Source organism: Paenibacillus sp. KS-LC4 (assembly GCF_036894955.1).
GTDB lineage: Bacteria > Bacillota > Bacilli > Paenibacillales > Paenibacillaceae > Pristimantibacillus.
Map to the genome: position 1 here is coordinate 4,597,716 of NZ_CP145905.1, position 57,671 is coordinate 4,655,386.

57 protein-coding genes and 1 pseudogene (2 of these 58 cut by a window edge) are annotated in these 57,671 nt (G+C 46.2%); 8 read left to right on the top strand and 50 right to left on the bottom strand.

Annotation, left to right across the window (positions count from 1 at the left end):
• The 13 genes from V5J77_RS19405 to ilvB form a co-directional block, all read right to left on the bottom strand.
• A protein-coding gene (locus tag V5J77_RS19405) for a PAS domain S-box protein (protein WP_338552480.1) crosses the window boundary here: on the bottom strand, window positions 1-159 show its beginning. Its footprint begins 1,674 nt before the window's first position; only the first 159 of its 1,833 coding nucleotides appear in the window; it begins with the start codon at window positions 157-159; the stop codon falls past the left edge of the window.
• Between the two features lie 174 nt (window positions 160-333).
• A complete protein-coding gene (locus V5J77_RS19410; protein WP_338552481.1) occupies window positions 334-1,689 on the bottom strand; it encodes an MFS transporter in 1,356 nt (451 codons plus the stop codon).
• A 218-nt stretch (window positions 1,690-1,907) separates the two neighbouring features.
• Window positions 1,908-3,425, bottom strand: a complete 1,518-nt coding sequence (locus tag V5J77_RS19415; RefSeq protein WP_338552482.1) for a leucyl aminopeptidase — start codon at window positions 3,423-3,425, stop codon at window positions 1,908-1,910.
• Window positions 3,426-3,504: 79 nt separating this feature from the next.
• On the bottom strand, window positions 3,505-4,884 hold the full coding sequence (locus V5J77_RS19420; RefSeq protein WP_338552483.1) for an ATP-binding protein: 1,380 nt from the start codon (window positions 4,882-4,884) through the stop codon (window positions 3,505-3,507).
• A gap of 132 nt (window positions 4,885-5,016) precedes the next feature.
• Entirely contained in the window at window positions 5,017-6,312 is a 1,296-nt protein-coding gene (locus tag V5J77_RS19425) for an anti-sigma factor domain-containing protein (RefSeq protein ID WP_338552484.1), read from the bottom strand.
• Window positions 6,309-7,157: an RNA polymerase sigma factor SigI gene (gene sigI / locus V5J77_RS19430; protein WP_338552485.1), complete on the bottom strand. Its 849-nt coding sequence runs from the start codon at window positions 7,155-7,157 to the stop codon at window positions 6,309-6,311. Before sigI ends, V5J77_RS19425 begins: the two co-directional genes overlap by 4 nt.
• A 123-nt stretch (window positions 7,158-7,280) precedes the next feature.
• The gene (locus tag V5J77_RS19435) at window positions 7,281-7,697 is read right to left on the bottom strand and encodes a hypothetical protein (protein WP_338552486.1); all 417 of its coding nucleotides are present in this window, start codon (window positions 7,695-7,697) and stop codon (window positions 7,281-7,283) included.
• A 174-nt stretch (window positions 7,698-7,871) separates the two neighbouring features.
• Window positions 7,872-8,417, bottom strand: a complete 546-nt coding sequence (locus tag V5J77_RS19440; protein WP_338552487.1) for a peroxiredoxin — start codon at window positions 8,415-8,417, stop codon at window positions 7,872-7,874.
• 143 nt (window positions 8,418-8,560) lie between these two features.
• Entirely contained in the window at window positions 8,561-9,643 is a 1,083-nt protein-coding gene (leuB, locus tag V5J77_RS19445; protein WP_338552488.1) for a 3-isopropylmalate dehydrogenase, read from the bottom strand.
• 209 nt (window positions 9,644-9,852) lie between these two features.
• Window positions 9,853-11,397, bottom strand: a complete 1,545-nt coding sequence (locus V5J77_RS19450) for a 2-isopropylmalate synthase (protein WP_338552490.1) — start codon at window positions 11,395-11,397, stop codon at window positions 9,853-9,855.
• Window positions 11,398-11,572: 175 nt separating this feature from the next.
• A complete protein-coding gene (gene ilvC, locus V5J77_RS19455; RefSeq protein ID WP_099519227.1) occupies window positions 11,573-12,565 on the bottom strand; it encodes a ketol-acid reductoisomerase in 993 nt (330 codons plus the stop codon).
• Window positions 12,566-12,705: 140 nt separating this feature from the next.
• Entirely contained in the window at window positions 12,706-13,191 is a 486-nt protein-coding gene (ilvN, locus tag V5J77_RS19460) for an acetolactate synthase small subunit (protein WP_338552491.1), read from the bottom strand.
• Window positions 13,188-14,933 carry a biosynthetic-type acetolactate synthase large subunit gene (ilvB, locus tag V5J77_RS19465; RefSeq protein WP_338552492.1) on the bottom strand — a complete coding sequence of 582 codons (1,746 nt, stop codon included), beginning with the start codon at window positions 14,931-14,933 and terminating at the stop codon, window positions 13,188-13,190. The genes ilvN and ilvB overlap by 4 nt, the downstream gene beginning before the upstream one ends.
• Before the next feature lie 611 nt (window positions 14,934-15,544).
• Here ilvB and V5J77_RS19470 point away from each other — a divergent pair.
• Entirely contained in the window at window positions 15,545-15,991 is a 447-nt protein-coding gene (locus V5J77_RS19470) for a GNAT family N-acetyltransferase (RefSeq protein WP_338552493.1), read from the top strand.
• A gap of 33 nt (window positions 15,992-16,024) precedes the next feature.
• Here V5J77_RS19470 and V5J77_RS19475 read toward each other — a convergent pair whose 3' ends face one another.
• The 6 genes from V5J77_RS19475 to V5J77_RS19500 form a co-directional block, all read right to left on the bottom strand.
• Window positions 16,025-16,375, bottom strand: a complete 351-nt coding sequence (locus V5J77_RS19475) for a hypothetical protein (RefSeq protein WP_338552494.1) — start codon at window positions 16,373-16,375, stop codon at window positions 16,025-16,027.
• Between the two features lie 192 nt (window positions 16,376-16,567).
• Window positions 16,568-16,927 (bottom strand): 50S ribosomal protein L20, encoded by a 360-nt coding sequence (gene rplT / locus V5J77_RS19480; RefSeq protein ID WP_338552495.1) that lies wholly within the window; start codon window positions 16,925-16,927, stop codon window positions 16,568-16,570.
• A gap of 50 nt (window positions 16,928-16,977) precedes the next feature.
• Window positions 16,978-17,178, bottom strand: coding sequence for a 50S ribosomal protein L35 (rpmI, locus tag V5J77_RS19485; RefSeq protein ID WP_046232963.1), 201 nt, complete (start codon window positions 17,176-17,178; stop codon window positions 16,978-16,980).
• A gap of 20 nt (window positions 17,179-17,198) precedes the next feature.
• Window positions 17,199-17,780, bottom strand: a complete 582-nt coding sequence (gene infC, locus V5J77_RS19490) for a translation initiation factor IF-3 (RefSeq protein WP_338556930.1) — start codon at window positions 17,778-17,780, stop codon at window positions 17,199-17,201.
• Between the two features lie 238 nt (window positions 17,781-18,018).
• A complete protein-coding gene (locus tag V5J77_RS19495; protein ID WP_338552496.1) occupies window positions 18,019-19,257 on the bottom strand; it encodes a glycosyltransferase family 2 protein in 1,239 nt (412 codons plus the stop codon).
• Window positions 19,258-19,595: 338 nt separating this feature from the next.
• Complete coding sequence (locus V5J77_RS19500; protein WP_338552497.1) at window positions 19,596-20,777, bottom strand: glycosyltransferase family 1 protein; 1,182 nt, start codon at window positions 20,775-20,777, stop codon at window positions 19,596-19,598.
• Window positions 20,778-20,969: 192 nt separating this feature from the next.
• On the opposite strand from V5J77_RS19500, the gene V5J77_RS19505 reads away from it, so the two are divergent.
• The gene (locus V5J77_RS19505; protein WP_338552498.1) at window positions 20,970-21,530 is read left to right on the top strand and encodes a phosphatase PAP2 family protein; all 561 of its coding nucleotides are present in this window, start codon (window positions 20,970-20,972) and stop codon (window positions 21,528-21,530) included.
• 81 nt (window positions 21,531-21,611) lie between these two features.
• On the opposite strand, the gene trmB is transcribed toward V5J77_RS19505, so the two are convergent.
• Both trmB and V5J77_RS19515 read right to left on the bottom strand, forming a co-directional pair.
• A complete protein-coding gene (trmB, locus tag V5J77_RS19510) occupies window positions 21,612-22,364 on the bottom strand; it encodes a tRNA (guanosine(46)-N7)-methyltransferase TrmB (protein WP_338552499.1) in 753 nt (250 codons plus the stop codon).
• A 169-nt stretch (window positions 22,365-22,533) separates the two neighbouring features.
• Window positions 22,534-22,740, bottom strand: coding sequence for a hypothetical protein (locus V5J77_RS19515; RefSeq protein ID WP_338552500.1), 207 nt, complete (start codon window positions 22,738-22,740; stop codon window positions 22,534-22,536).
• 390 nt (window positions 22,741-23,130) lie between these two features.
• On the opposite strand from V5J77_RS19515, the gene V5J77_RS19520 reads away from it, so the two are divergent.
• The 4 genes from V5J77_RS19520 (at window position 23,131) to V5J77_RS19535 (ending at window position 26,877) form a co-directional block, all read left to right on the top strand.
• Complete coding sequence (locus V5J77_RS19520; RefSeq protein WP_338552501.1) at window positions 23,131-24,102, top strand: TIGR01212 family radical SAM protein; 972 nt, start codon at window positions 23,131-23,133, stop codon at window positions 24,100-24,102.
• A 1-nt stretch (window position 24,103) separates the two neighbouring features.
• Window positions 24,104-24,703, top strand: coding sequence for a class I SAM-dependent methyltransferase (locus V5J77_RS19525; protein ID WP_338552503.1), 600 nt, complete (start codon window positions 24,104-24,106; stop codon window positions 24,701-24,703).
• A 28-nt stretch (window positions 24,704-24,731) separates the two neighbouring features.
• Entirely contained in the window at window positions 24,732-25,703 is a 972-nt protein-coding gene (locus tag V5J77_RS19530) for a type I phosphomannose isomerase catalytic subunit (protein ID WP_338552504.1), read from the top strand.
• A gap of 166 nt (window positions 25,704-25,869) precedes the next feature.
• A complete protein-coding gene (locus tag V5J77_RS19535) occupies window positions 25,870-26,877 on the top strand; it encodes a hypothetical protein (RefSeq protein ID WP_338552505.1) in 1,008 nt (335 codons plus the stop codon).
• A gap of 10 nt (window positions 26,878-26,887) precedes the next feature.
• Here the strand turns inward: V5J77_RS19535 and V5J77_RS19540 are convergent, their stop codons facing one another.
• The 7 genes from V5J77_RS19540 to V5J77_RS19570 form a co-directional block, all read right to left on the bottom strand.
• Window positions 26,888-27,187, bottom strand: coding sequence for a MazG-like family protein (locus V5J77_RS19540; RefSeq protein WP_338552507.1), 300 nt, complete (start codon window positions 27,185-27,187; stop codon window positions 26,888-26,890).
• Between the two features lie 27 nt (window positions 27,188-27,214).
• Window positions 27,215-27,811 carry an MSMEG_1061 family FMN-dependent PPOX-type flavoprotein gene (locus tag V5J77_RS19545; RefSeq protein ID WP_338552508.1) on the bottom strand — a complete coding sequence of 199 codons (597 nt, stop codon included), beginning with the start codon at window positions 27,809-27,811 and terminating at the stop codon, window positions 27,215-27,217.
• Window positions 27,812-27,884: 73 nt separating this feature from the next.
• Window positions 27,885-28,580: an MOSC domain-containing protein gene (locus tag V5J77_RS19550; protein ID WP_338556932.1), complete on the bottom strand. Its 696-nt coding sequence runs from the start codon at window positions 28,578-28,580 to the stop codon at window positions 27,885-27,887.
• Window positions 28,581-28,758: 178 nt separating this feature from the next.
• On the bottom strand, window positions 28,759-29,670 hold the full coding sequence (gene rocF / locus V5J77_RS19555) for an arginase (protein WP_338552509.1): 912 nt from the start codon (window positions 29,668-29,670) through the stop codon (window positions 28,759-28,761).
• Between the two features lie 51 nt (window positions 29,671-29,721).
• Entirely contained in the window at window positions 29,722-31,272 is a 1,551-nt protein-coding gene (gene pruA / locus V5J77_RS19560; protein WP_338552510.1) for an L-glutamate gamma-semialdehyde dehydrogenase, read from the bottom strand.
• A 168-nt stretch (window positions 31,273-31,440) separates the two neighbouring features.
• The gene (locus V5J77_RS19565; protein ID WP_338556935.1) at window positions 31,441-32,637 is read right to left on the bottom strand and encodes an ornithine--oxo-acid transaminase; all 1,197 of its coding nucleotides are present in this window, start codon (window positions 32,635-32,637) and stop codon (window positions 31,441-31,443) included.
• A 47-nt stretch (window positions 32,638-32,684) separates the two neighbouring features.
• Complete coding sequence (locus tag V5J77_RS19570; RefSeq protein ID WP_338552511.1) at window positions 32,685-33,602, bottom strand: proline dehydrogenase family protein; 918 nt, start codon at window positions 33,600-33,602, stop codon at window positions 32,685-32,687.
• A 290-nt stretch (window positions 33,603-33,892) separates the two neighbouring features.
• On the opposite strand from V5J77_RS19570, the gene V5J77_RS19575 reads away from it, so the two are divergent.
• The gene (locus V5J77_RS19575) at window positions 33,893-34,294 is read left to right on the top strand and encodes a VOC family protein (RefSeq protein WP_338552512.1); all 402 of its coding nucleotides are present in this window, start codon (window positions 33,893-33,895) and stop codon (window positions 34,292-34,294) included.
• Window positions 34,295-34,383: 89 nt separating this feature from the next.
• Here the strand turns inward: V5J77_RS19575 and V5J77_RS19580 are convergent, their stop codons facing one another.
• From V5J77_RS19580 to V5J77_RS19655, 16 genes and pseudogenes are all read right to left on the bottom strand, one after another.
• Window positions 34,384-35,118 carry an IclR family transcriptional regulator gene (locus V5J77_RS19580; protein ID WP_338552513.1) on the bottom strand — a complete coding sequence of 245 codons (735 nt, stop codon included), beginning with the start codon at window positions 35,116-35,118 and terminating at the stop codon, window positions 34,384-34,386.
• A gap of 144 nt (window positions 35,119-35,262) precedes the next feature.
• A complete protein-coding gene (locus V5J77_RS19585) occupies window positions 35,263-37,077 on the bottom strand; it encodes a B12-binding domain-containing radical SAM protein (RefSeq protein WP_338552514.1) in 1,815 nt (604 codons plus the stop codon).
• 174 nt (window positions 37,078-37,251) lie between these two features.
• A complete protein-coding gene (locus V5J77_RS19590) occupies window positions 37,252-38,793 on the bottom strand; it encodes a stalk domain-containing protein (RefSeq protein WP_338552516.1) in 1,542 nt (513 codons plus the stop codon).
• Between the two features lie 208 nt (window positions 38,794-39,001).
• The gene (locus tag V5J77_RS19595) at window positions 39,002-39,271 is read right to left on the bottom strand and encodes a hypothetical protein (RefSeq protein WP_338552517.1); all 270 of its coding nucleotides are present in this window, start codon (window positions 39,269-39,271) and stop codon (window positions 39,002-39,004) included.
• A gap of 7 nt (window positions 39,272-39,278) precedes the next feature.
• Window positions 39,279-39,488, bottom strand: a complete 210-nt coding sequence (locus V5J77_RS19600) for a hypothetical protein (RefSeq protein WP_338552518.1) — start codon at window positions 39,486-39,488, stop codon at window positions 39,279-39,281.
• Entirely contained in the window at window positions 39,481-39,768 is a 288-nt protein-coding gene (locus tag V5J77_RS19605) for a hypothetical protein (protein ID WP_338552519.1), read from the bottom strand. The genes V5J77_RS19600 and V5J77_RS19605 overlap by 8 nt, the downstream gene beginning before the upstream one ends.
• A 322-nt stretch (window positions 39,769-40,090) precedes the next feature.
• Window positions 40,091-40,729, bottom strand: a complete 639-nt coding sequence (locus V5J77_RS19610; RefSeq protein WP_338552520.1) for a hypothetical protein — start codon at window positions 40,727-40,729, stop codon at window positions 40,091-40,093.
• A gap of 433 nt (window positions 40,730-41,162) precedes the next feature.
• A complete protein-coding gene (locus tag V5J77_RS19615; RefSeq protein WP_338552521.1) occupies window positions 41,163-41,831 on the bottom strand; it encodes a helix-turn-helix transcriptional regulator in 669 nt (222 codons plus the stop codon).
• A 409-nt stretch (window positions 41,832-42,240) separates the two neighbouring features.
• Window positions 42,241-42,615 carry a hypothetical protein gene (locus tag V5J77_RS19620; protein WP_338552522.1) on the bottom strand — a complete coding sequence of 125 codons (375 nt, stop codon included), beginning with the start codon at window positions 42,613-42,615 and terminating at the stop codon, window positions 42,241-42,243.
• A gap of 12 nt (window positions 42,616-42,627) precedes the next feature.
• The gene (locus V5J77_RS19625) at window positions 42,628-43,236 is read right to left on the bottom strand and encodes a hypothetical protein (RefSeq protein WP_338557091.1); all 609 of its coding nucleotides are present in this window, start codon (window positions 43,234-43,236) and stop codon (window positions 42,628-42,630) included.
• A 75-nt stretch (window positions 43,237-43,311) separates the two neighbouring features.
• Window positions 43,312-43,446 (bottom strand): annotated as a pseudogene (locus V5J77_RS19630) (hypothetical protein); the annotation flags it as partial.
• 247 nt (window positions 43,447-43,693) lie between these two features.
• The gene (locus V5J77_RS19635) at window positions 43,694-44,005 is read right to left on the bottom strand and encodes a hypothetical protein (RefSeq protein ID WP_338552523.1); all 312 of its coding nucleotides are present in this window, start codon (window positions 44,003-44,005) and stop codon (window positions 43,694-43,696) included.
• Between the two features lie 8 nt (window positions 44,006-44,013).
• Window positions 44,014-44,676 (bottom strand): hypothetical protein, encoded by a 663-nt coding sequence (locus V5J77_RS19640; protein WP_338552524.1) that lies wholly within the window; start codon window positions 44,674-44,676, stop codon window positions 44,014-44,016.
• Between the two features lie 127 nt (window positions 44,677-44,803).
• Entirely contained in the window at window positions 44,804-46,045 is a 1,242-nt protein-coding gene (locus tag V5J77_RS19645) for an IS110 family transposase (RefSeq protein ID WP_338552526.1), read from the bottom strand.
• 268 nt (window positions 46,046-46,313) lie between these two features.
• A complete protein-coding gene (locus V5J77_RS19650; RefSeq protein WP_338552527.1) occupies window positions 46,314-46,568 on the bottom strand; it encodes a hypothetical protein in 255 nt (84 codons plus the stop codon).
• A gap of 11 nt (window positions 46,569-46,579) precedes the next feature.
• Window positions 46,580-47,356, bottom strand: coding sequence for a recombinase family protein (locus tag V5J77_RS19655; RefSeq protein ID WP_338552528.1), 777 nt, complete (start codon window positions 47,354-47,356; stop codon window positions 46,580-46,582).
• Window positions 47,357-47,507: 151 nt separating this feature from the next.
• Between V5J77_RS19655 and V5J77_RS19660 the strand changes: the two genes are divergently transcribed.
• The gene (locus tag V5J77_RS19660; protein ID WP_338552529.1) at window positions 47,508-47,714 is read left to right on the top strand and encodes a helix-turn-helix transcriptional regulator; all 207 of its coding nucleotides are present in this window, start codon (window positions 47,508-47,510) and stop codon (window positions 47,712-47,714) included.
• A 260-nt stretch (window positions 47,715-47,974) separates the two neighbouring features.
• On the opposite strand, the gene V5J77_RS19665 is transcribed toward V5J77_RS19660, so the two are convergent.
• From V5J77_RS19665 to V5J77_RS19690, 6 genes are all read right to left on the bottom strand, one after another.
• Complete coding sequence (locus V5J77_RS19665) at window positions 47,975-48,883, bottom strand: hypothetical protein (RefSeq protein WP_338552530.1); 909 nt, start codon at window positions 48,881-48,883, stop codon at window positions 47,975-47,977.
• 114 nt (window positions 48,884-48,997) lie between these two features.
• Window positions 48,998-49,453: a hypothetical protein gene (locus V5J77_RS19670; RefSeq protein ID WP_338552531.1), complete on the bottom strand. Its 456-nt coding sequence runs from the start codon at window positions 49,451-49,453 to the stop codon at window positions 48,998-49,000.
• Window positions 49,454-49,455: 2 nt separating this feature from the next.
• A complete protein-coding gene (locus V5J77_RS19675; RefSeq protein WP_338552532.1) occupies window positions 49,456-49,665 on the bottom strand; it encodes a helix-turn-helix transcriptional regulator in 210 nt (69 codons plus the stop codon).
• Between the two features lie 150 nt (window positions 49,666-49,815).
• The gene (locus V5J77_RS19680; RefSeq protein WP_338552533.1) at window positions 49,816-50,196 is read right to left on the bottom strand and encodes a hypothetical protein; all 381 of its coding nucleotides are present in this window, start codon (window positions 50,194-50,196) and stop codon (window positions 49,816-49,818) included.
• A gap of 28 nt (window positions 50,197-50,224) precedes the next feature.
• On the bottom strand, window positions 50,225-55,861 hold the full coding sequence (locus V5J77_RS19685) for an RHS repeat-associated core domain-containing protein (protein ID WP_338552534.1): 5,637 nt from the start codon (window positions 55,859-55,861) through the stop codon (window positions 50,225-50,227).
• Window positions 55,862-56,256: 395 nt separating this feature from the next.
• Window positions 56,257-57,671, bottom strand: the 3' portion of a protein-coding gene (locus tag V5J77_RS19690) for an RHS repeat domain-containing protein (RefSeq protein WP_338552535.1). The gene runs 193 nt beyond the window's last position; only the last 1,415 of its 1,608 coding nucleotides appear in the window; its start codon lies off the right edge, out of view; it ends in the stop codon at window positions 56,257-56,259.

Consider the following 57,671-nt stretch of genomic DNA (forward strand, 5'->3'; position numbering starts at 1 on the left):
TACCAACTCCTCCTTCGTCCAGCCGTACATTTGTTCAAAAGCTGGATTGACATCCAGCACGATGCGCTGCAAATCAACAATAACAATACCATCTGTTGTCTCTTCCCAAATGGAGTTCATATAGGTATGATACAAGTCCGCACTTACATAGTCGCTCATCCGAACCCTCCACTTTCAGCCCTTTTCCGTTCTCATCATTTGTAAATTCAACATAGGCTGTTAACTTCCCTGCTAGCGAATCCAGATTTATTGGAAAATAAATATATTCCTCCCTGTAATACGCTTACTCTTTTATAAAAAACTAGAAATACGTGATAGGTTTCACGACATGTATTATGCTGATTGACGGGCAGCCTTACGAGCAGCACTGCGTGTGTAAAGCAGCGAACTGACGACTGTGCCCAGCACAATAAGGGACATGCCCCATAAAATATGATTGAAGGCCTCTGATTTCGCCAGCTGTGCCTGCCATACAATGGCGCTGCCTATCAAAGCGGCAGTCAATGCGCCGCTGAAAAACTGGGCAAGCTGGAACAAGCCCATTCCCGAGCCAATTTCCTTTTGAGGCAGCAGCACTGACATCTCATTGGATACACTGCTCGTTAAGGCAGAGAAGCTTACACTAAGCAGCATATAGATACCGAGTATCGCCCAATACGAATGCACCGCGCTAAAAGCTAGGGCAAGCGAGGCGATGAGCAGGCCAATCGGCGCCAGACGAATAAAAAACCGATTGCCAAGGCGGTCGATCGTACCTCCGATGTATCTTGAGGCTACCATCGTCGCCAGCGAGCCTGGGAATACAATCAAGCCCGATTGGGCAGGTGTTAAGTGATACACGCCAGCAAGCACCTGTGGTACGAGAAATAACGCGGCGAAGTTGTTCATGTATGAGGTAACACCCAGCATGCCGAGCAGCATATAAGGCTTATTGCGGAACAGATCCGGCTGAACGAATGGATCGTTAGTCTTATGGATTCGCCACCAGAACAAGGCCACTGCGACAGCACCAATGAATAAAGCGATCAGGCTTCTGCTGGTCAACGCAAGCAGAAGTCCCGTCGTTCCGATCCCGATGAGCAAAGCACCCGCTACATCGAACGTGCCGCTTTTGCGGCTTTCAGCCGGAATCATTTTGTAGAACATGGGAATGAGCACAAGCATGCTAGCCGTAACCGCAAATAAATAATGCCAGCCCAAATATTCCACAATCACACCGCCGATAACCGGCCCCAGACCAAGCCCAAGCGACGTTGCCGACATAATAAGCGCCATCGCCCGTCCTCGGCGTTCAGCGGGAATAAACCGTGTAACGAGCACGATGCCAAGCGCGGCAATCGCTCCTGCCCCAGTAGCTTGAATAAGACGTGCAGCCATAAGCATGATAAAGCTGCTGCTGAAGAAGCCTAAAATCGACGCCACGCTAACAGAAGAAAGCGCAATAAGAAACAACAGCTTCATTGGTATAAAATCCGAAAGCCTGCTGTACGTAATGGAAGCTATCGCGAACATAATGGAATAACCAGTGACGATCCATGAGGTTGCAATCGCTGTGAGAGAAAATTGCTTCTCCACATCCGGTAGCGCCAAATTAAACATCATTGTATTCATTACGACCAATGTCACAGCAAAGCTAAGTAATAAAATGACCAGACCTTCTTTTTTCAGGCCTGCTTCTCCGTTAATCATGCTGCTTCAAAACTCCTCATCCACTGCTTTATTTTTTATATATAGTAACATTTACGTAGTTGGTTATGCTATTTATTTTTTTCGAATGCAGGAAGTTGAAAAAAGAGAAGCAACGACCGCAGCCGAGGATCGCCTCCTGCTTCGGTCGTTGCTTTCGTTTAAATCCGTTTAAGCTCGCATACTCCTGTCCATCATTGTCCGCTTCATCTGCGCTTTACTTACACCTTAGCGTACATCAGCTCGACGAGCGTACGCACCATTACGCCTGTGCCGCCTTTCGGCTCCAGCACCTTCGCCGACTCGCGGAATGATACGCCCGCAATATCGAGATGAACCCAAGGCAGCTCCTCAGCAAAAGCGCCGATGAACAATCCGCCGGTAATGGTACCCGCTTCACGACCGCCGCTGTTTTTCAAATCGGCCGCTTCACTACGAATTTGCTTCTTATATTCCGGATAAGCCGGAAGCTGCCATACGCGCTCGCCTGCCCGTTCAGATGCTTCGCGCACCTGCTGCATGAGCCCATCATGGTTTGTCACCGCTCCCGTCGCTTGGGAGCCGAGCGCCACCGATACCGCTCCTGTCAGCGTTGCGACATCCACCAGCTTCGTTGCTCCGCGGCGAATCGCCGTCGTGAGCCCGTCGCCAAGCACAAGCCGGCCTTCGGCATCGGTATTCACCACCTCCACCGTCAGCCCGTTCATCATCGTAATGACATCGCCCGGTTTTAGCGCGCGATCTGAAGGCATATTTTCCGCCGATGGAATGACCGCAACAATGTTTACTGCCGGCTTGAGCTCGCCAATGGCCTGCATGGCGCCAAGCACGGCCGCTGCGCCGCCCATATCGGCAATCATTTCCTCCATGCCAGGCGCCCGCTTGAGCGAAATGCCGCCTGTATCAAAGGTGATGCCTTTTCCAATCAGGCCCCAAGTTGCCTGATCGCCTGGCGCACCATTATAATGCAGCACAATCATGCGCGGCGGGTTGATGCTGCCTTGGCCAACGCCAAGCAAGCCGCCCATGCCCTGCTCGGCTGCCGTCCACTCGTCGATAATCTCAATGTCAAAATCGTACTGCCGGGCAAGCTCCTCGGCATACGCAGCAAGACCTTCCGGCACGAGCTTATTGCCCGCTATATTCGTCAAATCGCGGGCGCTGATTACGCCATCGGCACAGGCAACGCCGCGTGTAATTCCTGCGATCCATTGCTCGCTGAAATTAGAAGCAGCACCTTCCGCTTCAGTTCCAGCGATGGAGAAATACACTTTTCCGATGGCATAACGCGTCTTCGCTTCACGTTTCTCTGGCAGGCGGTCATGCACGGCCAGCTTCAACCCTTCCGTCAGCGCTTGAGCCGCCTGCTGCTGGGAAAGTCCTTCCGCTTCCACCGCTGACATAGGCAGCACAACATGCACAGTCTGTGCTTTTATGCGCTTCAAGGCTCTTGCTGCCGTTGCCGCTGCAATACGCAAGCCGTCTGCGCCAGCCTGCTCCTCATAGCCAACCGCTATAACATGCTCGGCAGCAGGATACAAGCCAAGCGTCTGCATGACATGAGCCTGCTCCGCCTCTCCCTTGAACAGCCCTTTAGCAAACAGGCTGCGAATGGCCTTATCAATTTGCGGCAGCAGCCATTCGGCTGAAGCATCGCCAAGCTCACGCGAGCTAATGAAACGAACGACTGCATCTATTGGTTCAGCACCTGGCGTTCCGTATGTAAATAATGTACTCATGGTCAATCATTCCTCTCCTTTTGGCGCCACCCGCCATAAAGATAAAAAAAATCGGGGGCATACCCCCGATTTTAATCATTTATTCCGCTAATGGCAAATAAATAATGAATGATGTGCCGCTGCCTACGACGCTTTCAACGCGAATAGAGCCGCCATGATTGCGGATAATCCGGTAACTGACGGATAAGCCAAGGCCCGTCCCTTCTTCCTTGGTCGTAAAAAAAGGATCAAATAATCGAGACAGCGTTGCCTTATCCATGCCTTTCCCGTTATCCTTCATTGTAATCTCCACATAAGAGCCATCGGCTCTCGTCGACAGTTCAATCATGCCGATTTCATCGCATTTCCGTTCCGCTACCGCATCAAGCGAGTTTTTCACAATATTGAGAATGACCTGTTTAATCTGCTTCATGTCGATCGAAGCGACAAGCGCACAATCATCCCCTTCGAGCTGTAGCCCGATCTGGCAATTGCGCATTAGCGCCTCGCTCTCCGTAAGCAGCGCAACCTCTTTAAGCAGTAAATTAATAGAGAACGCTTTCTTCAATGGAGCAGAAGGCTTGGACGAGTTCAGAAACTCGTAAATAATATCATTAGCACGATCAATTTCGGCTAAAATAATTCGGGCATATTCCTCCTTGCCCATTTGCAGCAAATACGGACGCAGCAGCTGGATAAAGCCGCGTATCGACGTCAGCGGATTGCGAATTTCATGTGCGATAGCAGCCGCAATTCGACCAAGCATGGCTAGCTTGTCATTTTGCAAGGCTGTTTGCTCAATCTGCTTATATTCCGACACATCTTTGACGCTGAATAGAAAATCACCTTCAAGCTGATCGCCGTAGGTGACCGTTACGAGTAAATGGTTGCCATCCTTATCCTGGAACTCATAATTCCGCATGCGCCGAAGCAGCATTTCCTTGTACAGCCGTAAAATCATTTTCCGAGTATAACGGCTTAGCTGCGGATGCCGCAATATTTCAGGCAAATTGCAGCCCACCAGCGTTTTGCGGGGAATGTCTAGGTGCTTCGCCATTTGTAAATTAATGAATGTCAAAATACCTTCGCTGTCAAATAATGCGATGCCGCTGTCCATGTGCTGCAGCACATTTTCATACTTATTTTTGACCATTTCAAAGGAACGATTGGAACGTAGCAGCATTTCCCTCATTTCCGTAAACTTCTGATCATTGGTTTGATTCGCCAGCAAATGAGAACGAAAAGCAACCATAAATTCAATTAAAAAAATGAATGAACGATTGTACAATTTGACTGCTTCTTCCGAGTCCACATTCGATACTAATGCCTGCATGCAATCCTCATGGATTGCGATGACATCATCAAGTTGAATTCCCGTTAACTCTTTGCCTAGCTCTGCTGCTTGATAAAGAGAACTTTCCTTATCACTTCGAATGTATTCGGCAAGTGCCGGGAAATAACGCTTTCGCATCATCTGCATCCTCTACTCCCCCCCGGCAGCATCAATGGACAACGCTAATTCAAGCTATACTCATCATAGATTTTGGATGTCCTTCATGTCAATGAGATTGTTTGTCGAAAAATGGTATTTTTGAAAAAAAATGGACGAATCTTAAGCCGACCTCTGCCAGCTGTATGTATTTTCCACGTTTGTTCGATAGCTAAAACGTTTTTGGCCGTCCCAAATAGTTCTCCCTTTATTTTCACCGCTGCTCTTCTTGTAATTATCCTTGTCTTTATTTTTGCCAGTATCCCTGTTTTTAACGTCTTTATGGCTATCGCTGCTGCCATCATTAATATTTTTATGTTTGGTTTTGTCTTTACTCTTGTCCTTATCCTTATCCTTTTCTTTTTCTTTGTCTTTCTTCTTGTCCTTGTCCTTGTCCTTGTCCTTGTCCTTGTCCTTGCCCTTCTTCTTATCTTTTTCCATGTCGTTGTTCTTATCTTTAACTTTGTCCTTCCCAATATCCTTGCCATGCTGTCCGTTTTTTTCGCTATCCAGCTGTTTGGCTGGTGTCTCCTTTACGGCTGGCACAGCAGAAGCGCTATCCACAACCGGAACGGAGGAGGCTTGCACCGCCTCTTGCTTGGTTTCCGCCTCAAGCAAGCTTCTCAAGCTTTCTTTTGTCGTTTTATCAGCATGCTTCACAATCGTTTTTACACCGCCAAGCGGCTCGGCTATCATGCTGATGGAATGCTGCTGGAAATTTTCCAGCTCAAGAGCATAGCCTTCATCCTTGGCCATTAAATAAACCGCCATTTTGCCGGAGGACAAGCCGTATGCCTCCGCCGCTGCCCGCAGCTCTACCGGGGCGGACAGCGTCAAAACTTCAACAACCGTTTTCATATGCCCATCCGCGGCCATATCTGTCAAAGCCTGATTTAGCTTAGTTGAAAATAATACATCCAGCTGCGGATCATCATCGCCTACGACTACGCTCGTAACTACAATGTCATGCACCTTATCGTCAAAATAGTGCATTCCCGCAATTTTTTGCATAATAGTCGTTGTAACCAGCGCAAGCGATTGATTTTTGTAGGACACTCCGGCGATGACCTGCTTGCCTGCTTCATTAAACGCATGAAGCTCCTGTACCTGCTCACGACTATCAATGCCGATTTCAATGCTTGGATTGATGTCCATGCTGAAATAAGCCACTACGGGATGATTTCCGCTTTGAATATATAGCAGCACAGGCAAAATAAGCAGCACGATAGCCGCGGCCACTCCGGATCTCCACAACAGCGCTTTGCGGCTTCTGCGCCTTGTCCTCTCCTCCTGCTGGAACACAATTTCATCGCCCACCTGAACGTTGCGAGGAAGCTCGGTATTGATGAATCTGCCATCCGCCGTCAGCACCATTGCCCTATTCTTTTGTATCTGCATTACGACGCCACGGTTCATCATTCTGCCTCCTTGCACGCTTCTCTCTGCCAATCGTCCAGATCCAAGTAATCTTTCAAAAACGGGTACGTTCCCCGTAAAATGCAAGCAATAGCAATCATATATTTGCGATTGCGTTCAATCGTCTTGCGGGACAAGCCGCTCGCCTCCGTCAGTGCTTTGACTGGCAGCTTGCCCGTCAACTTTAATTGGCCAAACATCGCGGCATCCTCCGCTAATATTGCTGCTGTACGCATCAGCATTTTGCGTGAATCCGCATGCTTGGGCGAAGCCTCGACCAACTCGGCGAACGATACGCCGTATTTCAGCAGCTCCTGATTAAATTCGCCCATCTCCAGCCGGCGCTCATCCGCCGTACTGCTGAGCTCATAAGCAGCCAGCGCCTGCTTCAGCTCAATGGGATTGTAAAGCTGCTCCTCATCGTCTAAACGCTCGAACGTGCTATATGGAACTGAGGATAGATGCCGCTGCTCACGGCGCACATAGTCAATTAGACGGCGTCTGATGACCGTCTCGGTAAAACCGAGAAAGGATCTGCCAGACTCCGGCGAAAATTGGCTGATAGCCTCGTTAAAGGCGATTAAGGCCACGCTATATTCATCATCCCTGCTCGCATTGACATAACGTTTGCAGAAGCGGCTTGTCACTTTTGCAATGTATGGCTTATAGCTTGCAATAAACCGCTCCCGCAGCAGCGCGTCTCCTTGCTGAATTTGCAGCACCGTCTGCTCCGGCGTCAGGGATGTCTTTGTTTTTTTAATTTTTAACAATGGTTCCTTTATGTTCGCTTCTACGGTGTCGGTGGGTACGGTTTTCCGCAAGAAACGCTTGAATAATACAAGTAGCAACCGTTCCACCTCTCATTCATAGGTTTCGGTCAATCTGTGTTGCTTCAGGGGGTAGGCCCCGAAATTTATGAGAAAAATGAAAAAGCCCCCGAACGGAGGCCACATTTCATAAAATGATTCATTTTAGACTGATGTTCGCCGTTCTTTAAGCTTATTGCGCCGACTGCTTAATATAGCCAGACGCTTCTTTAATTCACCTTGCCATGCGAGGTCGTCAATTTGTTTCGCAAAGCTGAGCAAATCAAGCGATATGTCAATTTGACTCAGTACGACGTCCATCGGATCTTCACTTTCATGATTCACGCAATTTTCCCGCAGTTCCTTGCCTTCTTGCTCCACATACTCCTGAAAATCAACCTCAGCGGCGCCGTCTCCATGTGCGTATTCAGCCAATATTTCATACTCATTTTCTACCAAGTGGTGAATCTCCACACGGCTGCATACCGGACAAAACAAAATAGGAACGTTATGGATATGTGTCCGAAAATGCTTTAATGTCCCTTTAGTACCAATCATACTAGCTCCACAACAAAAACTCATCGACGACGACCTCCTTAGCTGTTGCCAGTTCGCAGCAAGCACGTTTCGTTTGACATAAACTTATTCGCTTTATACCTGTACAATTCCTGCTTTTTGCGAAACAGAAAAGCCCATGCCAATATTTGGCACGGGCTCCTCGACTCAGGCTTATGCTATTGAGAAAAAGATTTTGGATTAAACAGACAGCGTTTGCTGACCTGGCTTCCAGTTCATAGGGCAAAGTCCGCCGGATTGCAAAGCTTGCAAAACGCGAAGCGTTTCGTCTACGCTGCGGCCAACATCGTTATGGTTAACGACTTGGTATTTCACTTCGCCTTCTGGATCAATGATGAATAGGCCGCGAAGCGCAATGCCTTCTTCTTCAATCAGAACGCCATAATCTTTAGCGATTTTCTTCGTAATATCAGCAGCAAGAGGGAACTCAAGCTTGCCAAGACCATTATCGTTAACAGGTGTATTAATCCACGCTTTGTGGCTGTGCTGGCTGTCTACACTCACGCCAAGAATTTCAGTGTTAAGCTTCTTGAACGCATCAGCAGCAAGGCTCAAAGCTGTAATTTCAGTTGGGCAAACAAAAGTGAAGTCAAGTGGATAGAAGAACAATACCAACCATTTGCCTTTGTAGTCTGCAAGGGATGCTTTACCGAAGCCGGAACCATCACCAATTGCTGTTTCTGCTGTGAAATCTGGAGCCGGGTAACCTACCAAACGCTCTGCCATAATTTGAAATCCTCCTTGAGTTTTAATGATGAGCTTATATCGATGCATGAACATCGGTGAATATCGCTATCTATTGATAAATATTATCACTAGATTGTATTGAAGTCAATATTGTATTCAATATTTTTTTGTAATAATTATAATTAAGCTTTTTTCAGCGCTGCAATGATCAGATCGCCCATTGCTGTTGTGCCGATAGCTTTGCTCTTGTCAACAGCGATATCGCCTGTGCGGTGTCCAGCATCGAGCACTTCCTTAACAGCATCCTCAATCGCTTGCGCTGCATCGTGGTAGCCGAAAGTCAGACGGAACATCAAGGCAACCGAAAGAATCGTTGCAATTGGGTTCGAAATGCCTTGTCCAGCAATGTCAGGTGCGGAACCATGTACCGGCTCGTAAAGACCGAAGCTGCCTTCGCCCAGCGAAGCGGAGGAAAGCATACCGATGGAGCCTGTCAGCATTGCTGCTTCATCGCTCAAAATATCGCCAAACATGTTTTCCGTTACGATAACGTCAAAGCTCGATGGACGACGCAGCAATTGCATTGCACAGTTGTCTACAAGCACATGCTCCAGCTCAACCTCTGGGTATTCAGGAGCGATCCGGTTAACGACTTCACGCCACAGACGGGAAGTTTCCAGTACGTTTGCTTTATCAACAGAAGCCAGACGCTTGCTGCGAGTCATTGCAATATCAAACGCTTGGCGAACGATACGCTCAATCTCTTGTACATTATATACGCAAGTATCTACCGCTTCTTCGCCGCCTGCACCTTCACGACGGAATTTCTCGCCGAAGTAGATGCCGCCTGTCAGCTCGCGCACAACGATCAGGTCAGTGCCTTCCAGCACTTCCGGCTTAAGCGTGGAAGCCTCCTTCAAGCAGTCAAATACCGTTGCCGGACGAATGTTGGAGAATAGGCCCAGCGCCTTGCGAATGCCGAGAAGGCCAGTCTCAGGACGAAGCTCCTTCGAGTTGTTGTCCCATTTCGGGCCGCCAACAGCGCCAAGCAATACAGCGTCAGCATTTTTACAAAGATCAAGCGTTTCCTGCGGCAATGGAGTTCCTTTTTCATCAATCGCAATACCGCCGAACAGACCATGCTCCGTTTCGAACTGATAGCCATAAAGCTCTTCTACTTTTTTCAATACTTTAAGCGCTTCGCCTACAACCTCTGGACCAATACCGTCGCCGGCAACTACTGCAATTTTTTTAACTTCTGACATTGTTGTGTAACACTCCTTATTTTTGAGCTCGGATGAGCTATTCTCATTCTGTTATCATTTGTACCATATTTCAGAGCTGAAAACAAAGATATAAAATCTATGGTCTTTATAGGCAATGCTTATAAAGGCTATTGGAGACGCATATGGCTTAAAGCATGTGCTATCTTGTATTTAAATAAAGGAGGAGCTTTCGCTCCCCCTAAGCTAACTTAAATCAAGCTCATTTTATCGCGACGGCCTGGCGATTTGCGCTTCTCAATGAGTCGATTGAGCGCATCGATGTAAGCACGCGCACTCGCCTCCAAAATATCCGTGCTAAGGCCACGGCCTTGCGCAGATACTTCATTTTGGTTCAGTACAACATGTACCTCGCCAAGCGCATCCTTGCCCTGAGATACCGATTTAATCGAATAATCCTCAAGCTCCACAGCCTCAGCAGTCACTTTATCAATCGCATTGTAAATCGCATCGACCGAGCCATTGCCTTCCGCTGTTCCTTCGCTGACGCTTCCATCCGCTTGGCGGATAACAACCGCAGCGCTAGGCGTCGTTTGGTTGCCATAGCTCACTTGAATCGTCTCAAGCGTGAATACTTCCGGCGTATCAATGAGCTTTTCTTCCAAAAAGGCACGAATATCTTCGTCGGTGACATTCTTTTTGCGGTCAGCCAAGTTTTTGAACTTGGCAAAGGCTACGTTAATCGCTTCTTCATCCAGCTCATAGCCCAAATCGATCAGCTTCTCGCGGAAGGCGTGACGGCCGGAGTGCTTGCCCAATACGAGCGAAGACTCTCTTAGACCGATTGTATCCGGCGAAATGATTTCGTATGTTGTTTTTTCCTTCAGCATGCCGTCCTGATGAATGCCGGACTCATGTGCGAAGGCATTGGCGCCAACAATCGCTTTATTGCCAGGTACAACCATGCCTGTCAGCTTGCTGACCAGACGGCTCGTCTTGGCAATTTCCTTCAGGTTCAGCGTCGTCGTCGCGCCAAAATAATCGGCACGCGTTGCAAGCGCAAGGGCAATTTCCTCAATCGCGGTATTGCCGGCGCGCTCGCCGATGCCGTTAATTGTACCCTCTACTTGATCGGCGCCATTAAGTATAGCTGACAGCGCATTGGCTGTTGCCATGCCCAAATCATCATGGCAATGTGCGCTGAGCTGGATCGTTTCAATGTTTGGAACGTTTTGCTTCAGCGTTTTGAAGATGTTGCCGAATTCCTGCGGATTCAAATAACCGACGGTATCCGGAATATTAACGACTGTCGCTCCCGCGCGAATCGCCATATCCGTTACTTCGCAAAGGAAATCAAGCTCTGTGCGCCCAGCATCTTCAGGCGAGAATTCGACTTTATCAAAATATTTCTTCGCATAACGAATAGCGCGCTCTGCTGTTTCCAGCACTTGCTCCTTCTCCATCCGCAGCTTGTGCTTGCGGTGAATCGGGCTTGTCGCCAGGAATAGATGGATGCACGGGTCCTGCGCGCCTTTAAGCGCTTCACGCACCGCGTCAATATCCTGCTCGCGCGAGCGCGACAGGCCGATAATCGTTGCATTTTTGATAGCTGTCGCTACCGCATTAACCGCTGCCAAATCACCGGGAGATGCCGCAGGAAAACCAGCTTCAATCCGGTCAACTCCCAGCTTTTCCAGTTGGAGCGCGATTTCCACCTTTTCCTTTGTGTTCAGGTTCACGCCTGGAGACTGCTCCCCATCGCGCAATGTAGTGTCAAAAATATAAATTTTACGCATTTTCCTTGCACCTCCGGGAACAGAATGATCCCGGTATGCACGGACAGTCCGAAGACCGCGCCTGCGCGCAGCTTCTCCGCCGGTGAACCGGGATTATTTCTTCATCGCTTCATGCTATAGAGGCGCATCTTCGCAAGGCTCAACACCATTTTGAAGATACGCCCTAATTAAAATATTACTTCTTGATCCAGTGCATAAGCTCACGAAGCTGTTTGCCTGTTTGCTCGATTGGATGAGCTGCCTCGTTGCGGCGAGTAGCGTTCATCATTGCTTGTCCTGATTTGTTTTCCAGGATGAAATCGCGAGCGAAACGGCCGGATTGGATATCTTCCAATACGCGCTTCATTTCTTTTTTCGTTTCAGCTGTTACAATGCGAGGACCTGTTACATAGTCGCCGTATTCAGCTGTGTTGGAGATGGAATCGCGCATCGAGGAGATACCGCCCTCGTACATCATGTCAACGATCAGCTTCAGCTCGTGCAAGCACTCGAAGTAAGCCATTTCTGGAGCGTAGCCAGCTTCAACAAGCGTTTCAAAACCAGCTTGTACAAGCGCGGAAGCGCCGCCGCAAAGAACTGCTTGCTCACCGAAAAGATCCGTTTCTGTTTCTTCTTTGAAAGTTGTTTCGATAACGCCTGCACGTGTACAGCCGATACCTTTTGCATAAGCAAGACCGATTGCTTTCGCATTGCCGGAAGCATCTTGCTCGATTGCGATCAAGCCTGGTACGCCAAAGCCTTCTTCATATGTGCGGCGAACCATGTGGCCTGGCGATTTAGGAGCAACCAGGAATACGTCTGTATCTTTGCTCGGCTTGATTTGGCCGAAGTGAATGTTGAAGCCGTGGGAGAACATCAAAGCCGCGCCTTTTTTCAGGTTCGGTGCGATTTCCTCATTGTAAACTTGTGCTTGAGTTTCGTCAGGCAGCAGGATTTGAACAACATCTGCTACTTTAGTTGCTTCAGCAACAGTCAAAACTTCAAAACCGTCTTTTTTCGCAGCATCTGCGGATTTACCTGGGCGAAGACCGATAATAACTTTCAGTCCGCTGTCGCGAAGGTTTTGCGCTTGAGCGTGACCTTGGCTGCCGTAACCGATTACTGCGATCGTTTTACCTTGAAGTACGCTTTGATCAGCGTCTTTTTCATAATACAATGTAACTGCCATGTGAATAATTGCCTCCTTTATTTTGACCCTTTTGAACGGGTGTTTAAGTAGAGAATGACGCGTTAATCCGCGGTTCTCCGCTTAAACTCCCGCTCAAAGCGGGATAAATCCTTATTTTCTGTAAAGCTTGCGTTCAAGCGTTAGCGGCTGTTGCCGCGGTTCAGCGCCGTTACCCCGGTACGGGATAGCTCACGAATACCATAAGGCTTCAGCAATTCAACCATTGCATCAATTTTTTCGGTATCGCCAACAACCTGTACCATAACGGAATGAGTGCCAATATCCACGACTGCTGCGCGGAAGGTTTCGACTACGCCGAAAATTTCCGGACGCGCCGCTGGCTCAGCGCTTACCTTAATAAGCGCCAGCTCACGGGCAACAATCGGGTTAGAGCTAAGATGAATGACTTTGATAACATCAATAAGCTTATAAAGCTGCTTCGTAATTTGCTCAAGCGTCTGCTCATCGCCTGTCGTGACGATGACCATGCGGGACAGGCCTACCTCTTCGCTCGTTCCCACTGTGATGCTCTCAATATTGAAGCCGCGGCGGCCGAACAAACCGGACACACGCTGCAAAACGCCAGGTTGGTCGTTAACGATTACTGCAATTGTATGTTTAATCATTCCGCATCCCCCATGATCATTTCGTCGATCGTGCTACCTTGTGCGACCATCGGGTATACATTTTCTTCCTTGCGAACGACAAACTCCACAACTGCAGGACCAGGATGACGCAGTGCCTCTTCCCATACTGCTTTTGCTTCCTCCTTGTTTGTCGCGCGGAAGCCTTTCACACCATAAGCCTCCGACAGCTTCACAAAGTCCGGGCTGCCCGAAAGGTCAATGTGGCTGTAGCGATTATCGTAAATCAGCTCCTGCCACTGACGCACCATTCCCAGCACCTGATTGTTCAAAATAACAACCTTAACCGGAATGTTGTTGATTGCACAAATCGCCAGCTCCTGTGCACACATCTGCATGCCGCCATCGCCATTGATTGAAATAACAAGACGATCAGGGTTTGCCATCTGAGCGCCGATGGCCGAAGGGAAGCCAAAGCCCATCGTTCCAAGTCCGCCAGAGGTTACCCAAGAGCGCGGCTTGTTGAACTTATAGAACTGCGCTGCCCACATTTGATGCTGACCAACGTCCGTCGTTACAATCGCATCGCCGTTCGTCGTCTCATGCAGCATTTCCACGACCCATTGCGGCTTCAGCTCATCTTCCGAATCCTTGTAGCTGAACGGATATTGCGCTTTAGAAGCCAGCAGCTCTGCGCGCCATGCGTCCGCTTTCTCTGCACGCTTAGCTTGCAAATTGGCAATTTGCAGCACCGTCTTCACGTCGCCTACAATCGGAATGTCAGTCGGAACGTTTTTGCCGATTTCAGCAGGATCAATATCAATATGAATGATCTTCGCATGCGGCGCAAACCCAGACAGCTTGCCCGTTACTCGGTCATCAAAGCGAGCGCCGATATTAATCAGCAAATCGGCCTTCTGAATGGATTTGTTCGCTGTATACGTGCCATGCATGCCCGGCATGCCGAGGAACAGGTCATCTCCGCTTGGGAATGCCCCAAGACCGAGCAGCGTTGTCGTAATCGGAATATCGGTTTTCTTTACGAATTCATGCAGCTCTTCATGCGCGCCGGAATAAATAACGCCGCCGCCTGCAAGGATAAGCGGACGCTCCGCTTCTGCGATCGCTTTAATCATTTTGTCCACCTGCAGCTTGTTCGGCGATACAGTTGGGTTGTAACCGCGTATGCTAACTTCCGTTACCGGCTTGAACAGCGTCTTGTTAGCGGAAACGTCTTTCGGTATATCAATAAGAACAGGTCCTTTGCGTCCTGTATTAGCAATATGGAAAGCTTCATGAATAATACGGGGCAGATCTTCTACATCCCGTACCAGATAGCTGTGCTTCGTAATCGGCATCGTAATGCCTGTAATATCAGCTTCTTGGAACGCATCCGTTCCAATCAGGCTCGATATGACATTGCCAGTAATGACAACCAATGGCACCGAATCCATATAAGCGGTAGCAATACCTGTTACCAGATTAGTGGCGCCAGGGCCCGAGGTAGCAATACAAACCCCTACCTTGCCGCTTGCGCGGGCATAACCATCGGCTGCATGGATTGCACCTTGCTCATGACGGGTAAGCACATGGTTGAAATCAGAGAAACCGTGCATCGCATCGTAAATGTACAACACTGCGCCACCCGGATACCCGAATACGCAATCGACGCCTTCCAGCACCAAGCTGCGAAGTAAAATTTCAGAGCCCGTAATTACTTCTGGCTGCCTCAGCTTCTCCATTAATTCTTCTTTTGACTTCAGTGTTGCATTTTGCGTGACCATCGGTCATCCTCCTCTCGAAAACAACAAAAAAACCTTTCGCTCCTCCTGCTTCTAAATAAGAAGCATCGAGGGACGAAAGGTTTAACTTCCGTGGTACCACCCAAATTCGTTACACATCTTGCGATGTATAACCTCCACAGGTAAGAACGTGTGCGCACTGACCGTCCATACCTTTAGCACTGTAACGCGTGCCCCGCGATTTTCCCTAATAACCACATCATGTGCTTTTCAGGAAAACAGCTCCGAGGTGAGCTCGTAGAAAAGGGGTTTTGGCGATGGTTGCAGCTGATCCATCCGCTCTCTGAGCAAAAGAGCCCTTAACACTTCGTCCTCATCATTGCTGATGACATATGTTTGAATAAGACTTTCTTTATTATATGCTGACATCATTCGTTAGTCAAGCAAAAACGACTTCGTCGTCCATCTAGGACGACCGAAGAGCTTTACCTTAGAAATATAAGCCTATTTATATGGGGAAAGCTTATAAATGCTTATATTTAAAGAAGAAGCCGTAACAGCCTTTTAGCAAAAATAGGGCGCACGCCATAGTCCCGCTTCATATATTAGCATAGCCAGCATTCGGCAAACTCATGCAGTCAGGAATGATCTTAATGATAAGAGAGCGCAATGCCCGTACAGATGACGAAGAAATCATCCGGCTCATCAAGACAGAGCTTATGCCACTATCCTGGACGACTCATCAACATGACGCCACCGTCATACGCGAGCTGCCTCTAAGGCTGCGCCGCGGCGTAACCTATGTGGCGGCAGCGGGCAAAACAGCTGTGCCCTATGGCTTTATCCATTTTGAAACGATGGGAGATATTCTGATGTTTTCCATGCTCGCTGTACATCCCCAGCACCGCAACCGCCATTGCGGAACAAAACTGATGGCAGCAGCCGAAGCTCATGGCTTGGCAGCTTCCTGCACGATGGGTCGCCTGTTCGTTGATCAAATCAACGACAAGGCCCGCTATTTTTATACGAAGCTCGGGTATCAGACCATTCGGTATTATCCCGAGCTTCGCTGCTACGAAATGATTAAAGGGCTTGCTTAATGCCGACAACAGCAGCCCTATTCAACTAAATACTTAGTAGTAGCCGCCATAGTTGTAGCCTTGGTTCGGACAGCATTGGCCGCCGTAGCCTCCGCCACCGTAACCGCCGCCATAGCCGCCTCCGCAGCAGCCGCCACCATAGCCGCCTCCGAAGCCAGCGCCGAAAAATGGAAGTGTACCGATAGCCAGCAAGTCAAAAAGAACTAGGGGCAGCAGCGCTTTCGTTTTAACCGATTTGCCCTTGTCTTTGCCAATTGGCGCAAGCGTCAGCTTATTGCCTTGAATGCGAATGAGCTTGCCTGTAACGACAGAGCCGTCCTTGCGTACTGCATAGATGGATTTGCCCGCGAGCTTACGCGCCTGCTCTTTGGTAATGTTACCCATGCAAAATCCCTCCTTTCCCGTTGTTCTTCAGTTTATTCAGGAAAGAAGCAGCCGCCTGTTTGTTTGTCCTCTGCCGCCGGAATTGGACGCTTAAATGTACACTTCACCAATTGAAGCAAGGAACGAAACAGCCTTATAAATCATAATGAGGCTGCCCCCTAAGGGACAGCCTCATCTATAACGCTTTAGCTACTAAGCGTTGATTTTTTGTTTAGCCACGCCAGCAAGGGAGTTGAACGAAGCAAGATCGTTAACAGCCAGGTCAGCAAGGATTTTACGGTTTACTTCAACGCCAGCAAGCTTCAAACCATACATGAATTTGCTGTACGACAGTCCGTTAATACGAGCTGCTGCGTTGATACGAACGATCCACAGTCTGCGGATGTCACGTTTTTTGTTGCGACGGTCGCGGTAAGCATACATTAAGGACTTGCCTACTTGCTCCTTCGCTGTTTTAAACAGGCGATGCTTTGAACCGAAATAACCTTTTGCCAGTTTCAAAATTCTTTTGCGACGACGAGTGCGGACAAATCCGCCTTTAACTCTTGCCATGAGTGTTGACCTCCTGAAAGTTTCTAATTAGTATTTATTGCAAAACGTGCTTATTTAAGATTGTTAAGACCTTGTTGCAGGCGTTTAACGTCGCCAGCAGCCATCAGTGGTTGACCAGCAAGAACGCGCTTCTGGCGTCCGGATTTGTGGGAAAGCAAGTGGTTTTTGTAAGCTTTATAACGCTTTACTTTACCAGTACCCGTAATTTTGAAACGGTCTTTCAGACTGCTGTGTGTTTTCATTTTAGGCATGTCAATTATCCTCCCTTAAATTAAGTGTTGCTTTTTGGTGCCAAAATCATAATCATGCTCCGGCCTTCCAGCTTAGGAGCGCGTTCTACGCTGCATATTTCGGCAACCTCTTGAGCAAGACGATCCAAAATCTTTTGACCGAGCGACGCGTGCGCAATTTCACGACCGCGGAACCGGACAGAAGCTTTAACTTTATCGCCTTCACCCAAAAACTTCACAACATTGCGGTATTTCGTTTGATAGTCGTGCTCATCAATGTTTGCACGGAACCAAACTTCCTTAAGATCAACGATCTTTTGGTTTTTCCGAGCTTCTTTTTCTTTCTTTTGCTGCTCATAGCGGAATTTTCCGTAATCCATGATCCGGCACACTGGCGGTTTAGCCGTCGGTGCTACGTTCACCAGATCCAGGTTTAAGTCTATGGCCATTTGCAAGGCATCACGAATAGGTTTAATACCGATTTGTTCGCCTTCCGCGCCAACTAAACGTACTTCTCTGGCCCGGATTTCATCATTGATTTGATGTTCTCTGCTAATAACGTGCCACCTCCAAAAAAGTATACTTGCATAATAAAAGGGATGCAGGCTCAATTGAACCCGCATCCCATAACCGTTGTTTGCTGCTATTCCCTTCATCTCACAAGGAGACACAAAAGATAAGCTTAGTCGATTATCGCAAACCGGTCAGCGCGAGCCGAAAGGTGAGAAGCGGGTGCTTCTGCTTGTGCGTTATAGTATTTCATCATTTGTTTCCTAAACACTACCGACTTACTATATCACACCCGAAAGTGCAGTGTCAACACTTTTAAAGTCATATTGTAAGCCTCATACAAATCCGGTTTTATAGCTGCTTGCTCTGAACTTCCTCAAGCCGAATGACGCGGGTATGCTGTGTATGGCTCCACTTCTTGTTGTTTTGCGTGAAGAAAGCATGAACCGTAATCGGCCACCACGACAGGGTGAAAAGCAAAAATGTCGGAATGCGCAGGTACAGCTTCCAATTTACTTTGGCCAAATACATAGACAACGGAATTTGAATGAAAATGTACAGCATATACGGGATGGACACCCATAGCGGCAGCATATTGTAAACGGAGGTTACCCGCTCTCCTCCCGAAAGGAAAATGTCGCCCCAAATGATAGCGGCTATAAAGAAGCCCGCGAGATAATTGTAAGCATTAAAGACGTACAAAGCAGCATCGATCTTCGTCCAGCTGCGATCCTTGATACCCTGCCACAGCAGCGGCAGCATATGCTTGCGCGTTACATCAAAGTGGCCTTGCATCCAGCGTAGGCGCTGACGGGCAGAAGCCTGGAACGTAATCGGCTTTTCGTCAAACACTTTAGCTTCGAAGTTGAATTTCGGATATATCCCGCGCTTGATGCAGCGGACCGTAAATTCCAAATCCTCTACGAGACTCGTAGCTCCCCAGCCCATTTCTTGCAGCAGCTTGGAATCGAACACCATGCCCGTACCACCGAGAAAGTTCGCAAGCCCTAGGTTCGTACGAGGCAGCTGCCATAGACGGTTACAGAACCAGTAGTTGATAGCATTAGCCGAGCTGACCCAAGAGTCATTCGGGTTTTTCGTATCCAGATAACCTTGAACAACCTGGAAGCCATTGCACAGATCATTGTTCATATATTGCAGGAAATCCGTTGCCACGAGATTGTCAGCATCAAAAATCGCAACGCCATCATAGCTGCGCGGCATTTGCCACAGTTCTTTAAGCATCCATTCCACAGCGAAGCCTTTACCGCGTTGGGTCGGATTTTCTCTAACGCAGGCATATACGCCGTCATAGCCTCTTACAACGTCAACGGTTCCATCCGTGCAGTTGTCGCAGATGACGAAAATATCGTACAGCTCGCGCGGGTATTTCATTTTTTGCAAATTCTCGATTAAGGCTCCAACGACTTGCTCTTCGTTATGAGCGGCGATTAGCAAAGCGAAAGACTTTTGCGGCTTATGCGACAAATCCTCTTTTCTGCGATGCCATCCGAAAAACGTCAGAAACAATTGATACAGGCCAAGCAATGCAAATAAAATTTGCACAACAAACATAATTGAATTGAACATTTAGGTACTGCCCCCTTGAGACCCCTTTTTTTTGATTTGCCAAATTGAGTGGCGCAGCCGACCAAGCATACGTTCATCGTTCAGGCGGTAATTTTATCTCTCTTGTTTAAGGGCGCTTTTCTGAAAGCGTCCGTGACCTTACTTGATTCTCCACACATTGCTTCCTTTTGTCAAAAGCTCAATTGAGCGTTTTCCAGCCAGAAAAGCGCTACCATGGTTAACCAATGACTGCATTACCTCCTTTTGCGGCGCGTCACCCTTATTTTCATCCATTTGCTGAATTTTTAGCACTTCTGTCCTTACTTACGATAAAAAACGCGAAAATGTTTCCGTTAAATTTATCTCATAATGTGACTGAGTGGTGAACACCCCTGCGCGGACTGCCGCTCGCATTCCGCAAGAAGACCATCAAAAATCGAATCCCAAGACTTTCGGAGACTGAACAATCTTGCGCTGATGCCTAAATTTCTTCTACGCTCCTCGTCCTCGTGCAGAAGCGCAAGCGCGGCTGCAAAGCTTGCCGGACTTCCCGCCTCGCACAGCATTCCGTTCAGTCCATGGGAGACGGAATCGAGCACCCCGCCCTTGTTCGCACAAAGGACAGGCGTGCCGCATGCCATTGCCTCAAGCACCACATTGCCGAACGTTTCCGTCGCCGACGGAAATAGAAAAAGATCAGCAGCGGCGTACCACCTTTGCAGCTCCTCTGACGTTTGAAAGCCAAGGAAGGTTGCAGCTACCCCGCTTCTTGCGCATTGCTGCTGCAGCGCCTCTGACGAAGGTCCGTCACCTGCCAGCACTAGCTTTACTTGGGCATTTGTTTGCTTTTGGAATGAGGAGAAAGCCTCAATTGCTGTTTCGACATCTTTCTCCGGTGCGAGTCTTCCTGCATAAAAAACGACAAAACATTCATGGCTTATGCGATGCTGCGACAGCAATTGCTCCCGGTTAACCCGGGGATGAAACAGGCTTGTGTCTATACCCCGGCTCCACACGGAAAGCCGCTCTGCATCCCATCCTTTCCTGGTCAAGTCCTGCAACGTAGAAGTGGAAGGCACAAATATTTTCTTGCAGTCTTGATGAAACCATTCCATATACCTACTTAACATCTTTACCATCCATTGCAAATTATAAAACGGCAAGTATTGATCAAAATTGGTATGATACGATGCGATCAGCGGAATTTGATGTCTGCGGGCATAATGAATGCCGCATAAGCCAAGATTGAATGGGGTAGCTACATGAATGAGGGTAGGGTTAAATTCATGCAGGGCATGGCGGAGATGCAGCGGATTCGGCAGCGCCAAGCGACACTCCGGGTATAGAAAAAACGGCAGGCTGGCAAAGCGCTCTACAGAGCTTGCCTGCATAGCCGCCTTGGAATCAAAGAGTGAGCGCTCAGGCGCCAGCACCAGGCACTCCACCCCTCTGCGCTGCAAAAAGGCTTTCCAGCGGCCAAGCGAGCGAGCAACGCCATTGCGTTCCGGCTCATAGGTATCGGTAAAAAGCGCGAGTCTCATTTCATACGCCTCCTTCGCCTTTACTCTTGAATGCTATCGGCTATTATTGTAAGGAAGGTATGTTACCTAGGCATCAACACAGTATGAACGCAACATTAATCTGGATTTTTACAAATTGTATGCGTACAGGGGCCCAAAACATGGTACTATCTTTAGAGTGGAAAACCGCCACACTTATACAGGAGGATTGGAATGAAACAATTGTTAGGATGGCTGAGAGTTCGCGAGCAGCAGCTCATTGTCTGGGCGAATAGCAGACGAGGTCACAAGCGACTGCACCGCTGGCTTGGAAAATGGCTCAGCGTCATTACACATATGGGTGGCGCGACGTTTACCCTGTCCAGTTCTCTGCTATTTGCTTTAATCGCTCCATCACCATTGAACGCGATCGGCTGGCAATGCTTCATCACCGTCGTCATTAGCCATTTTCCCGTGTTTGTAGTGAAACGCTGGTTCAAGCGACTGCGCCCGTATCAAGCGCTTGAGGGCTTGACTACAAGCCGCAAACCGCTTGTTGATTCGTCATTTCCTTCCGGGCATACGACAGCGATATTCGCCTGGCTGATTCCGATCGTGCTTACGAGCGGTGTCTTGCTGGTCATTACGGTTCCGATTGCTGCAATAATAGGCGTTTCGGTGGGCTGGTCGAGGATGTATCTGGGGCTGCATTATCCATCCGACGTTATCGTCGGCGCATTTATAGGAACGATTACGGCATTCGCCGTACAATACAGCTGGGTTACTGCCATGTAACCTAGCTGTATTTGGCTTTTACCCATCCTTTTTTACTACGGGGATTGTTAACGACATGTATGAGATGCCTGCAACTAAAAGCTAGTCTTCTACTTCTGTATCCTCTTCGCTCTGTGCCGCTTCACGCTGGGCATTCGCCAGCTTGTTCTCGCGGAACTTCGCCAGCGCCGCTGAGCCGATTACAGCCTCCAAACGATAGATCGGCTGACCCTTGCCCATAAATTTCATCTCATATTCGGTAAATACGAGCTCTTCACGCGGTCCATCCTGATGCAGATGCAAGGAAATGTTTCGAAGCTGAAGCTCCATCTCCGTAAAGCTGTTCAGCGAGAACTCAAACAGCGACATCGAATCGGTCTTAAAATGGATTTCTCCACGCTCGTTCAGCAATTGAGCGTATTTCGCCAGAAAACGCGGATGTGTCAGCCTGCGGCGAGCATGCTTAGCTTTCGGCCAAGGATCGCTGAAATTCAGATGAATGCGCTCAAGCTCGCCCGGCTCAAACATCGTCTCAATTTGCTCGATATTCGCACGCAGCAGCGCCAAATTAGGCGGATGGCTAACGCCTTGCTCAGCCCAGATCGCATGCGCCTTCTCGCCTGCGCGGCGAATCAGCTCGTCATACATATCTACGCCAATAAAATTAATATGCGGATTGCGCGCACTCATGTGGCTGATAAAACGGCCCTTGCCCATGCCAAGCTCCACATAAATCGGGTTATCATTGCCGAAAAAATCGCGCCATTTCCCTTTAAGCGGGGCGGCATCCAAAACAACAAGCTCCGGCTGTGCCTCCAGGCTTTCACGAATTCCTTTTCTTCCTCTTAATCGCATTGTAATTGAATCCTCCATTTACTGGCGGGCTTACCTGAATTGCAGGCAACTCCCGCATATAAGCTAGTCCTTATTGTGCCTAAGATCGTCCTTCTTGTAAAGCTGATAGCCAAAAAAGAACCGCAGGGTGGTCGCCCCCGCGGTTCTTCTACTAACTAACTAGAGCAGCTCAGATCAGCATGCGATAATCAATCGGAGCGCTGGATTTATCAATTTCATACGTTTCTTCCAGCGCCTCATTCAGCTTCTTGCGCGCGGATACTTCAACATGATGATTATTGTGGAATCTGATACCGCTCAGCGCCATCAGCTCTTTAACTGTTAATTCTACCGTTACTTTCTCATCGCCATGCGGAATTTTAGTTTGCTCGTTCATTAGACATCACCTCATCGTTTAATATCACTCATTATTTCCAGACAAACGACATTGTATGACAATCGCTACGAATCAGCTATGTTAGGTTTTTTTGTTGCCATTTCACAGTTTTAATATAACAGATCATGTAAGGTATAGCAAGCCTAATTTTCTTTTTCCTAAAAATAATTTCCAGTTTTCCGCATCGTGGAAACGTTTACAATCGCCCGATAATCGGGCGTGGCTTTCCGACTGCTTTTTCGTTAAAATAGAGGGAGTGAATAAAGGGCGGTGAGTAAAAATCTGAGCTGCGCAAGCAAAAACGACTTCGTCGGCCTTCCGTGGCGATGAAGAGCTCTGTCGTCGCTTTCGATTTTTTCACCACCCTTTTTATAAGAGAAGGAGAACGGAATGAATTCATTAAAAGCAACAGCATTAGATCCGACCAATGCCCCCCTGCTATGGGGCGATAAAAGATTTCATACATGGAACTATGAGATGCGCGAGCAATTCGGCGGCAAAGTATTCAAGGTCATGCTCGATGCAGGCTTTACTTGCCCTAACCGCGACGGCTCCATTGCCAAGGGCGGCTGCACCTTCTGCAGCGCGCGCGGATCAGGCGACTTCGCCGGAAGCCGGCGAGATGATCTCGTTACCCAGTTCAACAATATCCGTGACCGCCAGCATCAAAAATGGCCGGATGCCCAGTATATCGGCTACTTTCAAGCCTACACGAACACTTACGCGCCTGTAGAGGAGCTTCGCGAATATTACGAAGTGATTTTGCAGCAGCCCGGCGTTGTCGGTCTGTCCATTGCCACTCGCCCCGACTGCTTGCCCGATGATGTCGTAGATTATTTGGCAGAGCTTAATGAGCGCACCTACCTCTGGGTTGAAATGGGACTTCAAACGGTGCATGAATCGACCTCGGAGCTAATTAACCGGGCGCATGATACCGCCTGCTATGTTGATGCTGTGAAGCGACTGCGTGCACGCGGCATCCGCGTCTGCGCTCATATTATTTACGGGCTGCCGCAGGAAACGCATGAAATGATGCTCGATACTGGGCGCGCCGTTGCAGCCATGGATGTGCAGGGCATCAAAATCCATCTGCTGCATCTGATGCGTAAGACGCCAATGGTCCGCCAATATGAGGCTGGACTGCTGCGCTTTCTGGAGAAGGACGAATACGTCAAGCTAATTGGCGATACGCTGGAATTTTTGCCGCCAGAGATGATCGTCCACCGTCTGACCGGCGATGCCCCGCGCGACCTGCTCATCGGCCCGATGTGGAGCCTCAAGAAATGGGAAGTGCTCAATGCGATAGACGATGAGCTCCGTCAGCGCGGCACTTGGCAAGGAAAGCTGTGGGTGAACAGCTAGCATGGGATTTTTATCAGTTCTCAGCATGGCGCATCGCTGGATGGCCGAACGGGCACAGCCCGGAGATGCCTTCATAGATGCCACCTCGGGCGGAGGTGTTGACACGCTTGCCCTCGCCCGTCTCGTCGGTGAACGGGGCAGCGTATACGCCTTTGACATCCAGCAGGCGGCGCTTGACCGAACGCGTGATCGGCTGGACGCAATACGTGCCAGCGGCAAGGAGAAGCTCGCGGATACGCTGCTTTTCCTCCGAAGCCATGAGCAGATGGCGGATTGCGTTCCGGCCGCGCTGCATGGCCATATAGCTGGTGTTATGTTTAATCTCGGCTTTTTGCCTGGAAGCGACGAGTCGCTTATTACGCAGCCATCGACTACAATTGCTGCGCTGGAGGCTGCACTTGTCCTGCTTCGTCCGGGCGGCGTCATTACATGCGTCGTCTATCCCGGTCATCCAGGCGGCGCTGAGGAAGCGGAGGCAGTGCAGCAATGGGTTGAAGCGCTGCCAGATGAAGCCGCCGCCACCATGCTGTACCGTCAGTTGCACAAGAAGACCGCACCTTATTTGCTTGGCGTAGAGAAAAAAAGCAAACGAGAAGCTTAAACTACTTAACTTAGGGAGAGATACTGTAATGACTAAACCATACCCACTGCAATTTCAACCAGAGATGAAGGAACGTATATGGGGCGGCCGTGCGCTTGAGCAGTTTGGCCTTACGCTGCCGGAGGGCTCGATTGGCGAAGGCTGGATGATCGGCGACCATCCGAACGGTACAACGAAGGTCATTAATGGCGAGCTTGCTGGCAAAGGCCTCGACGAAATTCGCGAGGCTTATGGCCGCGAGTGGTTCGGCACGAAAGGCTTTTCTGAGAAAAATGGCCGCTTCCCGCTGCTCATCAAGCTGCTGGATTGCAATGACGACCTGTCGATTCAGGTTCACCCGACCGATACCTACGAAGGCTTGCCTGAAGGCGAGCTTGGCAAAACCGAAATGTGGTACATTCTTGATGCTAAGCCGGGCGCTACGATTATTTACGGCTTGAAGGACGGCGTTGATCGCGCAGCTATGGAAGCCGCAATCGCAGAAGGCCGCATTATGGATACGCTGCAAGAGGTTCCCGTTCAAGCAGGCGATGCCTTCTACATTCCAGCAGGAACCGTTCATGCGTTGTGCGCTGGCGTAGTCGTTGCCGAAATTCAGCAAAATTCCGATACGACTTACCGACTCTATGACTATGACCGTCTTGGCCTGGATGGCGAGCTGCGCGATCTGCATATCGAGGACTCCTTGAACGTCATTGCTTATGACGGCGCAGGCGCAAGCCGCATGACAACAGACGGCGTTGCCGATGGCGAGTGGCTGACCATTGCCTCATCTCCTTATTTTATTGTCGAAAAAGGAATTATCCGCTCCGCAGCAGCCTATGAAACGCCAGCTACAAGCTTCGTTATTTTGATCGTTGCCGAAGGCAGCGGCAAGCTAAAATGGGCAGATGGCGAGCTTGCTCTCGCAGCAGGTCAAGCTTATTTGCTACCAGCAAGCCTTGGCGGCTATGAGCTGGACGGCAGTCTGACCGTGATTCGCAGCGTGGTGCCTGCTTAAAGCTTTTTTCGCGGCAGGAACATGCATGACAGGAATATACATGAAAGATAAACAGGGATGCGACCTTCTTGCATCCCTGTTTGATTTTCCCGGGCATATCGGAGCATGCGTTTACATGCTTTGATCAGGTATAATTTATAGAGAAACTCGCTTTAATCTAAGAGAGGTGTTAACCATTAAGCTCGAAGAAAAAGAACACAAATTCACTGGGCTTCATGCCTTTATAAAGCATGGCGGATTCCTCGAAATACCTGAAAACGAACATTTGACCTTTCACGAGCTATTAACCACCTGCCAGACTAGTGTTACTAGCGGGCAAGCTGCGGTATTAGCATTTGAATTTCACCACTGCGACTTATCCTTAATCTATGTGCATGGCCAATATTATGGCTCGCTTATTGATTTTAAAAAACTGGCCCGAATCAATAATCCTCATCGCATTGCAAAGCAGTGTGACATTCATTTTTGGCATGATTTTGAGCATTATGCGGCCCAGCATCATTTGACGATCCGCACATGCACACAAACCAAAAACAGCAGGAAAGCCATACTCGACAACGGCTTGCGGCTAACGTTCCATTATTCCAAAACACATGACGATTTCCTTATAAGCGAAATAACAAGCCGATATGGGAACAAACGAATCATCCAGTCTACACTCTCAGCCTCCTCTTATATGGAGATGGAGCGTATGGATTTTACGATTCTCCATTATTTGAGGCAGCAGGGCTTCTTCCATTTACCAGCCCACAAAAACAGTCATTTCAATGATTTATTGCTGAAATGCAGCAGCAAGGAAAGCCATAGCGCCATAACCGGCACCATTCTGGGCTTTGAATTTAAAAACTGGCTTTTGGAAATTTTTTATAATGATAATCTGGAGCTTATCGGGGAAAATCTGAAGTTTATAAACCGCTGCCCCCACAGCAGCAAAGAAGAAATTATCAACAATTGCGAGATTCATTTTTGGGAAAGCTTTAAGCTTTATGCACAGCAAAATGATCTGCAAATCACCGAAATTTGCAAGGATCACGATACGATCATTGCTTTTCTGAATACGGGGGCTAATTTACATTTTCAGTATCGGGAGGAATTTGGCGACTATTTGATTAGCGTGCTCGAAGGGGATGGGACCTCATTAAGGGAATCCTACAGACGAATTTATAACGGCTAGGCCCCCCCCCTCACCAAGTGCGAGTTTTGTTAATTTCCATCTTTTTCGCAAAGGCCTGCTCCAAGTCAATATCCAGCTTATTGGCAAGGTCGCAAATATTCCACACGATATCGTACATTTCCAAGCCTAGACGATCTTTGATTTCCTCCTTTTTCTCATGGTTGGGGTGGTAAGACAGATGCAGAAGCTCCTTAACCGTCTCCCCAACCTCCGTAACTAGATAAAGCGCTCTTTGCTCGAGCGTTGACTCATCAAACCCGTGAGCAGTGCTAAATTCCTTCACATGCTTCTGCATTTCTGATAATTGCATAACTGTACCTGCCTTTATAGTCTGAGATTATTTATTTACTGGGAAGCCGTTGATTTCCAAATGAGCCTTGAACATATCTTGAATGGATGGCAGCTGCTCCTTGGAAGGCCACTGCTCATGCCCCCATAAGCCGGCCTGCTTAAAAGCCCGTGGACAGTGAATGAAGCATTCCTCGACTTCAACGACAACGGCAAGTCCGCTCGTCTTGCCCTTCCACTCCATGCTATTGATAAACGCAGCATTACGAGTAAGGCTCGCGCGTCCATTCACACGCAGCACTTCCTCCAGCCCTGGTATAATAAAAATCATTCCGATTTGCGGGTTTTCAATTACATTCAGCAACGAGTCTATTCTTCGATTGCCTGGACGATCCGGAAATGCAATTTGCTTCTCATTAAGCACCTTAACAAAACCAGCCTCATCTCCGCGCGGGGAAACATCGCCTACACCAGATGCATTCGACGTCGCCAGAAAAAAGAGCGGCGACATCGCCAAATAATTGGCCGCATGCGAATCAATAATGGAAATGGTTTTTTTCACGACGGCTTCAGTTGGCTCTGCCATCATGCTTTTCAGCTCCTCCGCAGTCGTCACTCGATCTTCCTGCCATAATGAAATTGTCATTTGGGTGCGCCTCCTTGTATTTGAATTTCGTAATGATATAAGCTGAACATTTCTATCACGCTGCGATTCCAGCTTAATCAGCTTCCTTATTCGCCGCTTTGCCCGTCAGTCGCTCCGCTGTATCCGTCTCTAGTCCAGCCAAGCGTTTCTCGAAGGTCGCTCTCCAACTGCTGGACAGCTCCGGCGCCGCAAGCAGCCGCTCCATAGCCTCCCGATTTGTTTTCTCCACATGCATAATTTGATTGGCGTAAGAAATCGACAATGCTGCCGGATGCTTGCTCAAGCAAATCAGCGAGTCCGAGGGCGAAACGACACCTTCTTGCAGCACGCGAAAATAAAACCCGGTATAGCCCGTTTGCTGCACCCGCAGCGGAAGCTCTGGCAAGCCGTATTTGACCGACAGCTTGAAGCAGGGCTGACGTGGCTGGCTTACCTGCACAATTGCCGTCCCAAGCTGGAACGTATCGCCAATATGGATATTTTCCTCAACGATGCCCTGAGTCGTGAGATTTTCGCCAAAGGCGCCAAAGCCCATCCTCAGCCCCTGCATCTCCCAATATGCATAATGCTCAAAAGGATACACGCACACCGCCTTATCTTCCCCGCCATGATGGACCAAGTCCGCTTGACCGTCCCCTTCGAAGCAGACAGCTGTCAGCTTGATTGCCGCCTGCACAGGCTGCTTATAAATGCCTGTTAAAACCTCTTTCTTCAAATAGGGTACCTGCTGCGGCATCCCGATATTGATCGACTTAATTGAACCCGCCACCACTGAGCTTCCCTCCTGTTTACGAACAGATGCCAATGCTCGGACCAGCAGCACGGCACAGCCGAGCATCCGCATCCACATTCCTATTTATCACATGCATCCTATAAAGCTATCATCCATTCCTTCCATTATGGACGGTTCAGCACATAATTTCCAGCTAAATTGGCAAACTGCCTCGCTACATAATCTGCTCGCCGAAAACAGAACCGATCAGCTCAACGGCTGTAAGAGCCGTTCTGTTGCGATAATCAAGCACCGGATTCACCTCAACAAATTCTGCGGATACTAGCCGCCCCGATTCGGCCAGCATCTCCATGGCGAGATGGCTTTCCCGGTAGCTTACCCCGCCGATAACAGGCGTACCGACACCTGGGGCATCATTTGGATCAAGGCCGTCCAAATCGAAGCTCAAATGGATGCCGTCTGCCGCCGCAAGCCGGCCAAGCGCTTCCTCCATCACCTGATCCATGCCTCGCCGATCAATATCCTGCATCGTATAAACGCGAACGCCAAGCTCGCGCAGCAATGCCTTCTCTCCCGGATCAATCGAGCGCGCACCGATAATGACGACATCCTCCGGCCGAATCGGCTCGCGTTTGCCGCCTCCTGCTCCAAGCAGGCGACGGCTGCCATAGCCGAGGCTAACCGCCAGCGACATCCCGTGAATATTGCCCGACGGCGTTGTGTCCGCTGTATTGGCGTCACAATGGGCGTCAAACCATAATACGCCCAGGCGCGGGACGTGGCGCTGCACCCCTTTTATCGTGCCAATGGCAATGCTATGATCGCCGCCCAAAACAAGCGGGAACCGCCCTTTCCCTAGCTCCTCCGCTGTTTTATCCGCCAGCCTGCTATTGACCCTTACGAGCTCATCTACATATTTCAGCTTCTCGCCCGGCTCAGGGCGGGATGCTGGGCGGCGAACAGTCAAATCACCCAAATCATGCACGATATAGCCAAGCTGCTCCAGCTTCTGTTCAATACCCGCACAGCGAATCGCACTCGGGCCCATATCTACGCCGCGGCGGTCTGCGCCCAGATCAATCGGGACACCGATAATTGAAATATCCGTTTGGTTAACAGGCAGCATAAGCCATCCTCCTTTACCTGCTGGGCTTGCTTCGCATACGCTTAAGCTGCTTTACAGCAGCTCCGAAATCAGCTTAAGCTGTGTAAATTGCAGCAAATAATCCGGGCCGCCAGCTTTGGAATCCGTTCCCGACATATTGAAGCCGCCAAAAGGATGAACACCGACGATGGCTCCAGTACATTTTCGATTAAAATAAAGATTGCCGACATGGAACTGCTCGCGCGCCAGCTCTAGCTTTGCGCGGTTCGTCGAAAATACCGCTCCTGTAAGCCCGTATTCCGTATCATTGGCAATGGCAAGCGCCTCCTCATAGGAGGCGGCTTTGCAGAAGCCGAGCACAGGGCCAAAAACCTCCTCCTGCATTAAGGCAGCATCGGGCTTGAGATCAGCAATAATCGTTGGCTGGATGAAATAGCCGTCGCCTTCCGCCTTTTTCCCTCCAGTCACAAGCCGCCCTTCCTTGCTGCCCGTTTCGATATATTCGAAAATTTTGCGATAAGCGCTCAAATCAATGACCGGCCCCGTATCGCTGTTAAAGTCTACTGGATTGCCGACTGTCAGCGCCTCCGCAAGCTCCGTGCAGCGCTTCAATACCGCGTCATACACATCCTCATGGACGATGGCCCGGGAGCAGGCCGAGCATTTTTGCCCGGAAAAGCTGAATGCCGAAGCGACAATCGCTTGTGCTGCCGCCTCCAGATCGGCTTCGCTATCGACGACAATCGCGTCTTTGCCGCCCAGCTCGCCAACAAAGCGTTTAAGCCAAATTTGACCTGGCGATGCTTTCGCTGACAGCTCGAATATTCTAAGTCCGACCTCCCGCGAGCCTGTGAAGGAAATGAAGCGCGTTAGCGGATGCGTCACGAGCAAATCGCCAATTTCCGCACCGCTTCCCGGCAAAAACTGGACGACACCGGGCGGCATCCCTGCCTGCTCCAGCACCTCGACGAACTTATAGGCGATAACAGGCGTCGCGCTCGCAGGCTTAAGCACGACGGTGTTTCCCGCTACTATTGCTGCGGTCGTCATGCCCGCCATAATGGCCAGCGGAAAGTTCCACGGCGGAATGACGACACCGACACCAAGCGGAATATATTGCAGATCGTTATCTTCACCGTGCAATGCGACCAGCTTCCTCGCTGCTGTCTCACTCATCTCCAGCATTTGCCGGGCATAATATTCGAGAAAATCAATCGCTTCCGCCGTATCGGCGTCTGCTTCGCCCCTCGTTTTGCCCGCCTCAAGCATGAGCCAGGCGTTAAACTCATGCTTGCGCCGTCGCAAAATGGCCGCCGCCTTAAACAGCAATCTCGCCCGATGCGCCACAGGCGCCTTGGACCACGATCTAAACGTCTCATAAGCGCTCACTATCGCCTGCTTTGCTTGCTTTGCATTCGCCTTCGATACCCGCCCTACGACCTCGCTCGTGCTGGAAGGATTAATGGAGCTTTGCATTTCCTCTGTAATGACCCTGCTCCCGCCAATAATAAGCGGGTAAACATGATTCAGCTGCTGCTGTACTTGACGAATGGCTGCTGCAAGCGCCTTGCTGTTCGCCTCAATCGCAAAATCGGTAAACGGCTCCGGTACATAGCTCATCATAGGAAAGCTCCACCCTTCTATTAGTCAAATGAATGAAACAAGCGTAAACGGCTGAAACCGTCCTCTGGCGGCAAAGCTATCGTTTCGCGTTGAAATATAAGCCGTTTAAAAGTGTGCAACTTATAAAGTCTTATATTTTGTAACCTAACGGAATGAAACGGGATGATTTTATAGCGTTTGAAAAACACCAGCAATACGCTCGGCCGCCCATGCAAGCTCGTCTTCAGAAAGGATCAGCGGCGGCGCGAGCCGAATGACTTTTTCATGCGTCTCCTTGCATAGCAAGCCAGCCTCCTTTAGCTTCTCACAGTACGGACGCGCCGCTCCTCTCAGCTCGATCGCAATAAACAGCCCCCTGCCGCGCACCTCCACGATATCTCGGTGCTTGAGCTCTCGAAGCATAGTGAGCAGCTTCTCGCCCAGCGTTAGCGATCTGTCCGCCAGGCGCTCGTCCTCGGTTACACGGAGCGATGCGACAGCTACGGCGCTCGCCAGCGGATTGCCGCCAAACGTCGAGCCATGCGAGCCCGGCTCAAACACCCCCAGAACGCTGCTGTCCGCCGCCACCGCTGACACAGGCAGCACGCCGCCGCCCAGCGCCTTGCCCAAAATGTAAACATCTGGCGTAACCCCTTCCCAATCACAGGCGAAGCGCTTGCCCGTGCGGCCAAACCCTGTCTGTATCTCATCGGCCATCAGCAGCACCTGATGCTGATGGCACAAAGCGGCAGCCTTGCGCAAATAGCCGTCTGGCGGGATGATGATGCCCGCCTCCCCTTGAATCGGCTCGACGAGAAAGGCGGCTGTATTCGGAGAAATCGCTGCTTCCAGCGCCGCAATATCCCCATAAGGAATGAGGGTGAAGCCAGGCGTAAACGGGCCAAAATCTTCCCTGTACGAGGGCTCGGAGGAGAAAGACGTAACGGTCAGCGTTCGGCCGTGAAAATTTCCGGCACAAACAATAATATCCGCTTGGCCCGCCGGGATGCCTTTTACCCGGTAGCCGTATCTGCGGGCTGCCTTCACCGCCGTCTCTACCGCTTCTACTCCTGTATTCATCGGAAGCAGCATATTTTTGCCCGTCAATTCCGTCAGCAGCGCAAGCAATTCCCCAAGCGGCTCATTATAAAAGGCTCGCGACGTCAGCGTGACCAGATCCGCTTGCTTCTTCAAGGCTTCAATAATGCGCGGATGCCGATGTCCTTGATTAAGCGCCGAATACCCGCTAAGCATATCCATGTAACGCTTTCCATCCGGGTCCTCGACCCACACGCCCTCCGCCTTGGCGATTACAATCGGCAGCGGGTGATAATTATGCGCGCCAAGCCGCTCGGTCCGCTCAATCGTATTGACCTTCTCCTTCATCCCCATCCCTCTTTTCCGCCTGAAGGCTATTTCGGTTTCAGCTCAGCTTATCGCTTGAACATGGATTTGAGCACAAAAGAGACATTTTCCGGCCGTTCGGCCAGCCTCCGCATGAAATAGCCATACCAATCCGTTCCGTACGGCACATAGGTACGTACCTTGTAGCCCTCCTCCGCGAGCTGCTGCTGGAGCGCTGTACGAATGCCATACAGCATTTGAAATTCAAATCGCTCCAGCGGAATCGCTTGCTCCTTGACATAGCCCTTCACCCAATCAATAATCGCAGTATCATGGGTTGCAACAGCGGCATAATGGCCGTTGTCCAGCTGCTTTTTTATGATATGGATAAACTGGCGATCCACATCCGCTTTGTCAGGGAAGGCGACCTCCGGCGGCTCCTTGTAGGCTCCTTTTACCAAGCGGTAGTTCGGCTTTAGCATGTGCAGCCGTTCCATGTCCGCTTCGGTTTTGAATAAATAGGCCTGCAGCACAATGCCGATCGGATGGCCGAATTCAGCGCGCAGCTGCTCATACATTTGGATCGACGACTCATTGCGGGCATAATCCTCCATATCAATGCGCACAAAGCTGTTCAAGCGCTTCGCCTCTGACACAATCGTTCGCATAAGACTGAGGCACAACGGATAAGAAATATCCAGCCCCAGCTGCGTCAGCTTCACCGATACGTTGGCGGAAGCTCCCGCGCTGGCAATGGCTTGCAGCCCTCTCACAACCTCCTCGGCAGCTTCCTTCGCCTCCGGCTCGCTTCGTGTAAATTCGCCCAAATGGTCAAGCGTAACGAGAAGGCCGCTTTCATTAAGCGCGGCTACCTTCTTCATCGCTTCGGCAAGCGTCTCTCCCGCTACGAAGCGTTCTGCGCCAAGGCGAAGCCCAAAGCGCAACGCCATCCGATTGGCTACTCGGTTTTTGGACAAATAGAGCAGCATATCACGCATGATTGCCATGCGATCCCCTCCTTCTAGGCGATGTTCTGCCGCTTCACACCTCAAAGGCAGCAGGCTCCGACTGTGGCATAGCCGAAATGCGCTTATGGAATAGGATATGAATGCAGACAGGCACTAAATCCATCATCACAACAAAAGCTTGATGAATATATGGGCGCTTCGTCCACTTATGGGCATTCAGCCCTATCGCTTATGAGGAGGGACAACGAGAGGCAGCCTTGATTCGCTTCTGCTGCCAGAAGTAGAGTATAGTAGGAGTGGTGAAACATATATTTCAGGAGGGTGCAGCCATGTCACAGGATATTTGGATTAATTTGCCAGTCAAAGATGTTGAGAGGTCAGCTGCCTTTTTCAATGAGATTGGATTCCATGCGGTGAGTGTTGGTACCGAGAGAGCGAAGCTTGCCATAGGCCAAACAACGATTTTGCTGTTCCCGGATGCGGTGTTTGAGAAATTTACAGGTTCAAAAAAAGCAGATACTTCCCATTGCGCGGAAGTCATATTTTCAATTAGTGCTGCCAGCAGAGAAGAAGTGGATGCTTTTATTCAAAAAGTGGAGCTTGCTGGCGGAAGCATCTTTAGCAAGCCGAGTGAAAATGACGGCTGGATGTACGGCGCAGCCTTTGCCGACCTGGACGGTCACCGCTGGAACCTGCTGTATATGGATGAGAGCAAAATGCCGAAACGCTAATAGGGAAATGCTAATAAGGAAACGCCGGTCACCTGCTAAAGGTCACCGGCGCACAAATGCCCCCATCTAAAAATAACGAAGCACCGGAGTTAACCGCCAATCGTTGTCGTAATTTCGTGAGCAGCCTGTATAACCTGCTTGCTTAGATCATCCAGACGCTCCTCTGTCAACTGATCTGCCGAGACACCAATCCCTAGCGCGCCAGCTACTTTACGCCCAAAGCCGATGATGGGTGAAGAAATCGCCGCCGTTCCTTCCGTAAGCTCAGCATAGCTGACCGCATATCCCGCCTTCCTGATGCCGGGCAAAGCCGAGAGCAGCTGCATGCGCTTCTCTTGATCCTCGACCAGTCGAACCAGTAACGCCTCCGCTTCACTCCTTTTCATATTGGCCAAAATCACTTTATTCGACGCGCCGATGTGCATCGCGATCCGCTCACCCAAGCCTTCTACAACACGCTTCTTCACCGAGCTGTCTACTTTATCGACCCCCATTGAAAACAAACCGTAAGGAATCGTCAAAAATACCGTTTCCTTCACTTCCTCCGCCAGCCGCTCCATAATCGGCCTTGCCGCCATGCGCAAATCCAGCTGTTCCAGCTGCTGCAAGCCGACCTCCATCCACTTCGGTCCCAGACGGTAACGCTTCGTCTCTGGAAGCTGAACAATCAGCTCCTGCCGCACTAATGTGCTAATGAGTCTATGCGTCGTACTTAACGCCAAGCCTACCCGCTCTGAAATATCAGATATCGCCCAGCCAGTACGGCTGTAATCAGACATGAGCAGCTGAATAATTTGCATTGCGCGATCAATAGATTGAACCAATCGTATCCCTCATTTAACAGTCTGATTGCTTTTTCGTCAAAACCTAACATACAATCATCGTTTTACGATTAATATAGGTGGCAACATTTTGTTTGTCAATAAAAAAAGCAGTCCACGTCACTTTAAGTGACATGAACTACTTTTTTACGCGGTTACCGCATCATGATGCAGCTTCAGCATATAAGGCTTAGGCGCCATCTTGTTGCTGCCAGCCTCCATGGCATACAGAACGATGAGCAGCGTATGCGTATTTTTCTGAATCGAGCCGTCCGCCAAATACGTCTCAAGATCAAACGGCAACCGTTCGATAACCGCATGCTTATGCAGCTCCTTCTCCGACATGCCAAGCGCCGCGAACGATTCCGACACCTTCTCCGGCCGTTCGACGAGACTGCGCATATGGCTTCCCCATACCGCTTTGTCCATCGTGAACTCCCACCACGTTTTGCGCGGCTTATATTTATGGTTGAGGAAATAATCGTATTTCATCAGCCCCATAATGACGTCCATATCTGGTGCGTCTTCACCCGCTAATTGCTTATCGTGATGATAGCTGCTCAGGAACGACCATAGCCGGGAAAATAAATCCTCCAGCTGATGCCCGATTTTCTGCCAGCCCCGCTCCTCCCAATAGTCGCCAAAGTCCTGGAAGAAATCAAACGGCGACGGGAAAACCTGCTCCACCAAATACATAAGCGTGCGGTCCATTCGGTGCGCATTCCAATATTTCTCCAGCACGTCCTCGACCCGCTTCATGCGCACAATGTCGCCGAACGGCATCAGGTCATTGCCGAGCATTTCGTATGGCGCACGATCCATGTAGATGTAGCCCCACTTCTCCGCGTCGTTACGCAGGCCGGTGCCGCGCAGCATTTTCAGAAAACCGAGCTGCATTTCTTCAGGCCCAAGCGCAAATACATCGTTGAAGGTGCCTTTGAACGTATCGTAGTTTTCGAGCGGCAATCCGGCGATTAAGTCGAGATGCTGGTCGATTTTGCCCGATTCCTTCACCTTCGTCACCGTCCGCACAAGCTTGGACCAATTCTGTCTGCGCTGAACCGCCTCATTCGTCGGATCGTTCGTGGACTGCACGCCAATTTCGAAGCGGAACACGCCTGGCGGCGCATGCTCAGCCAAATAGTCGAGCACCTCGGGGCGCATAATGTCTGCCGTAATTTCAAATTGGAAGACGCAGCCGTTATGATTTTCGATCAAAAATTGAAAAATCTCCAGCGCATAATCCCGCTTAATATTAAACGTCCGATCGACGAATTTAATCAGCTTCGCACCGGCATCAATCAAATACAAAATATCCGCCTTCGTCCGCTCCTTGTCAAAATAACGAACGCCCACCTCGATGCTGGAGAGGCAAAACTGACAGCTGAACGGACAGCCCCGGCTCGTCTCAAAATAAACGACGCGGCTGGCCAAATGCGGCACATCCTCAGCAAAACGATACGGCGACGGCAGCGTGGCCAAATCCAGCTTCGGACGACCCGGATTCACCAGTGCCTCCATATAGCCCTCGCGCTGCTTGCGATAGGCGAGGCCAAACACCATATGGTACTTGCCCGCTCCCTCGATCTCGGTCAGCAGATGGTGGAAGGTCTCCTCGCCTTCACCGACAACGATAAAATCAACCTCAGGAATGCGCTCCATCCAATGATCGGTGTCGTAGCTTACCTCGGGGCCTCCGAGTACGATTTTCACCTGTGGACTGACCTTGCGCAGCATATTGATGACCGTAATCGTCTCTTCAATGTTCCAAATGTAGCAGGAGAAGCCGACCACATCCGGCTGGCGGGAATAGATATCCGACACAATGTTCATAACGGGATCTTTAATCGTATATTCGGCAATATCAATATCGAATTGCTCGCCGCTGTAAGCCTTCAGGCAGCGCAGCGCAAGCGATGTGTGAATAAATTTTGCGTTTAATGTGGAAAGGACTACCTTCATCTCGTTACCTCGCTCATTGTTTTGTCACTATTGTCTATCATTGTACTACAAATGAGGGCTCCCGCACAAAAGAAAAGGCTGCTGGCGGTCGCTTACGCTCCCGCCAACAGCCTCTACTGTTTTGCCCAAAAGGTTAAGATGAATGCTTTACATAATTGATTTAGATTATAAGTGCTAGTCTTTCATACTAATATATAGCTGGTCCTTCAGCTGCATGTCGAGAACCGGGAAGCGAACCCTCCACTTATTGTCACCAAGCGCCGTCACTTCATTTTCTGCAAAGCCACGCGGCTGAAAGCCGAAGGTACGGTCGAAGGAAATAATGACTTGAATCGTCTCGCCCGGAAGCATACGGTTCAGCTCATGACCGAGGTTAATCGCCCAGCTGCGAATATCGCTCGCGGAAGAAGCGCCATAATACGTGTAAAAGCGTGGATCAATATCTGCTGTCAGCACGATCCAGCCCTGCGAATCACGCTTCACTTCCCAATTGCTGAAGCTTGCTGTGCCATCGCCTGTCGCTACTGATCCGAATTCCTTCTTCATCAGCGCTGTGATCGTCTCCATTGAAGCGCCTTTCAGCGTATCTGGCAAAATCGCTGGCAGGAATTTCACATCCTCCTGCGGGCTTTCCGGCAGCAGGCCCATCAGCAGGCTCGCATGGGCAACCGATACAGCAAAGTTCAGATCGGCCTGCGAAGTATAGCCAGCGGTTGTAATGCCGACCAGATCGCCGTATTCATCGAACAGCGCTCCGCCGGAGCTGCCGTGGTCGATTGGCGCACTTGTCTGGATATAGGTGAGGCCAGCTTCGTAAGAAATGTTACTTACGAGACCATCAGATACCGTGTTCTGGATACCGAGCGGGCTGCCGATGGCTACGACTTTATCGCCTTTCTCTGGGACGGTATAGCCTACGCTCACAGGCTCCAGATACAGCGGCTCATCCGTCTGAATGATCGCAAGATCTGAGCTTGGACGGTTCACAACGACACCTTGAACCTTGTATTCATCGCCATAGATCGACGTTATCGTTGCCGAGCTCGCATCCTCAATGACGTGATTGTTAGTCAAAATCCAACGATCACCGATAACGACGCCGCTGCCAAGCGCTTTATTCGTAGTGATCAGCACGACGCTTTCATCGTTCTGCTCCACAATTTCCTTAGGCGTCAGCTTCGTACGATCATCCACTGGCGATTCCTCGTACTCGTCGTAAGCATCTGCCCACTGTTGTTCTATGGAGGTGATGCGAACAGCTTGCGCCGCATTATCCCATTTCACTTTGGCGCCAAGCGCCTCGGCCACGAAACGGGTCGGCACGAAGGTGATGCCATTTTTCACAGCAGGAGCTGCATCAAGCTTAACGGTTTTGCCGTCGACAACCGCTTCCTTCTTGCCTACGGTCAGCGATACCGTCGTTGTGTTTTTGCGCACGATAATCGTCTGCGTCTTCTCCACCCAAGTGATGGAGGCGCCCAGCGCAGTAAAAATCTGACGCATCGGCACGAACGTCACGCCGCTCTTCACATAAGGGGTCGCTGGAAGCGAAAGCTTGCTGCCGTCAATATAAACCTTAATAGCTTGCGTCGTAGACGCTGCTGTCGTAACAGCGCTTGCTGCCGCAGCCGTCGAAGTCGTTCCAGCCAGCGGCGACAGCAGCAAGCCAGTAACGAGCAACGGGGCTAGCAGCGTTTGTGCTAGTTTTGTTTTCACGTATGTATTTCCTCCAAATTTTAGTCGATTACCTGGGGCGTATTTTATTGATAGATTGAGTCCCGTCCGCAAATGATAGAGACACCCAAACGAAGGCGGAACCTAGCCAAACAGATACTCTCATGGTACCATTTTCTGTTGTTGGTTGTCTATTGGAATGGGGATTGGGGTTTGAGAGAGATAAAGCTTATAAAAATGAATGGCAGTATCATTGTTCACAATATGTTAGCGGTATTAAGTCCTTCTTCTCCTTGTTCCACCAAAATGAGCTTGCTCCATAATAAATATCATTTGCCCATTCTTCAGGCAGCATATGAAACAACATGCTATTCTCATCAAAATCGTTTCCAGCCCAATGTCTATTTATCCGTCCTAAAGCCTCATGATAGGAAAGACTAAATAGTTTTACCATTTCATCAATTATTTCATCACAGTACTGTTCAGCTTCTATTGAGACTAGAAAATTATACTTGTTCAAATTTTTATTACCCCCATTGGGTTGAATCTTTTCTAACCGAAATTCCGTGATCTATGAAATGAATGAGAAAAGTAGACCCCGAAGCAAATAAAATTTCATGAGATATTGTTTTTTCATCCATCATGAGCAGTTCATCGTATCCCCAATCATCCATACCTCTATGCCCACTTTCTTCTATAACGACATCAGTAATCAATCGCTTGATTTGATTATTCAATTGTCCATTGTTCATTATCATCTGTTACAGTAATAATTAACTGAATAGGGTTTGGGTCTCCGTAATGGCTATGCTTGATTTTATACTCTTTCAATCGGTAGTCATGAAAACCAGTATTTCGAAAATGCTCGAATACTTCCTTGAACAGCCTTTTATCTAGTTTCATAAATTCATGATTATACTGCCTAGCATTGTCTTTCCACTCTATTTTCGCACGCTTCTTCTCTTCTGGGCTGCCAAAATTAATCGCTGTCCATAAACTGTCTTTAAAATATTTCATCCTATACCCTGCCTTATGTAATGTCTGCTCTTAATAAGCTGCGCAGTTTAATGGTAACTGTTTCTATACGATTGTTATTAAACCACTCGGCTTCCGACCAGAACTTGTTATACTGAACTAATTGAAGGTACGCTGCCAGTACCTCCCCACGGTTCTGTCTTATTGTAATGCTCTGATTTAATAACTGTGACAAAATCTCAAAGCAGTTGACGCGCTCTCCTCCAACCTGCATCCCATCGCACAACTCTTTAGCAAGCCCAACTTCCTCGATTTCTTCATTTGTAAATTCTATATGTTCAATAAATATAACTCCCTCTCCTTATTAAACATAAATAATCTCATCAACAAAATCATCGACTATTAATAGACTAGATGTCGGAATGATAACCATACCATTGTGCTGCCTTAAAATTTCTGAACAAAGCCTCAGTCTTGCTCTAATAGCATTTTTCCAAATGTCATCCATCCATGGGAAGCAGAAAATTTGTTTTCCTTGTCCCAGACCTATAGCAGCAGAAGCATTCCAGCGCTCATTACTAATATGTTTCATTTGCCTATCCAGACGGGAGGGAGACAGCTCAAACAAATCAATTAGTTCATCCACCGTGTGGTGTTTAACAGTGTAACTTTGCAGTTGCTGACGGATCGTCTTTTTTCGAAGTAATGAAGTAACAGCATTTGGCTCTAGCCCTTCTCCAACATACCATCCATACGTTTTAAGTGTTCGGAAATTCTCTAATTTCTGGTTAACAAGCAAGCTTCCAGTATAATTTTTCACCCGACCAGCCAAAAAATAGGAAAGCGCCCATCCACCACGCCCCGGCTCACTTATAATGGCATAAGCTTTTCCTGAAGAAAACGTATATGAAAAATCAGACAGTGTCTCCTTCCATGAAGGAAAATTATGCATAGATGGCTTGCAAGAAAGCGATATATTCTTTAGCTCTAGTTTTTCCAGCATGCGTAATCCCCTTCTTTTGACTCTAAAACAAACCTAATGAGCGTTCATTTTACTTTTTCCATCTTGAAAAACGTTCCATTATCAAACACAATAATTTCATTTCTGTTTATGAGATAAAAGGTCGCTCCAATATTCTTTATCCCCACTATCCGTATAAACTTCAATCATCGTCACATCATCTAAGCACATTCTCAGCAACAGGCAGATTATGGCCCGTTTCCTTGTTTAGAAATGTAACTGACTTACAGTTCTTCATGCTTAATAATACATCTGAATCAAGGTAAATCGGTTTTGCTTTCATCACAACCGTATCAAACATTCATTTCCTTCTTTCTATTATCTGTATGAATTAATATTCTGGATCAAATTAGCTATGTTATAAGAAAAGAACATTTGCCTATCTCATCCTCACCTCCCTTCCGTTTTTCTTGTCTTACGCTTTCATCCACAGCAAATCATACTTTTTCAGGAGCTTAAACAATTCGTTATGAAAGCTTTCTTCCTCTTCGTCCCATACCGAAAAGCCTGTAATCCCCATGAAATACATCATAGAACGCAACGCCTCAGTACGCTTATCGTGCTTCCTCTCCCATTGCAGTTGCTGCTCAGCATCCAGATTCTTGGGAACAGATTCATTCAACAGGTTTGAAGTCCTTTCCAGTATTTCATATGCTGTATTGCCCTTTTCAACAGAATAGAGTTCATTGTATAACGTACCTTGAAGCGTAAGAATAATCCTTTCCATTTTTAATTCATCGTACATCATTCGTTTCTCTTCCTGATAAGGATCAATTGACCTTGTATATTCATGTTCGTTTCCATCCGTATCCGTAAAATAGTCAGGCATTTCAAACGAGTCACGTTTAGAAATTCGATTCAGATAATCCAATCTCAGCTCGATCTCTTCTATTTTCGATAACTCTTTTTGAAAGTATTCTGCTTCCAAATTAAATAGCTTACACAGCGCTTCTAGCTTGGCTTTTGGAATGGGTCTACGCTTACTCAGCCAGTCCGTAACCGTTGATGGTGTAATCCCTAGCTTCTCCGCTAATTTCTTATATGTTCCGTTGTATAGCCTTACGATGTATTCTAAACCGATCATAAACACCCCTCCAATTGACGTGTTGTTACGTCTTGATATAAATATAACATTGACGTTTCAACACGTCAATAAGGAGCGAGTAAATATTTTAAGCAAAAAAGAAACCACATGGAGTTGTTACACTCTCATGTGGCTTTTCAACTAAAACCTACTCCTAAAATATTATAAATCCATCCTCACAGAATTTCCTATTTTATTCATATGCATCAATATAAAAATAATCAGCATATTCTGAGAATCCTGCAATATTACGATACTCTTCAACAACTGAATTAGCCTTTTCTTCCGTGGAGAAGATTCCAATAATCTTCGTTTCTTCACAGCCATTATTTATGAAACTATGCTGCAAAAGATATGGACATACGCTACGCTACTAAATCAGTGATTAATCTTTTCAAATCTTTGAGTTTTATTCCATTAATAACTCTTTGTTTTTGGCGTGTATTATTTGCAAGGATTGGTTCATTTGCTCCATATTAAAGCTTATTTCTCTGTTATAAGACAAAAAGATGAGTTTTAACCAAAAAGCATTATCTTTTGCATAACTAATAAGGGCGTCTCTTATATTATCTTCTGTAAGGCTATTGACAATAATTTTAGGTGGAGCTGCCGGAATATATCCCTTTCCCTCTTTATTCATATACCATAGTAGATTAAGAGGAGTAATTACCACTACACTATAGTTAAAACCATCTTCTAATTCGACAAAAACATCAATATTATCATTATTAATATCCTCTATTTCATTTAATGGTACAGGATAATGAATTTTTATTATTTCCATATTCTAGCCTCATTACTTATAAATTTTTTTAATAATATTAATTACTGTTTGTTCATTGTGTTTATTTGCCTTTGCTAGAATCTGCATTGAGCCATTGTTCATTCTAAAGAATACGCGAGCCCCCTCATCTCCTCTTAAATAATTTATATTGTTAAACAAGTTCTTATTACCCAATCCTGGATTAGTATTTCCCGCTAGAAACTTCGCAATAAGATCATCAGCTTCTTTTTGAACTCTAGGGTTTTCTCCCATTTCCTGAGCCGCTTTAATAAGTCTTGCTTCAGCTTTAATCGCACTTGATGCACGTGTACCTATACGCACTGTACTTCCGATACCACCAACCATACCATCAACTACAGCATTTAAGGTATCCTCCTTCCGACCTGCTTTTTCAAACATTTTTTCTAGCTCAGCTTTAGCCCATTTTGCAACACCCTCTTTATTTTTTTTATTATGATTACCCGTCGCTAGATCAAATAAATACTTAAACTGGTTATTGTTGAAATTGTCAGGATCAAACGAATATTGTGTTTCTTGACCCAAGATACTTCTAATTTTCCACCAAGCATCAGTATTATGCCCTTCATTCCCTGCTATTTGAAGATATATATCCAATTCCATACTATTAACCTTATTTCCAGACGGGTCATTATAAATTAAGGGATTATTATAAACATACGTATACAAATTCAAACTCAGCGGGTTATTTATCTCCCCCTCATACGTATCCTCATTAATAAACCGTCCTATACTCGGATCATAATACCTTGCACGGAGAGCATCACCGTAATACGAATAAATAGCTTGTTTACCATTTGAAGAGGAGCACACGAGATGCTACTTCTCGCTACGCGGCTTACGTTCGGATTGGACTCCAACAACTTAATCTCTGTTTCAGTAAATCATGTTCTGATTTCACTCATGATGTTCATTCCCCATGTAATCTCGTTAGTATGATTAAAGCACAAAAACCCGTAAGAGGTCACGTTTTTTAAAAGTGTCCATCTTACGGGTTACAGTTCAAAAGACTTCCCTCGTCTCTTTTAATACGTTAAGGAAGATCACGTTTATAATAATTTCATCTTAATTTATACACAAAATCAATATACCCATTAATCGATTTTTCTACATTTTCTTTTTCATATATTATCTCCCTCTTGAAGGGCAAATCCCAATTATTATCTTTTATTAAATTTAAAATAAATACACCAACACCACCGTCCAAATAATACCAACCAATATCAATAATATATTCATCATTAAAATAAGAAACTGATAATAAATCCTCACTCAATTCAGGATCATAGTTTTTTAACGGTTTCTCTAAATCAATTCTATGGAAATAATTAAATAAAACTTTACCTTCTCTAAAATCTATTTTTTCCAACATTTTTCCACCTACTTTAAATATGATTTATATGTTGCTTCAGATATTGGATGCCCATGAATTTCTCCTACAGAGTTCATCTCAACCCTCATGTAGACTGTCTCCTTTCCACCATTTGCACCAATTACATCTTCAAATTTCATTACCTTAAACAAATCCCTATTATTTGCAGAGGTCCCATTTTCCCATGCATACCTTTCAATTGATTCAATATCTATTCCAGGTTTATAACGAGCAGCTCCTCCATTTGAAGTGGATTTAACTATTTGTTTCCATGTTAGATTTTTTTGGGGTATATGTTTCAAATATTTTATCCATTTTACAGTTGCATCGACTTCTGATAGAATTTTCTCACCATTTCTCATAATAGTAACAAACATTCTTCCACTTTGACTTACTATTCTTCCATCAGGTATAAATCCAACTAATATTACAGCCTTATAAAATTTAGAACCATCCGGATCTAATAACACAGGAATGTCATTACTAAAAAACTGATAATTGGCATATGCTGCCACAGTTGCAGGGTTAGTAGATAAGTAAAAACCTATTACAGCTTCCCAGTATTCACTTTTGTTGTTTTTAGTAAACACAGCATCACCAGAGCAGACATAAGCTCCTTCGCATGCAATATTACCACTAGGGTCACTATACTTTAATGGATTATTATACACATAGGAATATAAATTCAAGGAAAGAGGGTTATTGATCTCCCCTTCATACGTATCCTGATTGATAAAGCGCTCATATAGGATAGAAACGACGATATCTAACTAATAGAAATATCGCCGTCCTACTAAATTATACAGCATTTTCCTTTGTTGCTACTGGTAAACGATACTCCGTCTTATTCTTCATCATCTTAAACACGATATTAATCAGCTTTCGCATCACGCATACAATAGCTTGTCCTTTCGTCTTGCCTTCCGCCTGTTTTTTGAGATAGTAATCCAACAATATTGGATTGCGCGGGGTTTGATTTCGCTTGGATACAACCAATTGGCGGCAAGCAAGCTGAAAAAACAATTCGTGAAGGGTTCGGTTGCCCTGACTCGTCTTCACATGCTTCACCTTACCTCCTGAGCCTACATCGACAGGAGCAACACCTGCGAACCTTGCAAGCTGATTGGCTGACGAGAAGCGCTGGATATCCCCTATTTCAGCAACCAAGCTTGCCGCGCTGACCAAATCAATACCCGTCATGCTCTCCAGCTTGTAGCCTAATCTCTCCATCAATGGCTTTAGTTCTCGCTCCGTTTGCATCATCTCTTTCTTATGGAAGCGAATTTCTTTCACCAAGCTTCTGACAATGAAATCTCGCTTATCTTGAAATTCATTCCTCTGCTGCCCGTCACATTGGACAAGTGCCAAAATGGTAGCCGCTTTTTTCGTGGAACAAGCATAGTTGCTCAACCTCTGTAAGAAATAGGTTAGCTCCTCCAAAGAAATGTCCTCCAAGTGCAGAGGCGATGGGAAACGGTGAAAGAAGCCTAATGACGTTTTGCCATCCAACTCCGTAAAAAATTTGCGGTAGGTCGGATAATGATGCTGCAACTGTGCATGGAGTTTCTTAATCGAAAACGACAACCCCTTCGTGCTGGCTTTACGCCGCGATACCAATTGTTGAATCGCCCAATAATGGTCTAGGGGCTTCGCAATCGGAAGGCGATCCAATTCCTCCATTAATACCGTCGCTATACATTGCGCATCCCACGCATCCGATTTGACGACCGTTAGCTGACTCTTCCGCTTGGCGCTAGACAGCTTGCTGCTCACTTCTCTAACGGCAAACGACTTTCTGTCCAGAAATACAGCCAATGTCCTGCCAAAATTATTGGTATCTTCTAAACTGATTATGATTTGGCTCAGTCCCGATTTCACACGATGCTTCTCCATGATTTTCAACAGCTTTGGAAATTCCGAAGGTTTATTCGGAAACGTGTATTCAAATACCTTCTGGCGATAAAAGTCCATACCTACAGCCGTATGCTGGTGCTTATGCGGATCAATTCCCACGTATAAATAATCCAGTCTCTCCTTCAAACACATCCATCCTTTGTATGTAAAATAATGCACTTAAGTGACTGCTAGAGAGCAGCTTGCAACCTCCCATTTCGAGCGTTAATCCGTTAGATTCGCAATGATACCTAAGCAATGCCGCCCTGTAGCAGTCACTCAAATACGTTTGATTTTAAATGACACAGATTCTTAAAGAGAGGTTTGCAACCTGAGAACAAGCGTTCACCGCTATTTTGCACGATGCGCAACGATACTATAGCAATATCCGTCTCTTCTTCCATCTGTTTCTTTCTTACGATGTGGCATTCATTTCATACGCAAGAAAGGCTTTCGTTAATCGTAACTGCAATAATTGCAAACGTAATTGAACTTCTGACTGATGTAAAGCGTCTAAAACTTCTTCTACTGACAACTTTTCAAACTGTTCTCCGTATCGAAAAATATGATCGAATATGGCGCTTTGACAATGCTCTAACGTCTCCAAACGTTTATAGAAGCAATCTTCCTGTTCCACATAGCCGTTATAGGTCTTCATGGCTTCGTCCATGTCGTCACCGCCTACAGAATGGCTTGGTGAAGCCCTACAGCTTCAATATCCGCATAACGGTAGATGCCACTATAGAACGCTCTGCGGTCAAGAATACGCTTGATCTGCGTTTTCGTGAATGATTTGCCTTGCTGCGTTTTGTAATGTTCAAGATTCATTTGATACGCCAGTTGAGAAAGCGACCAATGCGGGAATAACTCACGCAACTCAAACACGCGCTCCACAACAATCGCCTGTTCTGCATCAACCTCCAGCACCTTTGAACCCCGTTTCGCCTTATATCCGAAAGGCTTGCGACCTCCCGCATACCCGCCTAATCTGGCTTTCTGGCTGCGTCCCTTTCCGAGTTTCATCGCAATTTCCAACCGCTGGTACGCATCCAACAACTCCAGCAATCCATTCACCAAAAAATCATTTGGATTGGCTTTGTAGATGGAATAAGTGGGCTGTTCAATGGCTTTCACATCCACCTTGAACTTCTTAAACTCCCGATGAATCAACACTTTGACAATATCACTTCGCCACAAGCGATTCGTATTCAACACGATCACATAATCAACAGCATGGGTTGCTACCATCGCCAGCATGTCTTGAAAACCTTGGCGATTGACTTCCATCGCCTCTTCATCTACTTTTGCACCGCTTATTCCTTCATCCATAAATACATGAAGCAACTTCCAGCCCTGTTCTTTGCAATAGCTTTCAATCTCTTCCTGTTGGTACGCCAACGAATACCCTTCTTTGGCTTGCCCCTGTGTGCTTACCCGTATATATCCAATGACATTCATCTCGTTTCCTCCCCTTCCGTAACAATAATCTCAATTATCGTTACGCTTATGACTACCACACCTCCATTATAGTACGGTTAAGACTACCATTCAATGATTTCCTCTGAAAAACATGGTATTATTTATTTCATAATGACGAAGGGGAAGCGCCATGAAAATAAAAATCCGACTACGAGAAATTTTGGAGGAACGGAACGTTTCACAACGGGAACTTGCCCGAATGATGGGAATACGCCACCCGACAATTAATCACCTATGTTCCGACTCCGTAGACCGAGTCTACATCCGTACACTGGAACAAATCTGCGAAGCCCTGAATATTAAAATTCATGAACTCATTGTGGAGGAAACCGAGTAGACTATCGCTCGGCTGTTTCATTTCAAGTTGCCTCGGCGGGTGAATGTGTTACTCCCCTGCCGTAAATAGCAATTCAGAGTAATGATTTAAACCATCCCCCGATGCTGGACTATCGTGGTTCTATACTTTTCTCCGCATCGGGGATTGTTTTTTCTTTGTTTTCAAGTACAATAAGAGCTATGTTATTAATATTTCATCCAACATGCGGGACTTTTTATCGTTATCGGCAAAATAACGTGTCCGTCTGTGAGGATGTGTCTTTACTGGTTAATTGCCAGCGGTTTCAGACAGTTCCCTGCGGGAATTGTCATTTTTTTTGCTAACGCTTTTCGACTGGCGAACGTGGATGATGAATACAGTCCTCTATGTGTCGCTTCGTCAAGCATATATTGCAAGCATTGAAAACCGAGAGTGGTTTCGATTTTGGATATATTAGCTTTGTTTTCCTGCAACCACGTTGTATCTATTGCGCTTTGCGTTGAGGGATATTCGATCTGACTTAGTGCTTTTGCCGTCATATAATCAAATAACGGTTTGCCGAGCAATTCAGCGGCATTTTTAGTCGATGAAAACTTCTTCATATCGCTATTGCTTGGTCTGATTTCAAGACGCAGAATACCTTTGGACTGTTCGACCAGTTCAGACAATGCTTTATCTCTCTGCATCTGCTTCTGTTTGTCATAGAACATAATTCGGCTACTCTTGTTGGAGAACTCAACCGTCTGATCTTGGTTGTAGCTTCTTGTATTCTTAAATGCTAGCTTTTGCTTGCTTAGCATTCGTATGTACTCACCAACGTCTTTGCCTGCTTGAAAGTTCCAACATACATCTGCTCGGCTTATCGACCATGCCGAATGGGGAATACTAATCGAAAAGAGTTGTTGAATACGTTGCTGAACGCTCTCAAAGAAGCTAGGAATGTCATGTTCGGCAATAAGGGTTACATTGTTGCCATATAACAACTTTGGTATGGAGACTTGAATGGATAACGTCTGACTGCCATCAAGATACTTGATGTATGACAATTGCTCATCATATAATTCATACCTCGTTTGGAGTACGCCCGTTTCCTTGTTTAGAAATGTAACTGACTTACAGTTCTTCTTGCTTAATAATACATCTGAATCAAGGTATATCGGTTTTGCTTTTATCACAACCGTATCAAACATTCAATTCCTTCTTTCTATTATCTGTATGAATTAATATTCTGGATCAAATTAGCTATGTTATAAGAAAAGAACATTTGCCTATCTCATCCTCACCTCCCTTCCGTTTTTCTTGTCTTACGCTTTCATCCACAGCAAATCATACTTTTTCAGGAGCTTAAACAATTCGTTATGAAAGCTTTCTTCCTCTTCATCCCATACCGAAAATCCTGTAATACCCATAAAATACATCATGGAATGCAACGCCTCAGTACGCTTATCGTGCTTCCTCTCCCATTGCAGTTGCTGCTCAGCATCCAGATTCTTGGGAACAGATTCATTCAACAGGTTTGAAGTCCTTTCCAGTATTTCATATGCTTTATTGCCCTTTTCAACAGAATAGAGTTCATTGTATAACGTACCTTGAAGCGTAAGAATAATCCTCTCCATTTTTAATTCATCGTACATCATTCGTTTCTCTTCTTGATAAGGATCAATTAACCTTGTGTATTCATATTCGTTTCCATCCGTATCCGTAAAATAGTCAGGCATTTCAAACGAGTCACGTTTAGAAATGCGATTCAGATAATCCAACCTCAGCTCGATCTCTTCAATTTTCGATAACTCTTTTGAAAGTATTCTGTTTCCAAATGAAATAGCTTAGACAGTGCTTCTAGCTTGGCTTTTGGAATGGGTCTACGCTTACTCAGCCAGTCTGTAACCGTTGATGGTGTAATCCCCAGCTTCTCAGCTAATTTCTTATATGTTCCGTTGTACAGTCTTACAATGTATTCTAAACCGATCATAAACATCCCCCTAACTGACGTATCGTTACGTCTTGATATAAATATAACATTGACGTTTCGACACGTCAATAGGGGATTAGTAAATATTTTAAGCAAAAAAAAGAAACCACATAGGGGTGCTACACCCACATGTGGCTCGGAAATTAGCAGTTATACATTAATATTAATTTTACATCCATCTAAGTTGACTAGCTTTTTGTTAATCGGCTGTGAATCAGCACGATAAACTTCCAATTCATTTAAATAACCATCAACAATGTGAAGATTAAATACTATTGGACAGCCTTCATCATTGCAAATCATTTCTACTGGTATTCTTGCCTCCAACGGAAATCTTCGAGTACCCGACTCAACTTCTAAATCAATCGTTTTACATCCGCAAGCGCATATTCCAATCACATGACAATTGTTTAGTTGATCCTTGATTACCTGTATTCCTGGAAAATCAACACTTAACATCTTAGACAACCAAGAGCGTTCTTCTTCCGAAAAACGCCTCTTTTCATCTAACTTTACTCTTAAGTTACCCACTAGATACCCACTTTCTTTTAAAAATAACTTACTTCCTTGTGCTTTGTCCGATAATATAACTACCTACATTAATTGTGTTATCGCCTTTACCATAAGCATTATAAGTTATAGTTACTCCATTTATTTGAACTTGTCCTTTATAAAACTGACCTTTGGTGATGGATTGAAATGAAATATCATTTGCAATTACCATGTTTACATCGTTCATTTTCAGCCCAGAGCCCTCCAAATGCCTTCCTCCATGACCAAAGGTGACTGTGGTCCCTCTTGCTTTTATGGTAGCAGTGACCCCTCCCCCACCTTTAGGAGCCTCATAACTTGGGGATGAGTTTTTATTCCCTGCTGTCCAACGATAAACAATATACCCCGTTGCTACTGTTGCATATTCAACTGATTCAATGCCAAATGCTAATCCTCCAGCAAACCATCCTGCTGCTTCTCCCCAAGTCCAATCAGATTTAGCCATTGTCCATAGCTTTTCTTGAACAGAAGCACTTGCATTATTAAAGGCTGATTGATCTCCTGATTTCCATCTTAAATATCTATCTTCAACAGAATAATGGTATTCATATCCACCTTTCCCATTATACAACGTCCAGTTCCTATCATTATCCATATCATCGCTATAAGTTGAACTCAAATCACTACATGCTCCTGAGTGTTTCCATTTGCCATTGGCAGATTCACACCAATGACCAGTAGGATCAGCATAAATTAAAGGATTATTATGCACATACGTATAAAGATTCAAGCTCAGTGGATTTTTAATCTCCCCTTCATACGTATCCTCATTAATAAACCGTCCTATACTCGGATCATAATACCTTGCACGGAGATAGTAAAGTCCGCTTTCCTCATCATATACTTCTCCCGTATACTTAAACGGATTCGACATACCTTCCGTCTGCGAAAGTATATTTCCCCAGATGTCATAATCATAAGAATTAATGGCAATTCCGCTATCATTCGTAATTCTTACTACATCCCCATGACCATTATACGAATAATATCCTCCTTTTGCCGATTCATAGTCATAGCGGTACAGCAGTTCATCTCCCCAGACATTTCGAGCCTTTACTTTACCATTCCCATCGAGCTCTTCAATGATATGACCATTTAAATAAACATAGCGGGTGGTTTTTCCATCTACCTTTTTCGTTGCACGGAGACCATCACCATAGTAGGTGTAGGATGCTTGCTTACCCGTTGAAGAGGAATACGTCTTAAGCATGTTTAAGGCATTATACGTATACGTAGTCGTTTCCTCTTTTAAATCGGGCGAATTTCCACTCATCGTCAACCGATTGCCGCGCTCATCATAGGTATACGTACGTTGTCCTTGCGCTGTATTTTCCTCTTTAATGCGATTAAGCGCATCATAACTGAATACCTGTGTCGAGCCATTTCGATTAATGCTGGTAATGTTACTAAAACCATCATATCCAAAAGTTTCAAGCCAGTTGGAACCATCCCCAGCAAATGTCTGATATGAAATTAATTCTCCAAAAGCATTTGTTTTTCTTTGATGCGATACACCAAGCGGATACTTCCATGATTTCACATACTCATTTTGACCTATCTCATAGTTATATGTTATAGATCCTATATTTGGACTCGTTACCGACAACAAGCGATCCAGCGCATCGTACGTGTACCGCAATTTTTCATTATCTGGGTAGTTTAATGACACCATGCGGTCAAATTTATCATACTCCAGTTTATACTGTCGACCTGCCACCGTTTGGCTGCCTAGACGCTTCCACGAATCATATTGATAACCTAACGATTCTCCTTCTTTCGTAGTGCTAGTTGTAGGAAGACGCGTAGCCGAATCATAACTATATTGCTCCCAATAGATTTCTGTTCCAGCCGAATCTTTTACGGATAATCGGCTTACCTCATCATATGGAGTATACGAATATTGATGCTTCTGATTCATTTCATCAGTACGTGTATCCAACAATCCCGTATTCGTATACTGGAAGCTTTCTTTTTTCCCTTCTGCATTCGTCTTCGTCAATTGCCAACCGACTTCATTATATTCGCTTTGCTTTTGCAGCTTATCATTGGTATACGTGGCAATAAGCTGCCCCATGCTATTGTACACATAGCGATTAACCTGATTGTTGTTATCTTTCAAATAAATCAGATTACCTGCGGTATCATAACCATACTGTGTCGTTTGCGTAACACCATCTGCAATGACTCGAGTCTGCGATAAGGCTCCAAGCGGGGTGTATGTGTTTAACACCGTTCTCGTCTTTGCCCCGGCTTTCTCTACTTGCTTTATCACTCTACCTAAACGATCCTGATAATTCCAAGTCTCTCTGCCATCTGGCCCAACCACTTTAGTCGTGTTTTGTAAATAATAAGAAGATCCATCCAGCTTGGTCATCGAGTTTGAGAAATAATAATTTGTCACTTGTCCTATAGGGTCCGTTACTCTTCTAATTTGACCATTATTATCATATAAATATTTCACTTCTTTTTCTCTGAAACCAAAAGGCAACGTACTTTTTAAGAGTTTACCTGTCAGATTCGTTTTATTCACTACAATTTCACGCGAAGTATTTCCAACAATTTGTTCCTGTTTTTCGATATCACCATAAGGCGTATAATACGTATTAACTTTCTCTCCATCGGCCTTGGTTTGTACAACAAGCCGCTGAGCATCATTATACGTGTAACTCGTCGTTCGAACCGCACCAGGATTAGCCGCAGACGGTGTATAGCTTTCCGAAGCCATTCGGCCACTTGAATCATAGCTATACGTTACGGTACTGCCATCAGGAAAAGTCTGTTTCTTGATCTGATCTTTATTGTCATATTCATAAAGAACAACCAACGGTGTAGGCGTCTTACCCTTACCTAAAGTGACATTCGTTGTTTCTTTTATTACATGTAAATTACTTGTATCATATTGCATGTCAACAATCGTTTCCGTCGGCTGCTGATCATACTGACTGCCTGAGCTCGTCGTGCGAATGCGAGTAGGCTGCTTGGAATTATTATAGTTTAAATAGTCCGTAACCGTTTTATCCTGACGGACAACCGCTGGCGTAGCGGGATCGCGATAGCTACCAAGCTGCGTTGTACGTAGGAGTGTGCCATCTGCGTTATACTCATAAGCTATTTCTGTCTTCGTTAAGCCATCCGCAGCCGTTTGCTTCTGCGAACTAATTTGATGATAGGGTCCACCATAAGCCGTATCCGTCTTGTTCCCATATGGATCTTCTTGGAAAATCACATATCCAAAAGCATCATATTCCGTGCGATACAGCGTTGCATATTTATCCAGATTGGCTGGCAAAGTGCGATCGTTACCCGACCACAAAAACTTATCTATATCTGACTTATTATCATTACCAAATACTTTGGTTAAATACGGTTTATTTTTTCCTGGATCATATTGATAAGCTTGCATCTCTTGAAAAGAGACACCATATGCTGTCCCATCCTCAGTGAAGTACAAAGAATTACTATATCCACCTAACCCGTTTGTCTCAGAGATTGGTACGAATAACCCTTTTCCTATTGGCCGATAAACGTAACTTTGACTTTCTCTATATTCTAATAAATCCAAAGAAATGCTCTCTTTTACTTCTGGACGGCGGAAGTTATTACTGTTCTTCAATCGTGTGTTTTCTACAATTCCACCTGTTTTAGGTGTTGTCCATATTTCCTGTGCTACTCCTGCATTAATAGAGACATTTTGCGTAAGCAGCTTTTGCTCCCCAGCTTGATTGGTGTATCGATAAAGCACCTTTGTAACCGGGTGATATCCAATATAGGTGAGGTTCCACGGATCCAGATACAATCGCATCGTTCCTCTTCTTTCTTCTCTTTTATAACCATTCAATTCATCAAACCAATCCCAATTGTACAGTCTATAATTAAATGTGACTTCTAACCCACTAGCATCAGTAACTTTATTTAATAACAAATAGTTAATTTCACCATGAACCTTTCTATCGCGATCCACAATTAGACTTGATTCTGCTCCATTTAAGTAATCCAAAACAGGCTGACCATTTTGTGTTAAATACGAATAATCGTCTTCAAAGTTAAAGTCTGCTCGGGTCGTAAGATCAGGAGTGATATACGAGTATGTTTTTAACGTTTTGCTCGCTAAAACGTCAACTACACTATTGAGATTAAAATATAAAATACTTCTTGGTTGCTCATCATTTTTATATTGATCTAAACTTCCAAATACATATGTTCTAGCTTGCATAATAGGATTATCTGAACTGATATTATATTCTACTTTATGGGTCACATTCCCCTGTGGATCTGTTACCGTAAACCCTTGAATGCCAAATGGTTGAACAATATACGGACCATCTGTTTGAATTTTCCGGCCAATGGAATCGGTAATAATGATTCGATTAGCCGATCGCTGATAGTCATAAGTAATTTGATCACCCAAACGATTGCTTTTGGATAATATTTGGCCATCACTGTTAAATGAATAGGTGATTTTATCATCCACAACTAAACTGTATCCCGTTCCGTTATAGAAATAAGTAACATTACTATATGGATGATTGTAGGGCGTTTTAATATTATCTCTGAATTCATAAGACGAACCATCGTCTAAATCAAATGTTATGGTATCTGTTGAAGAATAAGATGCACGATTATAGTAATTATAGCTGCCACTCGTTGATGTTGCCCCGATTGTAGCACGAATACTTCCCTCTGTCATTTTTGGAATGTTCAGAGACCATCCTGTCGCAATAAAACCTAAATCGTCACCGTAGCCATAATCATAATAACTTGGATAAGGAAAATTACCTAAACAGTCAGGCTTTTCATCTCCAAACCATGAATTATCTGGATGACATCCAGGAAAGCCTATGTCACCATCTAAACTTGGTTGCATTATTTTTGCACTCATTGAACTATAACTTCTAACCAAAGTGAAATCCAAACCGTTCCTACCCGGTAAATATAAATCAACATCTTTTTGATTGGCTGTTTTATAAATCGGATCTACGTTACCATCCGTGTTAGCTTTATATTGAAAATCACTATTTTTTTCAGTAAAACGATAGCTATTTCCCACACTTGCAGTCGATACTTTTCCGCTTACCTTAGCTTGAGCAATGCCGGTATAAGTAGACTCTGTTACACTCTCGTTCGGTTCTACCAGATTGCCCTCTAGGTCAATTGTGGTCACTTCCACAGGAGTATTTTGTAAGGCTAGCACTTCCTCACGATTGTGATCAAAATCATATTGCTGCATCGTTAAGGGAGTAAGTTCTCTGAGTAAAATTCGCTGTTCCTCTGTCAGCTTTTTAATTAGTACTGGACGCTCTTTTCCAGTCCAATCTAATACTTCAAAAAACTGCTCTGTCTCTAGCAGAGGTGTTAACTCCGAATAGAAATACACCGCGAGTTTCTTCATATCCAGCGAATACTGCTGGGTAATAATCTCTACTTGCTCCTCTGAAAAGATACCCCATTTTTTCTCATATACCGACTCATCGACAGACAATTCTCCATCTACTAGTGGATTTATTCCGGGGACGTATACAGATTCTTCTACAGTGGAACCTGTTTTATTCGTTTCCAGATTAGCATAAGCGATGGAATTCCCCATATCTGAGAATATAGATAGTAATAAACTAATGACTAACAGATAACTTATGACCTTCTTCAAGTTGAGCAATCTCCTCTATTTTTAAATTTATCACTTTACTTCTACTGAACCATTCGTAATTCTAACTCTATTGTCTGAACCATCATAGGCATATACATGTGTAATATAGCTGCCCTTCTCATAATGATGTTCACTGAACGGAATCCATACCTCCCATGTTCCCTGTCCCCCTCATGCCAGAATAAATCATCTTGTCCATTCTGACTGGTCCACGTTGGAAACAATACCTTTCTCACCTTATCTCCTACTCCATCCACATAGACCTCATAACCCCCTTCTGTTAGGCTAATTTTATCTAGAATTCGGAAAGTCGTTTCTTTGACTGTTGTAATACTGCTCATTAATTGTTCCTTTATCAATTGATAAAGGAGTTAATTAAGGAACTTAACCTTAGCCTACATAGACAAGTAAGCAATAACCGGATCCCATATTGTACCGTCATTTGAGATATCTCCATTCTGATTAAGCCTGAAATAGATGGAGTCTCCTTGAGTGACTTCCAGCTCTTTAATAACTAAGGCTCCCTTGCTATCATTACCCTCGATACGTTTCCAACCTGAGTCTGGCCAAATTTGCGTGTTGTTTTTCAAAATTTTAGCATTCACACCGTCTCCTATAAGGTTTATAGGGTGTTTTTTCACATTGCTTTTGATTCTAATCGTTCCTGTTTTTGGAGCTACCCACTTGAAGACCGTGTCATTAGTATGTGGGTGAATCCAGTCTTTAGTAATTAAACTCCAAACGTGATCTCCCTTCCATCTGGATAACGTGCTATCCCATACCATATTTTTATAGGCTGATCCATCCCATGTTTGATAATACCAATTATGTTTGCCCTGTTCTGATCCATATGCGGCTGAAGCTTTTTCTACATACGTAATTTTAGGATTAACGATAGTAGCATCGGAAACCAAATTTCCATATTTATTTAAAATAAAATAGATCTGTTCGTCTTTATTAACCTGTACGTCTAAATTTAAATTTTTTCCAATCCCATCATTGCCTTCGAGATGAACCCAGCCTGATTGGGGCCATATTTGCGTGTCATTTTTCATAATTTTAAAATTGATTCCATCCCCTTCAAGGTTAATGGGATGTTTTCTTATATTTCCTGAAATGTGTATAATGCCAGTTTGTGGAGCCTTCCATTTGAGAGCAGCGTCGTTTACATGGGGATGCATCCATTCTTGCGATATAATTTCCCAACGGTTATCTCCCCTCCACAAGGAAGCCGCTGTGTCCCAACCCATATCTTTATAACCATCTGCAGTGGCAATCTGATATGACCAGTTATTTTCACCTTGTTTGGAACTGAATCCTTCTGATGCTTTCTCTACATACTTGATTGTTGGCTTCCATACCGTACCATCGTAATTTAGATTTCCATTTTTATTTAATATAAATGAAACATTATCCCCTGCTACTACGTTCATATCCAGATTTAAATCAATGCCTGTTGCATCATCCCCAGCAAGATGCTTCCACCCTGTTGTTGGCCATATTTGAATATTATTTTTTAGCACTTTAAGATTGATACCGTCGCCAAGCAAATTAATTTGGTGCTTCTTGATTCTTCCACCTATATGTATCGCACCGCTTTGAGGTGCTTGCCAAGTAAATGCGATATCATTCACACCTGGATGAATCCAATCTTCCCCAATAATTTCCCAAGCGGTCTTGCCCTCCCATCTCGAAAGACTGTAGTTCCAAGTCATATCCTCCAAGCTTGTTCCATTCCAAGTCTGATAATACCAATCGTCTAGTCCCTGCTCTTTGGTAAATGCATAGTCTAAATTTCTGCCTGTGTATT

Bases quoted from the DNA above. Each gene is read 5' to 3' on its own strand.
- V5J77_RS19410 (WP_338552481.1), bottom strand. From the start codon at position 1,689: ATGATTAACGGAGAAGCAGGCCTGAAAAAAGAAGGTCTGGTCATTTTA.
- V5J77_RS19415 (WP_338552482.1), bottom strand. From the start codon at position 3,425: ATGAGTACATTATTTACATACGGAACGCCAGGTGCTGAACCAATAGAT.
- V5J77_RS19420 (WP_338552483.1), bottom strand. From the start codon at position 4,884: ATGCAGATGATGCGAAAGCGTTATTTCCCGGCACTTGCCGAATACATT.
- V5J77_RS19425 (WP_338552484.1), bottom strand. From the start codon at position 6,312: ATGATGAACCGTGGCGTCGTAATGCAGATACAAAAGAATAGGGCAATG.
- V5J77_RS19435 (WP_338552486.1), bottom strand. From the start codon at position 7,697: ATGAGTTTTTGTTGTGGAGCTAGTATGATTGGTACTAAAGGGACATTA.
- V5J77_RS19440 (WP_338552487.1), bottom strand. From the start codon at position 8,417: ATGGCAGAGCGTTTGGTAGGTTACCCGGCTCCAGATTTCACAGCAGAA.
- leuB (WP_338552488.1), bottom strand. From the start codon at position 9,643: ATGTCAGAAGTTAAAAAAATTGCAGTAGTTGCCGGCGACGGTATTGGT.
- V5J77_RS19450 (WP_338552490.1), bottom strand. From the start codon at position 11,397: ATGCGTAAAATTTATATTTTTGACACTACATTGCGCGATGGGGAGCAG.
- ilvC (WP_099519227.1), bottom strand. From the start codon at position 12,565: ATGGCAGTTACATTGTATTATGAAAAAGACGCTGATCAAAGCGTACTT.
- ilvN (WP_338552491.1), bottom strand. From the start codon at position 13,191: ATGATTAAACATACAATTGCAGTAATCGTTAACGACCAACCTGGCGTT.
- ilvB (WP_338552492.1), bottom strand. From the start codon at position 14,933: ATGGTCACGCAAAATGCAACACTGAAGTCAAAAGAAGAATTAATGGAG.
- V5J77_RS19470 (WP_338552493.1), top strand. From the start codon at position 15,545: ATGATAAGAGAGCGCAATGCCCGTACAGATGACGAAGAAATCATCCGG.
- V5J77_RS19475 (WP_338552494.1), bottom strand. From the start codon at position 16,375: ATGGGTAACATTACCAAAGAGCAGGCGCGTAAGCTCGCGGGCAAATCC.
- rplT (WP_338552495.1), bottom strand. From the start codon at position 16,927: ATGGCAAGAGTTAAAGGCGGATTTGTCCGCACTCGTCGTCGCAAAAGA.
- rpmI (WP_046232963.1), bottom strand. From the start codon at position 17,178: ATGCCTAAAATGAAAACACACAGCAGTCTGAAAGACCGTTTCAAAATT.
- infC (WP_338556930.1), bottom strand. From the start codon at position 17,780: ATGCGGGTTCAATTGAGCCTGCATCCCTTTTATTATGCAAGTATACTT.
- V5J77_RS19495 (WP_338552496.1), bottom strand. From the start codon at position 19,257: ATGTTCAATTCAATTATGTTTGTTGTGCAAATTTTATTTGCATTGCTT.
- V5J77_RS19500 (WP_338552497.1), bottom strand. From the start codon at position 20,777: ATGAGACTCGCGCTTTTTACCGATACCTATGAGCCGGAACGCAATGGC.
- V5J77_RS19505 (WP_338552498.1), top strand. From the start codon at position 20,970: ATGAAACAATTGTTAGGATGGCTGAGAGTTCGCGAGCAGCAGCTCATT.
- trmB (WP_338552499.1), bottom strand. From the start codon at position 22,364: ATGCGATTAAGAGGAAGAAAAGGAATTCGTGAAAGCCTGGAGGCACAG.
- V5J77_RS19515 (WP_338552500.1), bottom strand. From the start codon at position 22,740: ATGAACGAGCAAACTAAAATTCCGCATGGCGATGAGAAAGTAACGGTA.
- V5J77_RS19520 (WP_338552501.1), top strand. From the start codon at position 23,131: ATGAATTCATTAAAAGCAACAGCATTAGATCCGACCAATGCCCCCCTG.
- V5J77_RS19525 (WP_338552503.1), top strand. From the start codon at position 24,104: ATGGGATTTTTATCAGTTCTCAGCATGGCGCATCGCTGGATGGCCGAA.
- V5J77_RS19530 (WP_338552504.1), top strand. From the start codon at position 24,732: ATGACTAAACCATACCCACTGCAATTTCAACCAGAGATGAAGGAACGT.
- V5J77_RS19540 (WP_338552507.1), bottom strand. From the start codon at position 27,187: ATGCAATTATCAGAAATGCAGAAGCATGTGAAGGAATTTAGCACTGCT.
- V5J77_RS19545 (WP_338552508.1), bottom strand. From the start codon at position 27,811: ATGACAATTTCATTATGGCAGGAAGATCGAGTGACGACTGCGGAGGAG.
- rocF (WP_338552509.1), bottom strand. From the start codon at position 29,670: ATGCTGCCTGTTAACCAAACGGATATTTCAATTATCGGTGTCCCGATT.
- pruA (WP_338552510.1), bottom strand. From the start codon at position 31,272: ATGATGAGCTATGTACCGGAGCCGTTTACCGATTTTGCGATTGAGGCG.
- V5J77_RS19565 (WP_338556935.1), bottom strand. From the start codon at position 32,637: ATGAAGGAGAAGGTCAATACGATTGAGCGGACCGAGCGGCTTGGCGCG.
- V5J77_RS19570 (WP_338552511.1), bottom strand. From the start codon at position 33,602: ATGGCAATCATGCGTGATATGCTGCTCTATTTGTCCAAAAACCGAGTA.
- V5J77_RS19575 (WP_338552512.1), top strand. From the start codon at position 33,893: ATGTCACAGGATATTTGGATTAATTTGCCAGTCAAAGATGTTGAGAGG.
- V5J77_RS19585 (WP_338552514.1), bottom strand. From the start codon at position 37,077: ATGAAGGTAGTCCTTTCCACATTAAACGCAAAATTTATTCACACATCG.
- V5J77_RS19605 (WP_338552519.1), bottom strand. From the start codon at position 39,768: ATGAAATATTTTAAAGACAGTTTATGGACAGCGATTAATTTTGGCAGC.
- V5J77_RS19610 (WP_338552520.1), bottom strand. From the start codon at position 40,729: ATGCTGGAAAAACTAGAGCTAAAGAATATATCGCTTTCTTGCAAGCCA.
- V5J77_RS19615 (WP_338552521.1), bottom strand. From the start codon at position 41,831: ATGATCGGTTTAGAATACATCGTAAGGCTATACAACGGAACATATAAG.
- V5J77_RS19620 (WP_338552522.1), bottom strand. From the start codon at position 42,615: ATGGAAATAATAAAAATTCATTATCCTGTACCATTAAATGAAATAGAG.
- V5J77_RS19625 (WP_338557091.1), bottom strand. From the start codon at position 43,236: ATGGAATTGGATATATATCTTCAAATAGCAGGGAATGAAGGGCATAAT.
- V5J77_RS19635 (WP_338552523.1), bottom strand. From the start codon at position 44,005: ATGTTGGAAAAAATAGATTTTAGAGAAGGTAAAGTTTTATTTAATTAT.
- V5J77_RS19650 (WP_338552527.1), bottom strand. From the start codon at position 46,568: ATGGACGAAGCCATGAAGACCTATAACGGCTATGTGGAACAGGAAGAT.
- V5J77_RS19655 (WP_338552528.1), bottom strand. From the start codon at position 47,356: ATGAATGTCATTGGATATATACGGGTAAGCACACAGGGGCAAGCCAAA.
- V5J77_RS19660 (WP_338552529.1), top strand. From the start codon at position 47,508: ATGAAAATAAAAATCCGACTACGAGAAATTTTGGAGGAACGGAACGTT.
- V5J77_RS19665 (WP_338552530.1), bottom strand. From the start codon at position 48,883: ATGTTTGATACGGTTGTGATAAAAGCAAAACCGATATACCTTGATTCA.
- V5J77_RS19675 (WP_338552532.1), bottom strand. From the start codon at position 49,665: ATGATCGGTTTAGAATACATTGTAAGACTGTACAACGGAACATATAAG.